Source organism: Curvibacter fontanus (assembly GCF_054780335.1).
Window position 1 is genome coordinate 1 of sequence record NZ_BAAGWN010000044.1, and the last position, 55950, is coordinate 55950.

General features: G+C 66.0%; 53 protein-coding genes, 1 other RNA gene and 1 pseudogene (1 of these 55 only partly in view). 28 read left to right on the forward strand and 27 right to left on the reverse strand.

Annotated features, from left to right (window positions below; genetic code table 11):
* The first annotated feature begins 541 nt into the window (after positions 1–541).
* Positions 542–1552 carry a phosphotransferase enzyme family protein gene (locus ACYVH8_RS15120; protein WP_460489639.1) on the forward strand — a complete coding sequence of 337 codons (1011 nt, stop codon included), beginning with the start codon at positions 542–544 and terminating at the stop codon, positions 1550–1552.
* Positions 1553–1910: 358 nt separating this feature from the next.
* Here the strand turns inward: ACYVH8_RS15120 and ACYVH8_RS15125 are convergent, their stop codons facing one another.
* From ACYVH8_RS15125 to ACYVH8_RS15140, 4 genes are all read right to left on the reverse strand, one after another.
* A complete protein-coding gene (locus ACYVH8_RS15125) occupies positions 1911–2885 on the reverse strand; it encodes a Bug family tripartite tricarboxylate transporter substrate binding protein (protein WP_460489640.1) in 975 nt (324 codons plus the stop codon).
* A gap of 53 nt (positions 2886–2938) precedes the next feature.
* Positions 2939–3916 (reverse strand): zinc-binding dehydrogenase, encoded by a 978-nt coding sequence (locus ACYVH8_RS15130; RefSeq protein ID WP_460489641.1) that lies wholly within the window; start codon positions 3914–3916, stop codon positions 2939–2941.
* A gap of 19 nt (positions 3917–3935) precedes the next feature.
* Positions 3936–4751: an enoyl-CoA hydratase gene (locus ACYVH8_RS15135; protein WP_460489642.1), complete on the reverse strand. Its 816-nt coding sequence runs from the start codon at positions 4749–4751 to the stop codon at positions 3936–3938.
* A 158-nt stretch (positions 4752–4909) separates the two neighbouring features.
* Complete coding sequence (locus tag ACYVH8_RS15140) at positions 4910–6100, reverse strand: CaiB/BaiF CoA transferase family protein (RefSeq protein WP_460489643.1); 1191 nt, start codon at positions 6098–6100, stop codon at positions 4910–4912.
* A 168-nt stretch (positions 6101–6268) separates the two neighbouring features.
* Between ACYVH8_RS15140 and ACYVH8_RS15145 the strand changes: the two genes are divergently transcribed.
* From ACYVH8_RS15145 to ACYVH8_RS15175, 7 genes are all read left to right on the forward strand, one after another.
* Positions 6269–6934 carry a GntR family transcriptional regulator gene (locus tag ACYVH8_RS15145; protein WP_460489644.1) on the forward strand — a complete coding sequence of 222 codons (666 nt, stop codon included), beginning with the start codon at positions 6269–6271 and terminating at the stop codon, positions 6932–6934.
* A 139-nt stretch (positions 6935–7073) separates the two neighbouring features.
* Entirely contained in the window at positions 7074–7904 is an 831-nt protein-coding gene (locus ACYVH8_RS15150; protein WP_460489645.1) for a thymidylate synthase, read from the forward strand.
* Positions 7901–8788 (forward strand): DMT family transporter, encoded by an 888-nt coding sequence (locus ACYVH8_RS15155; RefSeq protein ID WP_460489646.1) that lies wholly within the window; start codon positions 7901–7903, stop codon positions 8786–8788. Before ACYVH8_RS15150 ends, ACYVH8_RS15155 begins: the two co-directional genes overlap by 4 nt.
* A complete protein-coding gene (locus ACYVH8_RS15160; RefSeq protein WP_460489647.1) occupies positions 8785–9279 on the forward strand; it encodes a dihydrofolate reductase in 495 nt (164 codons plus the stop codon). Before ACYVH8_RS15155 ends, ACYVH8_RS15160 begins: the two co-directional genes overlap by 4 nt.
* 1 nt (position 9280) lies before the next feature.
* Positions 9281–9865, forward strand: a complete 585-nt coding sequence (locus tag ACYVH8_RS15165; RefSeq protein WP_460489648.1) for a DUF4337 domain-containing protein — start codon at positions 9281–9283, stop codon at positions 9863–9865.
* A 13-nt stretch (positions 9866–9878) separates the two neighbouring features.
* Positions 9879–10649 carry an exodeoxyribonuclease III gene (xth, locus tag ACYVH8_RS15170; protein WP_460489649.1) on the forward strand — a complete coding sequence of 257 codons (771 nt, stop codon included), beginning with the start codon at positions 9879–9881 and terminating at the stop codon, positions 10647–10649.
* A gap of 42 nt (positions 10650–10691) precedes the next feature.
* On the forward strand, positions 10692–11240 hold the full coding sequence (locus ACYVH8_RS15175; RefSeq protein ID WP_460489650.1) for a methylated-DNA--[protein]-cysteine S-methyltransferase: 549 nt from the start codon (positions 10692–10694) through the stop codon (positions 11238–11240).
* Between the two features lie 127 nt (positions 11241–11367).
* On the opposite strand, the gene ntrC is transcribed toward ACYVH8_RS15175, so the two are convergent.
* From ntrC to ACYVH8_RS15225, 10 genes are all read right to left on the reverse strand, one after another.
* On the reverse strand, positions 11368–12849 hold the full coding sequence (ntrC, locus tag ACYVH8_RS15180) for a nitrogen regulation protein NR(I) (RefSeq protein WP_460489651.1): 1482 nt from the start codon (positions 12847–12849) through the stop codon (positions 11368–11370).
* Positions 12850–12881: 32 nt separating this feature from the next.
* Positions 12882–13952: a nitrogen regulation protein NR(II) gene (glnL, locus tag ACYVH8_RS15185; RefSeq protein WP_460489652.1), complete on the reverse strand. Its 1071-nt coding sequence runs from the start codon at positions 13950–13952 to the stop codon at positions 12882–12884.
* A gap of 5 nt (positions 13953–13957) precedes the next feature.
* Entirely contained in the window at positions 13958–14452 is a 495-nt protein-coding gene (locus tag ACYVH8_RS15190) for a hypothetical protein (protein WP_460489653.1), read from the reverse strand.
* Positions 14453–14610: 158 nt separating this feature from the next.
* Entirely contained in the window at positions 14611–16026 is a 1416-nt protein-coding gene (gene glnA, locus ACYVH8_RS15195; RefSeq protein WP_460489654.1) for a type I glutamate--ammonia ligase, read from the reverse strand.
* 207 nt (positions 16027–16233) lie between these two features.
* On the reverse strand, positions 16234–17067 hold the full coding sequence (locus ACYVH8_RS15200) for a competence/damage-inducible protein A (RefSeq protein WP_460489655.1): 834 nt from the start codon (positions 17065–17067) through the stop codon (positions 16234–16236).
* Positions 17060–17923, reverse strand: a complete 864-nt coding sequence (locus ACYVH8_RS15205) for an EI24 domain-containing protein (RefSeq protein ID WP_460489656.1) — start codon at positions 17921–17923, stop codon at positions 17060–17062. Before ACYVH8_RS15205 ends, ACYVH8_RS15200 begins: the two co-directional genes overlap by 8 nt.
* Before the next feature lie 38 nt (positions 17924–17961).
* On the reverse strand, positions 17962–18915 hold the full coding sequence (locus ACYVH8_RS15210; protein ID WP_460489657.1) for a sterol desaturase family protein: 954 nt from the start codon (positions 18913–18915) through the stop codon (positions 17962–17964).
* A gap of 6 nt (positions 18916–18921) precedes the next feature.
* Positions 18922–19734, reverse strand: a complete 813-nt coding sequence (locus ACYVH8_RS15215) for a polysaccharide deacetylase family protein (protein ID WP_460489658.1) — start codon at positions 19732–19734, stop codon at positions 18922–18924.
* Entirely contained in the window at positions 19718–20701 is a 984-nt protein-coding gene (locus tag ACYVH8_RS15220; RefSeq protein WP_460489659.1) for a YncE family protein, read from the reverse strand. The genes ACYVH8_RS15215 and ACYVH8_RS15220 overlap by 17 nt, the downstream gene beginning before the upstream one ends.
* Positions 20702–20805: 104 nt before the next feature.
* Entirely contained in the window at positions 20806–21549 is a 744-nt protein-coding gene (locus ACYVH8_RS15225) for a 16S rRNA pseudouridine(516) synthase (protein ID WP_460489660.1), read from the reverse strand.
* Positions 21550–21770: 221 nt separating this feature from the next.
* Here ACYVH8_RS15225 and ACYVH8_RS15230 point away from each other — a divergent pair, with 221 nt between their 5' ends.
* Positions 21771–22493 (forward strand): hypothetical protein, encoded by a 723-nt coding sequence (locus ACYVH8_RS15230; protein ID WP_460489661.1) that lies wholly within the window; start codon positions 21771–21773, stop codon positions 22491–22493.
* A 57-nt stretch (positions 22494–22550) separates the two neighbouring features.
* Here the strand turns inward: ACYVH8_RS15230 and ssrA are convergent.
* From ssrA to ompA, 4 genes are all read right to left on the reverse strand, one after another.
* Positions 22551–22925: a transfer-messenger RNA gene (gene ssrA, locus ACYVH8_RS15235) on the reverse strand.
* 12 nt (positions 22926–22937) lie between these two features.
* Positions 22938–23609, reverse strand: a complete 672-nt coding sequence (locus tag ACYVH8_RS15240) for an HAD-IA family hydrolase (RefSeq protein WP_460489662.1) — start codon at positions 23607–23609, stop codon at positions 22938–22940.
* The gene (gene ubiG / locus ACYVH8_RS15245) at positions 23609–24322 is read right to left on the reverse strand and encodes a bifunctional 2-polyprenyl-6-hydroxyphenol methylase/3-demethylubiquinol 3-O-methyltransferase UbiG (RefSeq protein ID WP_460489663.1); all 714 of its coding nucleotides are present in this window, start codon (positions 24320–24322) and stop codon (positions 23609–23611) included. The genes ACYVH8_RS15240 and ubiG overlap by 1 nt, the downstream gene beginning before the upstream one ends.
* 87 nt (positions 24323–24409) lie before the next feature.
* Entirely contained in the window at positions 24410–24961 is a 552-nt protein-coding gene (ompA, locus tag ACYVH8_RS15250) for an outer membrane protein OmpA (protein WP_460489664.1), read from the reverse strand.
* A gap of 234 nt (positions 24962–25195) precedes the next feature.
* On the opposite strand from ompA, the gene gyrA reads away from it, so the two are divergent.
* The 11 genes from gyrA (at position 25196) to rfaD (ending at position 38827) form a co-directional block, all read left to right on the forward strand.
* Positions 25196–27835 (forward strand): DNA gyrase subunit A, encoded by a 2640-nt coding sequence (gene gyrA, locus ACYVH8_RS15255; RefSeq protein ID WP_460489665.1) that lies wholly within the window; start codon positions 25196–25198, stop codon positions 27833–27835.
* The gene (gene serC / locus ACYVH8_RS15260; RefSeq protein WP_460489666.1) at positions 27835–28935 is read left to right on the forward strand and encodes a 3-phosphoserine/phosphohydroxythreonine transaminase; all 1101 of its coding nucleotides are present in this window, start codon (positions 27835–27837) and stop codon (positions 28933–28935) included. Before gyrA ends, serC begins: the two co-directional genes overlap by 1 nt.
* A 7-nt stretch (positions 28936–28942) precedes the next feature.
* Positions 28943–30025 carry a prephenate dehydratase gene (gene pheA / locus ACYVH8_RS15265; protein WP_460489667.1) on the forward strand — a complete coding sequence of 361 codons (1083 nt, stop codon included), beginning with the start codon at positions 28943–28945 and terminating at the stop codon, positions 30023–30025.
* The gene (locus ACYVH8_RS15270; protein ID WP_460489668.1) at positions 30025–30897 is read left to right on the forward strand and encodes a prephenate dehydrogenase; all 873 of its coding nucleotides are present in this window, start codon (positions 30025–30027) and stop codon (positions 30895–30897) included. The genes pheA and ACYVH8_RS15270 overlap by 1 nt, the downstream gene beginning before the upstream one ends.
* A gap of 21 nt (positions 30898–30918) precedes the next feature.
* Positions 30919–32916 (forward strand): bifunctional 3-phosphoshikimate 1-carboxyvinyltransferase/cytidylate kinase, encoded by a 1998-nt coding sequence (locus tag ACYVH8_RS15275; protein WP_460489669.1) that lies wholly within the window; start codon positions 30919–30921, stop codon positions 32914–32916.
* Between the two features lie 180 nt (positions 32917–33096).
* Positions 33097–34779, forward strand: coding sequence for a 30S ribosomal protein S1 (gene rpsA, locus ACYVH8_RS15280; RefSeq protein WP_460489670.1), 1683 nt, complete (start codon positions 33097–33099; stop codon positions 34777–34779).
* 125 nt (positions 34780–34904) lie between these two features.
* Positions 34905–35219, forward strand: coding sequence for an integration host factor subunit beta (locus ACYVH8_RS15285; RefSeq protein ID WP_460489671.1), 315 nt, complete (start codon positions 34905–34907; stop codon positions 35217–35219).
* A 39-nt stretch (positions 35220–35258) separates the two neighbouring features.
* Positions 35259–35558 carry a LapA family protein gene (locus ACYVH8_RS15290; protein WP_460489672.1) on the forward strand — a complete coding sequence of 100 codons (300 nt, stop codon included), beginning with the start codon at positions 35259–35261 and terminating at the stop codon, positions 35556–35558.
* Positions 35548–36705 carry a lipopolysaccharide assembly protein LapB gene (gene lapB, locus ACYVH8_RS15295; protein WP_460489673.1) on the forward strand — a complete coding sequence of 386 codons (1158 nt, stop codon included), beginning with the start codon at positions 35548–35550 and terminating at the stop codon, positions 36703–36705. Before ACYVH8_RS15290 ends, lapB begins: the two co-directional genes overlap by 11 nt.
* A 159-nt stretch (positions 36706–36864) precedes the next feature.
* The gene (gene rfaE1, locus ACYVH8_RS15300) at positions 36865–37797 is read left to right on the forward strand and encodes a D-glycero-beta-D-manno-heptose-7-phosphate kinase (RefSeq protein WP_460489674.1); all 933 of its coding nucleotides are present in this window, start codon (positions 36865–36867) and stop codon (positions 37795–37797) included.
* Between the two features lie 22 nt (positions 37798–37819).
* Positions 37820–38827 carry an ADP-glyceromanno-heptose 6-epimerase gene (gene rfaD, locus ACYVH8_RS15305; protein ID WP_460489675.1) on the forward strand — a complete coding sequence of 336 codons (1008 nt, stop codon included), beginning with the start codon at positions 37820–37822 and terminating at the stop codon, positions 38825–38827.
* Positions 38828–38892: 65 nt separating this feature from the next.
* Here the strand turns inward: rfaD and ACYVH8_RS15310 are convergent, their stop codons facing one another.
* The 5 genes from ACYVH8_RS15310 to ACYVH8_RS15330 all read right to left on the reverse strand — a co-directional run bounded on the left by ACYVH8_RS15310 (position 38893) and on the right by ACYVH8_RS15330 (position 46036).
* On the reverse strand, positions 38893–39228 hold the full coding sequence (locus tag ACYVH8_RS15310) for a DUF4156 domain-containing protein (RefSeq protein ID WP_460489676.1): 336 nt from the start codon (positions 39226–39228) through the stop codon (positions 38893–38895).
* Positions 39229–39305: 77 nt separating this feature from the next.
* Positions 39306–39911 (reverse strand): hypothetical protein, encoded by a 606-nt coding sequence (locus ACYVH8_RS15315; protein ID WP_460489677.1) that lies wholly within the window; start codon positions 39909–39911, stop codon positions 39306–39308.
* A gap of 55 nt (positions 39912–39966) precedes the next feature.
* The gene (locus ACYVH8_RS15320) at positions 39967–41691 is read right to left on the reverse strand and encodes a DUF2339 domain-containing protein (RefSeq protein WP_460489678.1); all 1725 of its coding nucleotides are present in this window, start codon (positions 41689–41691) and stop codon (positions 39967–39969) included.
* Positions 41692–41744: 53 nt separating this feature from the next.
* On the reverse strand, positions 41745–45485 hold the full coding sequence (locus ACYVH8_RS15325) for a hydantoinase B/oxoprolinase family protein (RefSeq protein ID WP_460489679.1): 3741 nt from the start codon (positions 45483–45485) through the stop codon (positions 41745–41747).
* An 11-nt stretch (positions 45486–45496) separates the two neighbouring features.
* Positions 45497–46036, reverse strand: a complete 540-nt coding sequence (locus tag ACYVH8_RS15330) for a winged helix DNA-binding protein (protein WP_460489680.1) — start codon at positions 46034–46036, stop codon at positions 45497–45499.
* Positions 46037–46199: 163 nt separating this feature from the next.
* Between ACYVH8_RS15330 and ACYVH8_RS15335 the strand changes: the two genes are divergently transcribed.
* The 3 genes from ACYVH8_RS15335 to ACYVH8_RS15345 all read left to right on the forward strand — a co-directional run bounded on the left by ACYVH8_RS15335 (position 46200) and on the right by ACYVH8_RS15345 (position 49193).
* Positions 46200–47177, forward strand: coding sequence for a TRAP transporter substrate-binding protein (locus tag ACYVH8_RS15335; protein WP_460489681.1), 978 nt, complete (start codon positions 46200–46202; stop codon positions 47175–47177).
* 138 nt (positions 47178–47315) lie between these two features.
* Entirely contained in the window at positions 47316–47873 is a 558-nt protein-coding gene (locus ACYVH8_RS15340) for a TRAP transporter small permease (protein ID WP_460489682.1), read from the forward strand.
* Positions 47874–47882: 9 nt separating this feature from the next.
* Positions 47883–49193 (forward strand): TRAP transporter large permease, encoded by a 1311-nt coding sequence (locus tag ACYVH8_RS15345; RefSeq protein WP_460489683.1) that lies wholly within the window; start codon positions 47883–47885, stop codon positions 49191–49193.
* Here the strand turns inward: ACYVH8_RS15345 and ACYVH8_RS15350 are convergent.
* On the reverse strand, positions 49190–49528 hold the full coding sequence (locus ACYVH8_RS15350) for a cupin domain-containing protein (protein WP_460489684.1): 339 nt from the start codon (positions 49526–49528) through the stop codon (positions 49190–49192). The two genes, ACYVH8_RS15345 and ACYVH8_RS15350, sit on opposite strands and share 4 nt — an antisense overlap.
* A 66-nt stretch (positions 49529–49594) precedes the next feature.
* Between ACYVH8_RS15350 and crcB the strand changes: the two genes are divergently transcribed.
* From crcB to ACYVH8_RS15370, 4 genes are all read left to right on the forward strand, one after another.
* On the forward strand, positions 49595–49975 hold the full coding sequence (gene crcB / locus ACYVH8_RS15355; protein ID WP_460489685.1) for a fluoride efflux transporter CrcB: 381 nt from the start codon (positions 49595–49597) through the stop codon (positions 49973–49975).
* Entirely contained in the window at positions 49975–50829 is an 855-nt protein-coding gene (gene cobA / locus ACYVH8_RS15360; RefSeq protein WP_460489686.1) for a uroporphyrinogen-III C-methyltransferase, read from the forward strand. Before crcB ends, cobA begins: the two co-directional genes overlap by 1 nt.
* Positions 50826–51455, forward strand: coding sequence for a Rieske 2Fe-2S domain-containing protein (locus ACYVH8_RS15365; RefSeq protein ID WP_460489687.1), 630 nt, complete (start codon positions 50826–50828; stop codon positions 51453–51455). Before cobA ends, ACYVH8_RS15365 begins: the two co-directional genes overlap by 4 nt.
* Positions 51456–51543: 88 nt before the next feature.
* Positions 51544–52701 carry a helix-turn-helix domain-containing protein gene (locus ACYVH8_RS15370; RefSeq protein WP_460489688.1) on the forward strand — a complete coding sequence of 386 codons (1158 nt, stop codon included), beginning with the start codon at positions 51544–51546 and terminating at the stop codon, positions 52699–52701.
* A gap of 122 nt (positions 52702–52823) precedes the next feature.
* On the opposite strand, the pseudogene ACYVH8_RS15375 reads toward ACYVH8_RS15370, so the two are convergent.
* Both ACYVH8_RS15375 and asd read right to left on the reverse strand, forming a co-directional pair.
* Positions 52824–52922 (reverse strand): annotated as a pseudogene (locus ACYVH8_RS15375) (IS5/IS1182 family transposase); the annotation flags it as partial.
* 53 nt (positions 52923–52975) lie between these two features.
* A complete protein-coding gene (gene asd, locus ACYVH8_RS15380) occupies positions 52976–53854 on the reverse strand; it encodes an archaetidylserine decarboxylase (protein ID WP_460489689.1) in 879 nt (292 codons plus the stop codon).
* Positions 53855–53918: 64 nt separating this feature from the next.
* On the opposite strand from asd, the gene ACYVH8_RS15385 reads away from it, so the two are divergent.
* Positions 53919–55568, forward strand: a complete 1650-nt coding sequence (locus ACYVH8_RS15385; RefSeq protein WP_460489690.1) for an aminotransferase class III-fold pyridoxal phosphate-dependent enzyme — start codon at positions 53919–53921, stop codon at positions 55566–55568.
* A 129-nt stretch (positions 55569–55697) separates the two neighbouring features.
* Here ACYVH8_RS15385 and ACYVH8_RS15390 read toward each other — a convergent pair whose 3' ends face one another.
* On the reverse strand, positions 55698–55950 hold the 3' end of the coding sequence (locus tag ACYVH8_RS15390; protein WP_460489691.1) for a hypothetical protein. The gene runs 395 nt beyond the window's last position; 253 of the gene's 648 nt are visible here — the last part of the coding sequence; the start codon falls outside the window, past its right edge; the stop codon is at positions 55698–55700.

Consider the following 55950-nt stretch of genomic DNA (forward strand, 5'->3'; position numbering starts at 1 on the left):
CATGATGTGTACTTCTGCCATCAGCGCTTCATGCAGATCGACCTGCATGCGCTGCGCGCTGATACTTGAGTCGAAGGTGTTACCCATGTCCTGGCACACCCGTTACCCATGTCCCCGGTCTATACACTTCGCCAAAGCAAAGTACCCAAAAGAAAGGCGAGCCGGGTGCGTCGTCCCTCCGCTGCGCTACGGGCACGCTGCGTTGCTCGGCAGCAGCGGGAAGCGCAGAAACTCGCCCTACGGGCTCAAACATCTGCGCTTCTTCTTCCGCCGCTGCCTGCGCTACTCGCCTCCGCACACGGCGGTTGGAACCGGATACCTGAACCCCGCAGTCCCCGCTCACGCGGTGACTGCGGAGTCACGGTTTGTCATTCGCGCCACGCCACGCTATAGTCAACCAAATTCTTGAAACAAAACAAGCACTTAGCTTGCAGCAAGGGAGGCGCCAGGATGAATGTCCGTCCATGTTATTCCGCACTTTTGCGGTCTATATCAAGTTAGGCACACAGTCATATCCTCTCCGACTACAGGAATCCAATAGATGAGAAGCGATGACATTGAAATTGCGCAGTCCACCCCAACAGCAGCCGCCATCGCAAAACTCGTACAGGCGCACTATGACCTCGGGGAAGTGGTTGAGAGCGAATTTCTGCGACGCAGCTTCAACCAAGTTTATCGTCTGACTTTTGCAGGAGGACAGCGTGCCGTGGCGCGACTTTGCGCTGACCGGCCGCGTGGCAAGGCCAATCTGCTATTCGAAGCCGCAGCGCTTGAGCACTGGGCACAGCGCGGCTGTCCGGTGTCACGGTGTTTGCCCGCGGCGAGTGGCGCCATGTCCATCGATGCTCCACTGCCAGAAGGCTGTCGACCGTTGGTTCTGTTTGAGTATCTGGATGGCGAGGCAACCGGTAACTCGGCAGAGGATATCGAGGCTTTTGCTCACGGCTTGGCCGCGTTGCACACCGCGGGCGAAAGTTACCGGGGGACAGACAGCGCCTACACCCTCGACTTGGACTACTTGCTGCTGGGGCCGCTGCAACGCTTGCTGCGGGCCTCGACGATGACAACCGAATTGCGCACGCAATTCGAGATGCTCGGTCAGCGCTTGCATGATCGCATCATATCGCTGGGCGAACTTCAAGAGGTGCTTTGCCATGGGGACGCACATGGCCAAAATAACTTTATCGTGCGGCGACCAGACGGTCAGCACGAAGCACGGTTCTTTGACTTCGATGAAGCTGGACCCGGGATCCTAGCCTACGAACTTGCCGTATACCCGTGGAATCTACACCCACGAACACCAGACAGTGAATTAAGCGATGAGAAAAAAACTCAATGGCGGCAATTCCTCAATGCTTATCGCGAGGTCCGGTCCATTTCTGACGTTGATGCTGAAGCCATTGCTCCTTTCATGGCAGTACGGCAGTTCTGGCTGTTAGGTGAATACGCGGGCCGAATTCCGGTATGGGGCTCTCAAACAATGCCGACCGATGCGCTGCGACGACAGGTGGACATGTTGCGCAGGTGGGAGACGCTGGAGCTGTCACATTGAGGTGTTTAGTGATGCTCGTCGTTGGTCGCCTACCCAAAGTCAGGCGAATCAAGGGCACGCGATAGCGTGCCCTTGTCTTTTGTACCCTCGGTTTTCGCTGTCCCCACCCTTGTGCCTGTGCCGAGACGCGCAGCGGCAGGCGGATCAAGAGACGCGCATGTTTGAGCCCGTAGGGCGAGTTTGCGCGGCTCCCGCCTGACGCGAGCATCGCAGGTTGCCCCGGCGCAGCCGGGGTCACAGACACCAGGGTCGCCTTCTCTTTGCTTACTTTCTCTTGGCGAAGCAAGAGAAAGTGAGTCGGCCGCCGGGGCGAGACCCGGCTTGCCACGTCAACCAACTCCTAACCCGTCACCAGATATCACTCGAGCTTGACGTCGGCATCCTTCACCAGCTTGACCCAGAACTTCTCGTCCCTGGCCAGGAAGGCCGCGAAATCAGCGGGTGACTTGGACACCGACACGTCGGTGCCTTCGCGCGCCAGCGCGGCCTTCACGGTGGGGACTTGCATCGCAGTCTGCGTGGCCATGAACAGCTTCTGCACGACGGCCGGCGGCGTGCCGGCCGGCACGAAGAAGCCGTACCAGAAGTCGATGGCGTAGTCCGGCAGCCCGGCTTCCTTCATGCCCGGAAGATCCGGGAACAGGGGGGTGCGCTCCAGCGTGCTGACCGCCAGCCCACGCAGGCGGCCGGCCTGGATCATGGGCAGCACCGAGGGCGGCGTGCCGAAGGTCAGTTGCGTGTCACCCGCGACGACCGACTGGATGGCCGGGGCCCCGCCGCGAAACGGGATGTGCTGCATCTGCACGCCGGCCACCTGGCTGAAATGGGCCGCGCCCAGGTGCGGCGCCGAGCCGTTGCCCGAGGTGGCGTAGTTCAAAGCGCCCGGGGCCGCCTTGGCCTTGGCGATCAGCTCCTTGACCGAGGTGATGCCGCTCGTGGGGTTGGCCGCAATCACCAGGGGCGAGGCCGTCAGCTTGGTGACGGGCAGCAGGTCGCTGGGCTTGTAACCCAGCTTGGTGTTCAGCGCCGGGTTGACCGAAATGCTGCTCGGGCTGGCGATCAGCAGGGTGTAGCCATCGGGCGCGGACTTGGCCACGGCCTCGGCCGCGATGCTGGAGCCGGCGCCCGCCTTGTTCTCGATCACGATGGGCTGACCGAGCGCACGGCCCAAGGACTCGCCGATCGCACGGGCGACAAAATCGGCGGCGCCGCCCGGGGCGAAACCCACCACCAGTTTCACGGGCTTGTTCGGGTAGGCCGGCGCCTGGGCCAGCACGACCTGGGAACAGCTGCCCAGAACCAGGGCAGCCAGTAAGAGCCTGCGTTTGTGCATGTCGTATCTCCTTCGTTGTTGATGGTTGGCGAACGTGAGGCTTGGATGCAATGTCAGGACAGACCGGCCAGGACGATCTTGCCCATGTGCTGGCCCGCTTCCATGGCGGCCTTGGCCTCGGCCAGCTGCTCGAAGGGCAGCACACGGTCCACCAGCGGCACGATGCGGCCATCGGCCAGCATGGGCAGGATCTGGGCCTTGAAGGGCGGCAGGCCCTCGGCCTTCATGCCGGCATTGCGCAGCTTGTTGGACACGCCGAACAGCGTGAGGCGCTTGGCATGCAGGGCGTCGAGGTCGATCTCGGCATGCAGCACACCATCGACATAACCCACGACGGCCAGCCGCCCCTGGAAACCCAGGCAACGCATGCTCTCGGCGAACAGGGTGCCGCCCACGGCGTTCACCACCAGGCTCACACCCTTGCCACCGGTGGCCTGCATGACCGCGTCATGGAAATCAGGCGCGCGCGTGCACAGGCCGAGGTCCAGGCCCAGGGTCTTGAGGTGGTCGAGCTTGGCCTGCGAGCCCGAGGTGCCGATCACCTTGGCGCCCAGGGCCTTGGCCATGGTCAGCGCGGTCACGCCCAGGCCCGAGGACACGCCCGGAATGAACAGCCACTGGCCGGCCTGCAATTGCCCCTGCAGCACCAGCATGTCGTGCACCACCAGGCCGGTCAGGGGCACGGCCGCGGCCTGCTCCCAGCTCAGCCGGGCCGGCTTGGGCATGGCCTCGCGTGCGTCCATGAGCACGACCTCGGCAAAGCCGCCGCCACAGCGGCCCATGACAGCGTCGCCCGGCTTCAAGCCGCTGACGCCCGCACCGCAGGCCAGCACCTCGCCAGCGGCTTCCATGCCGGCCGCCTTGGCGCTGCCTTCGGCCTGCAGGCTGTGGCCGATGATGAACTCACCGCGGTTCAGGCCGGCGGCGCGCACGCGCACCAGCACCTGGCCCGGCCCGGCTTCGGGACGGGGAATGTCGCGGAGCTCCACCTCGATCTTGCCGCCGCTTATCTTGGCCCAGTAAGACTTCATCTTGTTTTCCTATGTCGTTTCACTTGCCGCGAAACACGGGCTTGCGTTTTTCCATGAAAGCCTTGCGACCCTCCGCATAGTCCTCGCTCTGGAAACAACCCTGGATCAGCGCGCGGCACTTGTCGAAGTCCACCTCGGGCGAAGGCTTGAGGATCTCGGCCACGATGGCCTTGCCGGCGCGCACCGTGAGCGGCGCGTTGGCGGCCAGGGCCTGGGTGTATTCGGCCAGCAGGGCCGGCAGCTGGTCCGGCGCGCAGACGCGCGAGATCAGGCCCACCTCCCTGGCCTCTGCCGCGCTGATGCGGCGGGCCGTGAAGAACAGGTCCTTGGCCACACCGGGGCCGACCAGATCCACCAGGTTCTTCAGGGCCGAGTAGCGGTAGCCCAGGCCCAGGCGCGCGGCGGGAATGGAGAACACCGCGTCGCTGCTGGCGATGCGGATGTCGCAGCTCATGGCCACGTTGACGCCGCCGCCGATGCAGTAGCCGCGGATGCAGGCCAGCGTGGGTTTGCTGAAGTTGTAGATGCCCATCAGGGCCTGCTCGGCCATGGCCTCGTAGCGGGCCACGGCCTCGCGCGCGGCGCGCATGTCCTCGAACTGAGAGATGTCGGCGCCCGAGACGAAGGCCTTCTCGCCCGCACCGCTGAACACCACCAGGCGCACCCGCTCGTCGGTCTCGGCCTGGGCCAGCAGGGGCGGCACCGCCTCCCACATGTCGACCGACAGGGCGTTGTGGCGCTCCGGGTTGTTGAAGCGGATGCGCAGCGTGCTGCCATCCTCGTCCATCCAGCTCTGCACCCGCTCGGTGGGCGACTGGTAAGTGATTTCTTCCATCTCAGTTGCTCCACCGCACCGGGCGCGACCCACGACGCATGAAATGGTCTAACCGGGGAATGCCGTGGAACCGGCTTTGCCGGGCCACTGGCATTGCCCCCTTGAGGGGGGTGGCGTAGCGACACGTAGTGCGCGTAGCCTGGGGGTGTTTCATCACTTCAATACACTCCTTGTGCCTTCAGGCGCTTCATTTCATCATCGGCCAGGCCGAGTTCCTGCAGGATCTCGGCGCTGTGCTCGCCGCGCTTGGGCGCCGCGCGTGCGATGGTGCTGGGCGTGCGCTCCAGCTGCACGGGCTGGCCCACCAGGCGCTGCGGGCCATGGTGGGCTGACACCACCTCCTTGACCATACCCAGATGCTGGATCTGCGGCTCCTCGAACACTTCCTTGACGTTGTTGATGAGGCCGCAGGCCACCCCGCCTTCGTTGAAACGCTGGACCCAGTAGGCGCGGTCCTGCGCGGCCAGGCGGCGGTTGATCTCTTCGTTGAGCGCATCGCGGTTGACGGAACGGCACATCTTGTCGTGGTAACGCGCGTCCGTCACCCACTCGGGCGCGCCCAGGATGTCGCAGAAGCGCTCCCAGATCTTGGAGCCGAAGACGGCGATGTTCATCCAGCCGTCGCGCGCCTTGTAGACGCCCGTGGGGATGCTGGTCGGGTGGTAGTTTCCGGCCTGGGTGGGCACCTCGCCGTCGATGAGCACACGCGAGGTCTGGAAATCCATCATGTAGACCATGGATTCCAGCAGCGAGGTATGCAGGAACTGCCCTTTGCCCGAAGCCTCGCGCTCCAGCAGCGCCACCAGGATGCCCTGGGCCGCGAAGATGCCCGCGCAGAGGTCGGCGATGGGGATGCCCACGCGCATGGGGCCGTCACCCGGCCGGCCCGTGACCGACATCAGGCCGCTCATGCCCTGGGCGATCTGATCGAAGCCCGGGCGTGCGCTGAGCGGTCCGGTCTGGCCGAAGCCCGAGATGCTGGCGTAGACCAGGCGCGGATGCGCCTTGGCCAGGGTCTCGTAGTCGATGCCCAGGCGGAATTTCACGTCGGGACGAAAGTTCTCCACCACCACGTCGGCCGTGGCGATCAGGCGCTTGAGCACGTCTATGCCCTCGGCCTCTTTCAGGTTGAGCGTGATCGAGCGCTTGTTGCGGTGCGTGTACTGGTAGTCCGAACCGTCCTGGCCGCCCAGGGTGTCGTCGCCGCGCATGTGCTCGGGCATCTGGACCTGGATGACATCGGCGCCCCAGTCGGCGAGTTGGCGGCAGCAGGTCGGGCCGGCGCGCACCTGGGTCAGGTCGATGACACGGAAGCGCGCCAGGGCGGAGGAAGCAGGGAGATGGGGCATGGGTCAGGACTTCAAATCAAAAGCTGGGGTGCAGTGTCTTGCTTGAAATCCAAAGTGTCAACACTTTTTCAGTAATAGATGACACTTTTAGTGGTTTTCCTCAGTGCCCACCTCACGGCAGGTGCTACCATGCAGCCACTCCCCCGACGCTGCATCCCCCCGATCCCCATGGAATCCGCCAAAGAAAAAACCGAGCAGGGACTCTCACCCGCCATCGCGGAAGAACTCAAGCGCCTCATCTACAGCGGCGAGATCCAGCCCGGCGAGCGCCTGAACGAGGCTGCCCTGGCCCTGCGCATGGGCACCAGCCGCGGCCCCATCCGCGAAGCCATCCGCATGCTGGCCGGCCTGGGTCTGGTCACGGCCGTGCCCAACCGGGGCGTCTTCGTGCGCCAGATCTCGGTGCGCGAGATGCTGGAAATCTATGAGCTGCGCGCCCTGGTCTTCGGCTTCGCCGCCGAGCGCGCCAGCGTGCACGTGGACGACAGCCACCGCGCGGAACTCGAACAGCTGCTCGACCGCATGGACACGGCCTGCGAGGCCGGCAACGGCACCGCCTATTACGAACTCAACCTGCGCTTCCATACCGTGATCCTGGAGCTTTCGGGCAACCAGCGCGCGCACCAGGCCTACGACGACTACATCAAGGAACTGCATCTGTTCCGGCGCAGCTACTTCAACGCTCCGGGCAATATGCGCCGCTCCAACACCGAGCACCGCGCCATCTTCGAGGCCATCGCCAAAGGCGACGCCAAGCGCGCCCGCACCCTGGCCGAACGCCACGTACTCTCGGGCCGCGACCGGCTGCTGGCGCGGCTGGAGCAGCCGGCGTGAAGTAAACGCCCCCTGAGCCGCTGCGCGCCTTCCCCCTCTCTCGCCTTCGGCGGGAGGGGGACCGCACCGACGGCCCAGCCGAGCCGGTTCCGTGGTGCGCCCCGCCACGGGGACACTGACTTGTAGGAAAATCGTGGCCATGACCTCCCGCCCTGTCCGCTCCCAGTACGAAGATTTCATGCGCCACGTGTACACCACGGGCGTGGCCAAGACAGACCGCACCGGCACCGGCACGCGCAGCGTGTTCGGCCACCAGATGCGTTTCGACCTCAAGGAAGGCTTCCCCCTGGTGACCACCAAGAAGGTCCATCTGCGTTCCATCATCCAGGAGCTGCTGTGGTTTCTCACGGGATCGAGCAACAACCACTGGCTCAAGGAACGCGGTGTCTCGATCTGGGACGAGTGGGCCCGGCCTGACGGCGACCTGGGCCCGGTCTACGGCGTGCAGTGGCGCAGCTGGCCCACGCCCGACGGCGGCCACATCGACCAGATCGCCGAGGTCGTCAAGACACTCAAGAGCAACCCCGACTCGCGCCGCATCATCGTGAGCGCCTGGAACGTGGCCGAACTCGGCAAGATGGCGCTCATGCCCTGCCACGCCTTCTTCCAGTTCTACGTGGCCCCTTCGACAGGCTCAGGACAGGCTCGACTCTCGTGCCAGCTCTACCAGCGCAGCGCCGACATCTTCCTCGGCGTGCCCTTCAACATCGCAAGCTACGCGCTGCTAACCCACATGCTGGCGCAGCAGTGCGATCTGGATGTGGGCGACTTCGTCTGGACCGGCGGCGACTGCCACATCTACAGCAACCACCACGAGCAGGTGGAGCTGCAACTGAGCCGCGCGCCCTATCCCTATCCCACGCTGCACATCAAGCGCCGGCCGGACTCGATCTTCGACTACCAGTTTGAGGACTTCGAGGTGCTGGACTACCAGTGCCACCCGGCCATCAAGGCTCCGGTGGCCGTGTGATCAGCCGGCAACAGCTCCTCACCCTGGTCGCCCTCACGCTGATGTGGGGCGTCAACTGGCCGATGATGAAGTTCTCGCTGCGCGAGCTCTCGCCCATGTACTTCCGCGCCCTGACCATGACGGCCGGCGCGCTCTTTCTCTACAGCTGGTACCGCGCCCGGGGCCTGCGCATGCTGCCGCGCGGCGCCGAGTGGCGCTCGGTGGTCGCCATCGGCGCGCCCAATATGCTGGGCTGGCACACGGTATCCATCCTGGGCGTGAAGGAGCTGGCCTCGGGGCGTGCGGCCATCCTGGGTTTCACCATGCCGATCTGGACCGTGCTGATCGGCGCGCTTTTCATGGGCGAGAAGCTCACGCGTCGCGTCGCTGTGGCGGCAGTGGCCGTGGCCATCGCCATCGCGCTGCTGACCTCCAGCGAATTCACCGCGCTGACCGGCCGCCCGCTGGGCATCGTCTGGATGGAGATCGCCGCGATCTGCTGGGCCATCGGCACGCTGCTGATGCGCCGCGCGACCCTCACGCTGCCGGTGGAGACGCTCACGATCTGGACCATGATCCTGGCCAGCGCCTGTCTCTGGCTCATCGCCCTGGTCAGCGAACCCTGGCCCCGCTGGCAGTTCAGCAGCGCCATGTGGCTCAGTCTGGCCTACGGCGCCTTCATCAACTACGGTTTTGCCCAGACCCTGTGGGCCAGCCTGGCGCGGCACCTGCCGCCGTCCACCAGCGCCATGAGCATCATGGCCATCCCGCTGATCGGCACCCTGAGCGCCACCGTCATCGTCGGCGAATGGCCGCACTGGCAGGATTACGTGGCCATCGTCTTCGTGATGATGGCCATCGCCGCCGTGCTGCTGCCGCCGCGTTCCCGGAAAATACCCGCATGAAACTGCACCTCATCTACGCCCGCGCGGCCAACGGCGCCATCGGCAAGGACGGCGTCATGCCCTGGCATCTGCCCGAGGACCTGGCCCACTTCAAGCGCACCACGCTGGGCAGTCCGGTCATCATGGGCCGCAAGACCTGGGAATCCCTGCCTCCGCGCTTTCGCCCCCTGCCCGGCCGCACCAATGTCGTGGTGACGCGCCAGCCAGGCTGGCTGGCCGAGGGCGCGCGCGTGGCGCACTCGCTGCCCGAGGCCCTGGCCCTGTGCGGCGCGGTGACGGATGCCTGGATCATCGGCGGGGCCGAGATCTACAGGCAGGCCCTGCCGCTGGCCAGCACGGCCGTGGTGACAGAAATAGAAGCGTCATATGACGGGGATGCTTTTGCGCCACAATTCGGACCCGAGTGGAAGGAAACGCAGCGTGAGCGCCATGTTTCCTCCACCGGCCTGAATTTCAGTTTTGTCACTTACACGAATACACGAGGAGTCTGATATGTCCGGAGGCGGTTTTCACGTGCACGGCCCGCACGACCACGAACTCGAACACGCGCAACAGGGTGGCGACCATGGCGGCGGCATGACCAACCAGATCGCCATGTTCACGGCCATCATCGCCACGGTGGGCGCCATCTTCGCCTACATGGGCGGCGCCACCCAGGCCAATGCCGGCCTCTACAAGAACAATGCGGCCATCAAGAAGACGGAAGCCTCCAACCAGTGGAACTACTTCCAGTCCAAGAGCACCAAGCAGTCCCTGGCCGAGGTCTCGCGCGACCTGACCCCCAAGGAGGGCGAAAAGGCCAAGTACCAGGCCAAGATCGACCGCTACGAGAAGGAAAAGGGCGAGATCAAGGTCGATGCCGAGAAGCTTGAAGCCGACGCCACGGCCTGGGACAGGAAGAGCGACGAGCAGATGCACCAGCACCACCGCTGGGCCCAGGCCACCACCGTGCTGCAGGTCTGTATCGCGCTGGCCGCCATCGCCCTGCTGACACGCAAGAAGTGGCTGGAGTACGCCATGTTTGCCGCCGGAGCGATGGGCGTGGTCGTGGGCGCGCTGGCAGCGCTTCATATTTGATAGCGATCCATCGATGAAGCTCGCCACCTGGAACGTCAACTCGCTCAACGTGCGGCTGCCGCAGGTGCTGGACTGGCTGGCCGCCCATCCCGTTGACGTGCTGGCGCTCCAGGAGCTCAAGCTCACCGACGACAAGTTTCCCTTCGAGGCTTTCACGGCGGCGGGCTACCAGGCCCAGAGCTTCGGCCAGAAGACCTACAACGGCGTGGCCCTGCTCACGCGCACGCCGATGGAAGGGGTGGTGCGCAACATCCCGGGTTTCGAGGACGAGATGGCGCGCGTGATCAGCGCCACCGTGAACGGCGTGCGTGTCATCGGCGCCTACTTCCCCAATGGGCAGGAACCGGGCTCGGACAAGTTCGCCTACAAGATGCGCTGGCTCACGGCCCTGCACGACTGGGTGCGCACCGAACTGCTCACACACCCGAAACTGGTGCTCATGGGCGACTACAACATCACCTTCGACGATGCCGACGTCTGGGACCCGGTGGGTCTGAAGGACACCATCCATTGCACCGAGGAAGAGCGCACCCACCTGCGCGCGCTGATCGATCTGGGCCTGACGGATTCGGTCCGTTTGTTCCCGCAGCCCGAGAAGAACTATTCCTGGTGGGATTACCGCAATATGGGCTTTCGCCGCAAGCAGGGCCTGCGCATCGACCACATCCTGATCAGCGAGGCGCTCAAGCCCCTGGCCGCGGCCTGCGCCGTGGACCCGACGCCGCGCAGGAACGAACGCCCCAGCGACCACGCGCCCGTGGTGCTGGAACTGCAGGGACTGTAGACAGCCAGCCCCTGGACCGGCCGGACGCTCTGCGCCTTTCCCATGCCCACCCTGGCCTATGCCCTCTTCCCCACGCCTCTGGGTTTTTGCGGCATCGCCTGGAACGAGCGCGCACTGACCTGCGTGAACCTGCCCGAGCAGGACGAGGCCGCGACGCGTGCGCGCATGGCACGGCGTTTCCCGGACGGCGATGAGGGCAGGCCACCGCCCTTTGTGCAGGACGCCATCGCCGCCATCACGGCCCTGCTGGAAGGCCATCCACCCGAACCACGCGATCTCACACACCTGCCGCTGGACATGGAGGGCGTGCCGCCCTTTCACCAGCGCGTCTATGAATTCGCGCGACGCATCCCGCCGGGGGAAACGCTGACCTATGGGGAGGTGGCGCAAGGCCTGGGCGAAGCAGGCGCGGCCCGTGCCGTGGGCCAGGCCCTGGGCGCCAACCCCTTCGCCCCCGTGGTGCCCTGCCACCGCGTGCTGGGCGCGCAGACCGGCACGGGAGGCTTCTCGGCCCACGGGGGGCTGCAGACCAAGCTGAAGATGCTGGAGATCGAGGGCGCCCGCTTCGGCGGCCCCGGTCTCTTCGACTGAAACCAAATGACCAGCCACCCGGTATTCATCGGGAGACGCCGTGGAGCGGGCTTTGCCCGGCCACTGGCGTCGTCCCCCTTCGCGCAGCAGAAGGGGGAAGCGGCGCAGCCGCTCAGGGGGTTGCTCCCTATTCTTCCAGCCCCAGCTCCTGGATCTTGCGCGTGATGGTGTTGCGGCCTATGCCCAGCTTGTGGGCCGCCTCGATGCGCCGGCCGCGCGTGCTGTCCAGCGCGGTCAGGATGAGCTTGCGCTCGAAGCGCTTGGTCAGTTCGTCCCAGACGTCCAGGCGTCCGCTGAGCAGCAGGGCCATGGCCTCGGCCTGGAGGCCACTCTCCCAGTCACCCGTCGCTGGCAGCCCCACGGCCGGCGAAACGGCCAGGGCCACCGGTTCCAGTGCGCCCATGCTGGTGACGGAGGCGGCCGGTGCGACTGCCGCAGCAAATTCACCGGCCACCAGACCGATCTCGGGCGGCAGGTCCTTGGGTTCGATCACCTGGGCCGGCGCCATGACTGTCAGCCAGTGGCAGATGTTTTCGAGCTGACGCACATTGCCGGGGAAACCGAAGCGCCCCAGCCGCTCCAGCGCCGCATCCGAGATGCGCTTGGGCTCGACGCCCAGCTGGCGCGCGCTCTGCTGCAGGAAGTGGCGCGTGAGCATGGGCACGTCCTCACGCCGCTCGCGCAGGGCCGGCAGGCGCAGGCGGATGACATTGAGGCGGTGGAACAGGTCTTCGCGGAACACACCTTCCTTGACGCGCTGCTCCAGGTCCTGGTGGGTGGCGGCGATCACGCGCACATTGGCCTTGACCGCGCTGTGCCCACCCACACGGTAGAAGTGGCCGTCCGAGAGCACACGCAGCAATCGCGTCTGCAGGTCGAAGGGCATATCGCCGATCTCGTCGAGGAAGAGCGTGCCGCCCTCGGCCTGCTCGAAGCGGCCGCGGCGCATGGTCTGGGCGCCGGTGAAGGCGCCACGTTCGTGGCCAAACAGCTCGGACTCCAGCAGATCCTTCGGAATGGCCGCGGTGTTGATGGCCACGAAGGGCCCGTTGGCGCGCGGCGAATGCTTGTGCAGGGCGCGGGCGACCAGTTCCTTGCCCGAGCCCGATTCACCGGTGATGAGCACCGTGACATTGCTCTGCGAGAGCCGGCCGATGGCGCGGAACACGTCCTGCATGGCCGGGGCCTGGCCCAGCATCTCCGGGGCGGCGTCGATGGTTTCCTGCGCCACTTCTTCGCGCTGGCTTTCCTCCACGGCGCGGCGGATCAGCTCCACTGCCTTGGGCAGGTCAAAGGGTTTGGGCAGGTATTCGAAGGCGCCGCCCTGGAAGGCCGACACGGCGCTGTCCAGATCGGAGAAGGCGGTCATGATGATGACCGGCAGGCCGGGATGGCGGGCCTTGACCTTCTCCAGCAGTTCCAGTCCGGACCCCCCCGGCATGCGGATGTCGCTCACCAGCACCTGCGGGCCCTCGCCCTCCTCGTCGAGTGCGGCCAGCACCTCGCGCGGATTGGTGAAGCTGCGGGTGGGCATCTGCTCGCGCTGCAGCGCCTTTTCCAGCACGAAGCGTATGGACTGGTCATCATCGGCGATCCAAATCGGCTTCATGTCGGCTCTACCCTTAGGTCATGCTGCCTTTCTCAGGGCAGCGGTATCAATATTTTGAAATCGGTCCGGCCCGGCTCGCTATCGCACTCGATCAGGCCATGGTGTTGCTGCACGAAGGTTTGCGCCAGCGTCAGCCCCAGGCCGGAGCCGCCTTCCCGTCCCGATACCAGCGGGAAAAAAATGCGGTCCTTGATCGAGTCCGGTACGCCGGGCCCGTTGTCGATGACATGCAATTCCAGTGCCAGCTTGTAGCGTTGTTTGCCGAAGGTGATCTGGCGCGCGATCCGGGTACGGAAGGTCAGACGCGCTTCGCCGGCGGCAATGCGCTCGGCCAGGGCCTGGCAGGCGTTGTGCGCGATGTTGAGCACGGCCTGGATCAGCTGCTCGCGGTCACCGCGAAATTCGGGGATGGAGGTGTCATAGTCCCGCACCACGCGCAGGCCCCTGGGAAATTCGGCGAGGATCAGCGAACGCACGCGCTCGCAGACCTCGTGCATATTGACGTCGCCCACCACATGGGGACGGCGGTGCGGGGCCAGCAGGCGGTCCACCAGGGTCTGCAGGCGGTCGGCCTCGTGGATGATGACACGCGTGTACTCGGTCAGCTGGCTGTCGATCTCCATTTCCAGCAGCTGGGCGGCACCTCGGATGCCGCCCAGCGGATTCTTGATCTCGTGGGCCAGGTTGCGGATCAATTCCTTGTTGGCCTGGGCCTGGTCCAGCAGGCGCTCCTCGCGCTCCTGGCGGGCCTGCTGTTCCAGCGGCAGCATCTCGATCAGGATGTCCCCGGGCCTGTCGGTCTGGGTCAGGATCACATGAACCGGCAGAGGGTCGCGCCCGGGGCGCTTGACCCAGGCGTCGTAGCGCAGGGCGGCAAACTCGTTGTCGCGCAGCCCCCCGAGGGCAGAGGCCAGGACCTGGGGCTCGGTGTAGTAATCGGCCAGGGCGGAACCCTCGATGCTGCGCCGGGACATGCCCAGGGCATCCTCCAGGGCCGCATTGGCATAGACCACCGCACCGTCGCCATGCACGACGGCGACGAGCGTGGCCAGGAGGTCGAAAGGCTGGAAGCGGCTGACGGAGGAAATGGCGGTCGGTTTCAAGCCGCCTATTTTGACTCAGGAAGGCGATCGAGTTCGCGGCGCAGACCGGCCTGGTCGCTCTCATTGCGTTCGATGCTGGCTTTGAGCTCGCTCACCCGGTCCAGGTACTTCTGGTGGTTGCGGAACTCCGGCCCCATTTTTTCCGGCTCACCGTTGTTGTATTCCTGGAGCAGTTCGGCCTGGCGAGCCTCGGCCCTGCGCAGTTCGGCTTCCAGGATCTGGCGGGCATCTGCGTCGCGCTGGCGCTGCAGCACACCATCGACGCGCGTGCCATCTTGACCGGCCGAGGCCAGGCGGACCGTCTCCGTCGCGCGCGGACGCTGCACCACGGTCACGTTGCCGCCTTCAAGCAGCTTGCAGCCCTTCTGACCGGGCTGGACGGTGTTGGTGTACTCATTGCCGCAACGGTAGATACGGCCCTGGGCCTGGGCCGGACCGGCCACAGCCAGCCCTGCTACGAAAAGCGTAGCTGTCAACGACATCAGTAAAGGCTTCTTCATAGGGTTCTCCGCACATCGGAAATGCAGGGACGGTCTGAGAGTATCGACTATTCGCGCCAAAAATCAAACCCCGAAAGTTCACGGAAAAGAAAAAGGACGGCCCAAGCCGTCCTTTTTTTGCGACAGGCTGTAACGAATCACAGCCTGCGGTCGCCCCTTTACAGGGAATAGTACATGTCGTACTCGACCGGGTGCGGCGCCATGCGGAAGCGCGTGACTTCGCCCATCTTGAGCTCGATGTAGGCGTCCAGCATGGAATCGGTGAACACACCACCCTTGGTCAGGAAGCCACGGTCCTTGTCCAGGTAGTCCAGGGCCTGGTCCAGGCTGTGGCAGACGGTCGGCACCAGCTTGTCCTCCTCCGGGGGCAGGTGGTACAGGTCCTTGGTGGCGGCTTCGCCCGGGTGGATCTTGTTTTCCACGCCGTCCAGACCCGCCATCATCAGGGCCGAGAAGGCCAGGTAGGGGTTGGCGGACGGATCGGGGAAACGCGCCTCGATACGGCGACCCTTGGGGTTGGCCACGAAGGGGATGCGGATGGAAGCGGAACGGTTGCGCGAGCTGTAGGCCAGTTTCACCGGGGCTTCGAAACCGGGCACGAGGCGCTTGTAGCTGTTGGTGCCGGGGTTGGTGATGGCGTTCAGGGCACGGGCGTGCTTGATGATGCCGCCGATGTAGTACAGGGCGAAATCGCTCAGGCCGGCGTAGCCGTCACCGGCGAACAGGTTCTTGCCGTCCTTCCAGATGGACTGGTGCACGTGCATGCCCGAGCCGTTGTCGCCCGCGTAGGGCTTGGGCATGAAGGTGGCGGTCTTGCCGTAGGCGTTGGCCACGTTCCAGACCACGTACTTCAGGTTCTGCGTCCAGTCGGCACGCTGCACCAGCGTGCTGAACTTGGTGCCCAGCTCGTTCTGGCCGGCGCCCGCCACTTCGTGGTGGAACACTTCGACCGGGATGCCCAGGGATTCGAGGATCAGGGACATCTCGGCGCGCATGTCCTGCGTGCTGTCGACCGGGGGCACCGGGAAGTAGCCGCCCTTGGTGGTGGGGCGGTGGCCGCGGTTGCCGCCTTCGAGCTGCTTGCCGCTGTTCCAGGGGGCTTCGTACTCGTCGATGGCGAACATCACGTTGCCGGGTTCGTTGGCCCAACGCACGCCGTCGAAGATGAAGAATTCGGGTTCGGGGCCGAAGTAGGCGGTGTCGCCGATGCCGGAAGCCTTCAGATAGGCCTCAGCGCGCTTGGCGATCGAACGCGGGTCGCGGTCATAGGCCTTGCCGTCGCTGGGTTCGACCACGTCGCACTGCAGGAACAGGGTGGTTTCTTCGAAGAAGGGATCGATGTTGGCGGTGTTCGGGTCGGGCATGAGCTGCATGTCCGAAGCCTCGATGCCCTTCCAGCCGGCGATGGACGAACCGTCAAAGGCGTGGCCCGAGGTGAACTTGTCTTCGTCGAAGTGGGAAATCGGCACGGTCACGTGCTGTTCCTTGCCACGGGTGTCGGTGAAGCGGAAATCAACAAACTTGACTTCGTTTTCCTTCACCATCTTCATCACGTCTGCGACGGTCTTGGCCATCTGGTACTCCTGCTAGGAAGGTTGATTAAAAGTTACGCAGGCACAAGAATGCAGTTTCTGTGCCAATCCAACTGAAGCCGGCTTGCGTCGGATTCGGTATTTTGCCCTGAGTTTCTGAACCTTCGAGAGGCCGTGAACGCACCGAAGCAGAAACTTTCACCATGATGGCACTATTTTGGTGCAATCAATTGGCACCAGAATGGCAATTTATTGATTTCGCACCAATTCAGGGCCGAGCTTGGCACCTTGCTCGCGCAAGCCTGTCAAGAGGGCGGCATAGGCCTCCGGGGTCAGTTCCGGGCTGCCCTTGACGCCGAGCTCGATGTGACGGCCATGCTGTGGGTGGTCGACGCTGGGCAGGCTGAAGACCTTGACACCGGCATGCCGCGCCTCGATCGCCTCCATGAGCGGCGTCAGCGCGGCTTCCATGGCGCCATAGACGATGACCGACTGCTCCCGCCAGGCATGGCGGTGGAACAGCGGGGCGTACAGCGTGTCCAGCGTCCACTCGATCATGGGCCAGGCCATCACCGGAAAACCCGGCACGAAATGGACCGCGCCACGGCCCGAAGGCGAGGCGCAGCTGAAACCCGGGATCTTGTTGTAGGGATTGGGAATGATGTGGGCGCCGGTCGGGAACACGCCCATGTTGAGACGGTGCACGTTGTCGGCGCGGTCCGGCACATAGGGCACGCCCTGTTCGCGCGCCACATCCTGCATGCGCTCGCGGATCAGCCCTTCGGCCTGCGGGTGCAGGGCGAGCTCCACGCCCAGGGCACGCGCCGCGCACTGGCGCGTGTGGTCGTCCGGCGTGGCACCGATGCCGCCGCACGAGAACACCACCGAACCCGAGTCGAAGGCGCGCGCCAGTGTGGCCGTGATGCGCGCCGGATCGTCACCCACGTAGTCGGCGTGTGCGAGTTGCAGGCCGCGCGCCTGCAGCAGCTCGATCACCTTGGGCAGGTGCTTGTCGGCGCGCTTGCCGGAGAGGATTTCGTCGCCGATGATGATCAGGCCGAAGGAAAAAGGTACGTCAGACATCGGTGTCGGTCGAAGAGATGGACTGCGGCAGTGCCGCCGACGCTGGAGTGGCGGCCGACAGGGGTTCAGCACGCAGGGCAGCGAGTGCTGCCAAACCGTAATGGGTGAACCAGAGCGCGGCGAAGATGAAAACAAAGGTGTAGATCCAGATCGCCAGCGGCACCAGCAAGGGCGCGAGCACCACCGCCATGGCGCCGACCGCCCAGATGAGGCCGGGCGCCGCGCCCATGTAGCCACTGACCACACCGATGCCCAGCAGCCAGTAGCGGTGCCGCCGCATCAGTTCTTCACGCTCGGCCTGGCTGGCATGTTGGGCCAGGGCGTCGTAGACCATGACACGCGAGGTCAGCCAGCCCCAGACCAGGGGCGGCAGCACGATCACCAGCGGGGGGATCAGCCACAGCGGCAGGGTCAGGATCAGGGCCAGCAAGGCGAGCAGCGCCGAGCCCAGGCCCTGCACCAGGCTGCCCACGAAGCTGCCACCACGCCGCTGTGCCAGCCCTGCGAAACGACGTTCGGCCACCAGTCTGACGAGGGCCGGCGTGGCCAGCCAGGCCACGGTGAGCAGGGACAGCACGATCACCAGCGGCAGCACCAGCATGATCAGCAGCAGCGGCGCCAGCACATTGCGCAGGTGGCCCATGTTCACGCTGTCGAGCCAGCGGAACAGGCTGTCCATCAGCGCCCAGTCCGACAGCCAGACCTGCAGCCCCAGCACCGCATCCTCCCAGAACAGCCAGGACAGGCCCACGCTCAAGGCGGCGAGCAGCGCCAGGGGCAGCAAGGACAGGGCGATCACACGCGGCTGCAGGCAGTAGGCCAGAGCACGCCAGAAAGAGTCCAGGAAGAGTGTCATACCGGCAAGCATACCGTGGCCTGCCCTTGGCCAATGTGTCAGGCGCGACCGACGAGGCGTTTGAGCCCCAACCACTGCTGGGCCCAGAAGCCATCCCCGTAGTCACGCCCCCGCTCCACCTGATCACGGACGCCGGTGGGGTCGTAGCGCAGCTCGAAGTTGGCGGTGCCGAAGAGCATGTCCCACCAGGGCAGCAGCACGCCGAAGTTATGCCCGCCGAGCACTCTTCCCGGCGACTCGTGGCCGATGCCGATGCTGTGGTGCACCCGGTGAAAGCGCGGGCTGATCCACAGGCGCTCGCCCCAGTGGCCGAAGGACAGGCGCAGATTGGCGTGCTGGAAACTCTCGCTGAGCTGGGTGAAGGCCACGATGGCCACGAACTGTCCCGGGGCCACGCCGATCAGCTGGGCCAGGGTGACCAGCAGCAGGTCGCGGATCAGGTCGTCCAGCAGGTGATTGCGGTTATCGCTCCAGACTGTCATCTGCCGCTGCGAGTGGTGCAAGGCGTGCAGCCGCCACCACCACCCGATGTGATGCTGGCCGCGATGCAGCCAGTAGTCGAAGAAATCCATCACCACCAGGTACATCAACAGGCTGACCAGGGGCAGGTCGGTCACGCCGGGCCACAGATCGTCCAGGTGCAGGGTCGGCAGCCCCGCCACACGCAGCAGGCCGATCAAGTCGTCGAGCAGCGGCGTCAGCGTGAAGAACAGCACCAGGCGGAACAGGCCCAGGCGATGGATCAGGGTGTAGAGCACGTCGACACGGACGGCCGCACGGTCGCTCACCGGCTCCACCGGCCGCCAGCGCTGCAGCGGCACCACCACCACCAGCATCACGGCCAATTGCAACAGGCCCACCAGCAGCCAGCCGGTTCCGTCGTAGGCATCTTCCAGCCGGTTGCCCAGACCGATGGCGAAGACCACAGGCTGTACCAGGGCCTCGAACAGCCACTGCTGCAGATCGTTGAAGGCGTTGACCAGCGTGTCCATGCCCGATTATTTCCCGGCCGGCGCGCGCCCTGCGATCCAGGCGCGGTAATCCGGATGCTCGCGCAGGGTGCGAAAACAGAAACCCCGGGCCTTGAGCCCCACGATCAGGGGTTCGAGCACGGCGGGCGCCCAGGGATCACGGCGCGACCAGATGCCCAGGTGTGCCATCAGCACGTCACCCGCACGGATGTTGCGCAGCGCCTTTTCCAGCAGCGCGTCATTGGGGTAGGTCTCGCTGGGCAATTCGTCACCCAGGAAGCCGGCCGTTGCCCAGCCCACGTGCTGGTAGCCACACTGGCGCGCGGCCGCCAGCAGGGCCGGCGAAGTCTTGCCCCCGGGGGCGCGAAACAAGGGCAAGGGGGCGCGGCCCGTGAGTTGCTGCAGGCGGGCCGAAGCCGCCTCGATGGCGGCGCAGTACTGTGCCGCCGTCCAGACCTGGTCCCGGTCGGCCTGCGCACCCGCCGATGCCCGCACGCGGAACTTCACGCTGCCGTCGGGCTGCGGCAGGTCGGCGCGCCAGTAGACGTGGTCCAGCGTATGGGAGGCGAACTCATGCCCCTCGCCCGCGCGCTCGCGCCACCAGGCGGCCCAGTGCATGCCCAGGCTGCCATCGCCCACCCGGGTGCGTTCGTCGGCCGCGAAGAAGGTGACGTGCACCCGCTGGCGACGCAAGACCTCGGCGACGTGCTCGGCCACGCCCATGTGGCCGGTGTCGAAGGTCAGGTACAACGGTCGGGGGCAGTCCTGCGCATGGGCCGGCGAAAGCACCAGCAGCAGGGCTGCCAGCCAGCCAGCGCAGAGGCTATTGGCGCGGCGCATGGTCCAGGGTCCAGACACCGTGCGGCGACTTGCCCACCCGCACCTGACGCACGACCTGGCGCGTCACCGTGTCGACCACACTGAGCTTCTGCGCCCAGCGCGACGACAGCAGGATGTAACGGCCATCGGCCGTCAGGTCCATGCAGTCCGGTCCGCCGGGGCCGGGGTACTGGTCCACGACGGCCATGGCCTTGTAGTCGATCTTGCTGATGGTGTTGGCCACGCGGTTGCTCACCAGCACATGTCGGCGGTCGCCCACGGCGCGAAAGGCGTGCGCGCCCGCGCCGGTCGGGATCATCTGCGTGAGGGCCGGCAGCGGCATGGCCAGGTCATAGACCTCCACCCCCTCGCCGCCGGTCAGGCCGACCAGCAGAAAGCGGTCGTCAGGCGTGCCAAACACGTCGGCCGGCAGGGGGCCGGTCTTGATGCGCCAGAGCAGTTGCTGGCGCTGCAGATCGATGGCCACCAGCTCGTCGCTGTCCTGCATGGACACGTAAGCCGTGGTGCTCTTGCTGTCGATCCAGATATGGCTGGGGGTCTTGCCGGTGGGAACGCGCTTGGCCAGCGTCAGGTCGCGGCCATCCCAGCGGTAGATGTCCACATGGTTGAGCCGGTTGGCGGCCGTGACAAACCACTGCATGTCAGGCGAAAACCTGAGTTGGTAGGGATCGAGGATGCCGCGCACGGTGCGCTGCACCTCGGCAGTGCGCGGGTCGACGAAGGTCAGGGTGTCGCTGAAGGCATTGGCGATGATGAGCGACTTCTCATCCGGCGTCAGATAGAGGTGGTGCGGCTCCTTGCCAGTGGCAAAGCGCTTGATCTCCTTCCAGCTCACCGGGTCGATCACGCTCACATCGGCGTCCTTGGAGTTGAGCACGAAGATCGGCGCCGGCTGCAACTGTGCCATGGAGGCCCCGGCCGTGAGGACCAGCAGGAAGACGAAGGCACGGGGGGAAAACTGCAGCATGGAACACTCGGGGCTGTGAAGCCACAAGTGTAGCGGCCGCCATGCACTCATTGACCTCCAGGGCTTGATGTACGTCAGGCGCAGGCGACATGAGCCAGTCCAGCTCAGACCGGGATCAACGCGAGGTCCGCGGCTTCCAACCAGCGCCACTGACCCGGGGCCAGGTCGGCCGGCAGTTGGAGGCCACCGATCCGGGAACGGTGCAAGGTCTCGACCCGGTTGCCCACGGCCGCCACCATGCGCTTGACCTGGTGGTACTTGCCCCCCGTCAGCGTCAGCCGCAGGTGCTGCGGGTCGATGAGTTCGCAGGCAGCAGCACGCACCGGCCGCGGATCGTCGTCCAGCACCACACCGGACAGCAGCAACTGCAGTTCGCGCTCGCCGGCCGGGTGCTTGAGCATGACCTCGTAGACCTTGGGCACCTCATGGCGTGGCGCGGCCAGACGGTGGATGAGCTGCCCATCGTCGGTCAGCAGCAGCAGGCCCGTGGTGTCCTGGTCGAGCCGGCCGATGGCCTGCACCCCCTGCACGGCGCCCTTGTTGGGGCGCTGGCGCAGCGGCGCCGGCAGGAGGGTGTAGACGCTGGGCCAGGCCGAGGGTTTTTGCGAGCACTCGATGCCTGCCGGTTTGTGCAGCATGATGCAGGCACGCCGGTGGCAGGCCCATTCCAGCCCCTGCACACGCAAGCGCAGCCCCTCGTCGTCGAACTCGGCCGCCGCCTCGGTACAGACTTCGGCGGCCCCTGCCCCGCTGACGGGGTAGACGGCCACATGGCCCTGCTGGATCAGGCCGGCGCAAACCCGGCGGGTCCCAAAGCCCTGGGCGTAAAGAATGTCCTGCAATTGCATGAAAAGGTCTCTGGGGCACGTCTGGCGTGCCTGGAAGGCACAAAAAGTGTAGCGAATCAGCACCCGGACTCTGTAATCAGCGCACGATTCCGTGCAAAAGTTCATTCCAAAGCCCCTCCAACGTGCTCCAACTTCGCTTAACTGGTTCAGGATAGGGGCTGTAGACCTTACACTTTTCACAAACAACGATACCGCTGCATATGAACGGGTACACAGGGTGGATGATAGTCGCAGGGCTGATGGCCGTGAGCGGCGCACTGGGTGCGTACGCCTATGCCGCGCACCTGAAAAAAAAGGATCTGGCCAAGCGACGCATCCCGCGCAAATGGCCGCTGACGGTACGCGCCCTGGTGAACAGCCGGGAGCGACTGGTCTGGCGCTGGATGCTGCGCGCCTTCCAGGACCATCACGTCATGGTCAAGCTGCCGGTGACGCGCTTCACCATGCCGCAGGTCCGCGAGGAAGGCCAGCACTGGTTCCAGATCCTCAGTGGTGTGTACTGCACCTTCACCATCTGCAATGCCGAGGGCCAGGTGGTCGGCTGCGTTGACGTGCCGGGCCCGCAGGGCCTGTCGCTGAGCAACCAGACCCTCAAGCACACCCTGCTCTCGCAGTGCAATATCCGTTACTGGGTGGTCGATCCCGAACACCTGCCCAGCCTCAGCACCATCCGCGCCGCCTTCCTGGGCGAACAGGCTGTGCTCAAGGAAGAACTGGAACGCGTGCGTACCGAAACCGAGTTCAACCAGACCCGCGCCAACCTCAAGGCCGCGCTCTCGCGCCAGCGTGGCAACCAGCCGACCGCCAGCGAATTCGCCCGCCTGGACGCCCTCTTCACGGCCGACCCGCACAGCCACGAAGCCTACGAGAGCCAGCTGTCCACGACGTGGAAACACGACTCTTTCGTTGCCCCGCTGGACAGCCGCTCGGGCGAGCTGCGCTGAGCAACGCCCTGTCAGGACAAGAAAAAGCCCCAACCGAGAACGGTTGGGGCTTGTGTATGGTGGAGCTGGGGGGATTTGAACCCCCGTCCGCAAGCCTTGTTCGAGCAGATCTACATGTTTAGCGGTCTGATTTGGATCTCGCCACTGGCATCGCGCAGTCGCACGCTATGCCAGCCGCCAGCACCCTATTTTCTCGTCCGCTGCTAAGGTACCCAGCCCCGGACCAGCCGATGAAATTATCTTTACAGCCGGGAGGCTTGCGCCCCCTTGCCCAGCCCATCGGCCTGCTGTTGTAAAGCTCACTGGCAATTAAGCAGCGAGTGCGAAACGTTCGTCGTTTGCAGTTAGGTTTTTTGAATCAGTTTTACGAGCACATTCAGCTCGACATGCACCACATCGCGTCCGAACCCACGTCGAAACCAATGCAGCCCCAAGGCTCCTATTTTAGTCCTGTTCGAGCAATTGCAAGAGTTCGGCCGGGGAATTGATCGTGGCATGGGCCCCCCAGCTGGCCACATCGCCCTTCTGGCCCAGGTAGCCATAGGTGGCGGCCACCGTGCCCATGCCGGCGGCCAGACCCGCCACGATGTCGCGCTCATCGTCGCCCACATAGAGGCAACGCCGGGGATCCAGGTCCAGACGGCGTGCCGCCTCGAACAAGGGCGCAGGATGCGGCTTGGGATGCCTTGTGGTGTCGCCGGCGACGATGGCGCGCGCACTGGCGAACAGGGGCATGGCGCTGGTGAGCGGCAGCGTGAAACGCTCGATCTTGTTGGTCACCACACCCCAGGCCAGGTCGCGCTGCAACAGCGCCTCTAACAGTTCGGGGATGCCGGCAAAGGCGCAGGTGCGTGCTGTCATGCAGCGTTCGTAGTTGGCCATGAACTCCTCGCGCAGATCGTTGTAGCCCGGGTCTTCGGGCGTGAGGCCAAAGGCCACACCGATCATGCCGCGCGCGCCGGCCCCGGCCATGGGACGGTAAAGCTCCAGCGGCAGCGGCGGCAGGCCCCGGGCTGTGCGCATCTGGTCGGCAGCCGCGCCCAGGTCGGGGGCGCTGTCGATCAGGGTGCCGTCCAGATCGAACAGGACGGCCTCGATGCCGGCAAAAGACTTCATCACAGTTCCGGCCTGCGTGTGGCCAGCAGGTAGTTGACGCTGGTATCGCCGCTGAGCCAGTAGCGTCGGGTCAGGGGGTTGTATTCCATGCCGCGCGTGAGCCCCGGTTCCAGGCCGGCCTGGCGGCAGTAACGCGCGAGCTCGCTGGGACGGATCATCTTGGCGTATTCATGCGTGCCACGCGGCAGCAGGTTCAGCAGGTACTCCGCGCCGACGATGGCGAAGAGGAAGGACTTGGGGTTGCGGTTGATGGTGGAGAAAAACACCCACCCCCCAGGCTTGACCAGGGTGGCGCAGGCCTGCACCACGGAAGACGGATCGGGCACGTGCTCCAGCATCTCCATGCAGGTCACCACGTCAAAGCTGGCCGGCTTTTCGGCCGCCAGCGCCTCGGCGCTGATCTCGCGGTAGTTCACGTTGGGCGTCGCGGCTTCCAGCGCGTGCAGCTGGGCCACCTTGAGCGCCTTGGACGAGAGATCAATGCCGGTCACCCGTGCGCCCTTGCGCGCCATCGAATCCGACAGAATGCCGCCGCCGCAGCCGATGTCCAGCACATGCTGTCCGGCCAGGGGCGCCAGGCCGTTGATCCAGTCCAGCCGCAAGGGGTTGATCTGGTGCAGGGGGCGGAATTCGCTCTCGGGGTCCCACCAGCGGTGGGCCAGCTCGGAAAACTTGGCCAGTTCGGCCGGATCGGCGTTCACGGTAGACGTCATGCTTCAAATTATCGGACAGAACACAAATGCAGCGCCCAGAAGCAACAAACCCCGCCGAGGCGGGGTTTGTTTCAAGTCATCCGAAGATCACTTGTTGGGACGGGTGCCGACCACTTCGATTTCCACGCGGCGGTTCTTGGCGCGGCCTTCGGCAGTACGGTTGTCGGCCACGGGCTGCTTTTCGCCCTTGCCTTCGGTGTAGACACGGTTCTTGTCGATGCCCTTGGAGGTCAGGTAGGCCTTCACGGCTTCGGCACGCTTGACCGACAGCTTCTGGTTGTACTCATCGGTACCGATGGAGTCGGTGTGACCCACGGCGATGATCACTTCCAGGTTGATGCCCTTGACCTTCTCGGCCAGGTCATCCAGCTTGGCCTTGGCGTCGGCCTTGATGACGGCCTTGTCGAAGTCGAAGAAGGTGTCGGCGGCGTAGGTCACCTTGACGGCGGCCGGCGGCGGCGGAGCCTTGGGAGCGGCCGGAGCGGGGGCCGGCGCAGGTGCGGGAGCCGGGGCCGGCGCAGGAGCCGGAGCAGCGGGGGCAGCCTTCGGTGCCGGCTCGGGTTCGGGGGTGGACGCGCAACCGGCCATCACAAGTGCGACTGCAGCAAACAGGGCTGCCACGGAATTCAGTTTCTTCATGGTTCTCCTCTAGCGGATTGGGGCCTGAGCGGCACGGCGGATAAATGGAAGGCATTCATGGTGATGAGCGCCACTTGACTGTCTTGCGCATTGTGCCATATCAAAATGAGGGGTCAACCGGCCCAAGCCGGCGCGGGCGCATGTCTGCTGGGTCTGCCGACCGTCTGTTGCAGCCATGCCACATGGCCGGCACTTTAGAATCGCGGATTGCCTACGCCCGAGCCCACCTCTTCCATGACCCAATTCGCCAAGGAAACCCTGCCCATCAGCCTCGAAGAGGAGATGCGTCGCAGTTACCTCGACTACGCCATGAGCGTGATCGTCGGCCGGGCCCTGCCCGATGCGCGTGATGGTCTCAAGCCGGTGCACCGGCGTGTGCTCTACGCGATGCACGAGCTCAACAACGACTGGAACCGCGCCTACAAGAAGTCGGCGCGTATCGTCGGCGACGTCATCGGCAAATACCACCCGCACGGCGACCAGTCGGTCTACGACACCATCGTGCGCATGGCCCAGGACTTCTCCATGCGCCACATGCTGGTGGACGGCCAGGGCAACTTCGGCTCGGTCGACGGCGACAGCGCCGCCGCCATGCGATATACCGAGATCCGCCTGGCCAAGATCGCGCATGAGATGCTGGGCGACATCGACAAGGAAACCGTCGACTTCGGCCCCAACTACGACGGCTCGGAAAAAGAGCCCCTGGTCCTGCCCAGCCGCCTGCCCAATCTGCTGGTCAACGGATCGGGTGGCATCGCGGTGGGCATGGCCACCAACATCCCGCCGCACAACCTCAACGAGGTGGTGGACGGCTGCCTGCACCTGCTGCGCAACCCCGAGGCCTCCATCGACGAGTTGATGGAGATCGTCCCGGCGCCCGACTTCCCCACCGCCGGCATCATCTATGGCATGACCGGCGTCAAGGAGGGGTACCGCACCGGCCGCGGCCGCGTGGTGATGCGCGCACGCTGCCACTTCGAGGACATCGACAAGGGCCAGCGCCAGTCCATCATCGTCGACGAGCTGCCTTATCAGGTCAACAAGAAAACCCTGCTGGAGCGCATTGCCGAGCTGGTGCACGAGAAGAAGATCGAAGGCATCAGCCATATCCAGGACGAATCCGACAAATCGGGCATGCGCGTGGTGATCGAGCTCAAGCGCGGCGAAGTCCCCGAGGTGGTGCTCAACAACCTGTACAAGCAGACCCAGCTGCAGGACACCTTCGGCATGAACATGGTGGCCCTGATCAACGGCCAGCCCAAGCTGTGCAATCTGAAGGACCTGATCGAGGTCTTCCTGGACCATCGCCGCGAAGTGGTGAGCCGCCGCACGGTGTTCAATCTGCGCAAGGCGCGCGACCGTGGCCACGTGCTCGAAGGCCTGGCCGTCGCTCTGGCCAACATCGACGATTTCATCGCCATCATCCGCAACGCCCCCACCCCGCCGGTGGCCAAGGCCGAGCTGATGTCCAGGCCCTGGGACAGCAAGCTGGTGCGCGAGATGCTCACCCGCAGCCGCGCCGACGGCGGCGTGGTCAACGCCGACGACTACCGCCCCGAAGGGCTGGAGAAGAACTACGGCATGGGCAACGACGGCCTGTACCGCCTGTCCGACACGCAGGCCCAGGAAATCCTGCAGATGCGCCTGCAGCGCCTGACCGGTCTGGAGCAGGACAAGATCGTGACCGAGTACAAGGAGGTCATGGCCGAGATCGAGGACCTGCTCGACATCCTGGCCAGGCCCGAGCGCGTGGCCATCATCATTGGTGAAGAGCTGGGCGCCATCAAGCAGGAGTTCGGCCAGGGCAAGGTCGGCGCGCGCCGCAGCCAGGTCGAGCACAACGCCCAGGACCTGGCCACCGAGGACCTGATCACGCCCACCGACATGGTGGTGACGCTCAGCCACGCCGGCTACATCAAGAGCCAGCCCCTGTCCGAATACCGGGCCCAGAAGCGCGGCGGCCGCGGCAAGCAGGCCACGGCGACCAAGGAAGACGACTGGATCGACCAGCTCTTCATCGCCAACACGCACGACTACATCCTGTGCTTCTCCAACCGCGGCCGCCTGTACTGGCTCAAGGTCTGGGAAGTGCCCGCCGGCTCGCGCGGCTCGCGCGGCCGCCCCATCGTCAACATGTTCCCGCTGCAAGAGGGGGAGAAGATCAACGTGGTGCTGCCGCTGACCGGTGACAACCGAAGCTTCCCGGCCGACCACTACGTGTTCATGGCGACCTCCATGGGCACGGTCAAGAAGACCGCGCTGGACGAGTTCAGCAACCCGCGCAAGGCCGGCATCATCGCCGTGGACCTGGACCCGGGTGACTTCCTGATCGGCGCCTCGCTGACCGACGGCAAACACGACGTCATGCTGTTCAGCGATGGCGGCAAGGCCGTGCGCTTCGACGAGGACGACGTGCGCCCCATGGGCCGCAATGCACGCGGCGTGCGCGGCATGATGCTGGAAGACAACCAGCGCGTGATCGCCATGCTGGTGGCCGAGGACGAACAGCAGAGTGTGCTGACCGCCACCGAGAACGGCTATGGCAAGCGCACCTCCATCACCGAGTACACGCGCCATGGCCGCGGCACCAAGGGCATGATCGCCATCCAGCAGAGCGAGCGCAACGGCAAGGTCGTGGCGGCCACGCTGGTGCACACCGACGACGAGATCATGCTCATCACCGACAAGGGCGTGCTGGTGCGCACCCGTGTCAGCGAAATCCGCGAACTCGGCCGTGCCACTCAGGGGGTGACCCTGATCGGCCTGGACGAGGGCGCCAAACTCAGCGGCCTGCAGCGCATCGTGGAGAACGACGCCAACGGCAGCGATGGCGAAGGTGAGACCGGCGACGCAGCAGAGGGCGCTTCCTCCTGATGCAGCGTCCCTACAACTTCTCCGCCGGCCCCGCCGCCATCGCGCCCGAAGTGCTGCAGCAGGCCGCCGGCGAAATGCTGGACTGGCACGGCAGCGGCATGGGCGTGATGGAGATGAGCCACCGCGGCAAGGAGTTCATCAGCATCTACGAGCAGGCCCAGGCCGACCTGCGCGAGCTGCTCGGAGTGCCGAAGAACTTCCACATCCTCTTCATGCAGGGCGGCGGCCTGGCGGAAAACGCCATCGTGCCGCTGAACCTCTGTGGCCTGAAACCAGGCGGCACGGTCGATTTCGTGCTGACCGGTAGCTGGAGCCAGAAGTCCATCGAGGAAGCGCGCAGGTATTGCAAGGTGAACGTGGCCGCCACCGATGAGGCCCATCACTTCACGCAGCTGCCCGACCCCAGGAGCTGGAAGCTCAGCCTCGACGCGAGCTACGTGCACCTCTGCTCCAACGAGACCATCCACGGCGTCGAGTTCCACGAACTGCCGGACCTCAGAGCCCTGGGCTCGGACGCTCCGCTGGTGGTCGATTTTTCCTCCCAGGTCGCCTCGCGCCCCACGGACTGGTCGCGCGTGGGTTTGGCCTTCGGCGGCGCGCAGAAAAACCTCGGCCCGGCCGGCCTGACCCTGGTCGTGGTGCGCGAAGACCTGCTGGGCCATGCCCTGCCCGCCTGCCCCAGCGCCTTCGACTACAAGACCGTGGCCGATAACCAGTCCATGTTCAACACCCCGCCGACCTACGCCATCTACATGGCCGGCCTGGTCTTCCAGTGGCTCAAGAAGCTGGGCGGCGTGCCGGCCATCGAAGCGCGCAACATCGCCAAGGCCAAACTGCTCTACGAAGCCATCGACGGCTCGCAGTTCTACGTAAACAAGGTGAGCAAGGACTGCCGCTCGCGCATGAACGTGCCTTTTTTCCTGCGCGACGAGTCGCGCAACGAAGCCTTCCTCGCCGGCGCCAAGGCAGCCGGCCTGCTGCAGCTCAAGGGTCACAAATCGGTGGGCGGCATGCGCGCCAGCATCTACAACGCCATGCCGCTCGAAGGCGTGCGGGTGCTGATCGAGTACATGCGAGAATTCGAACGTACACATAGCTGATCCGTTCATGGCCAAGACCCTCCCCCAACTGCGCACCCAGATCGACGCGCTGGACCAGGAACTGCTGGCCCTGCTGAACCGCCGTGCCGCGCTGGCGCACGAGGTCGGCGAGATCAAGAAGGTCGAAGGCTCACCCGTCTTCCGCCCCGAGCGCGAAGCCCAGGTCATCGCCGGTCTGCAGACCGGCAACGCCGGGCCGCTCAAGCGCGAGAGCGTGGCCAGCATCTGGCGCGAGATCATGTCGGCCTGCCGCGCCCTCGAAGCGCCGCAGCGCGTAGCCTATCTGGGCCCGGCCGGTACCTTCAGCGAGCAGGCCTCCCTGCAATTCTTCGGCTCCAGCATCGAGCGCATGCCCTGCGGCAGCATCGACGAGGTCTTCCGCGCCACCGCCGCGGGCAGCGCCCAGTACGGCGTGGTGCCCATGGAGAACTCCACCGAAGGCATGGTCTCGCGCTCGCTCGACCTCTTCCTGGCCTCGCCCCTGCACGTGATCGGCGAGACCAGCCTGCTGGTGCGCCACAACCTGCTGCGCCAGAGCGACTCGCTCGAAGGCATCACGGCCGTCTACGCCCATCCCCAGGCCCTGGCCCAGTGCCAGAACTGGCTCAACACCCACCTGCCGCACGCCGAGCGCCACGCCGCGGCCAGCAACGCCGAGGGCGCGCGCCTGGCCACGACCAACCCGGCCTGGGCCGGCATCGCCAGCGAACGCGCGGGCAGCGAGTTCGGCCTGCATGTGGTGGCCCATGCGATCCAGGACGACGCCTACAACCGCACCCGTTTTGCCGTGGTCTGCCTGCCCCAGACCCTGGCGACGCCGGAAGCCTCGGGCAAGGACTGCGTGAGCCTGATCGTCTCGGTGCCCAACCGCCCGGGCGCGGTGCACGACCTGCTGGTTCCCCTGAAGAAACACGGCGTGTCCATGACCCGCTTCGAATCGCGCCCGGCACGTTCGGGCCAATGGGAATACTATTTCTACATCGACATCCAGGGCCACACGTCCCAGCCCCATGTCGCAGCCGCGCTTCAAGAGCTACAAAGCCTGTGCGCGTTCTACAAGGTGTTGGGCACCTATCCGGTGAGTGAATGATGTTTGAACAGTTGGGTCTGATCGGTTGCGGCCTCATGGGCGGTTCATTTGCCCTGGCGCTCAAACGCGCCGGACTGGTCAAGCGCGTGGTGGGCTACAGCAAGTCACCCTCCACCACCGAGCGTGCCCGCGCCATGGGCGTGATCGACGTCGAAGCCCCCTCGGCCCTGCTGGCCGTCTCGGGCGCGGACATCGTGCTGATCGCGGTGCCGGTCTCGGCCACCGAGGCCACCTTCAAGGCCATCAAGCACCTGGTCACGCCGCAGATGCTGATCATGGACGTGGGCTCGACCAAACGCGACGTGGTCGACGCCGCGCGCCGCGCCCTGCGCGAGCAGGTCGGCTCCTTCGTGCCGGCCCATCCCATTTCGGGCAAGGAGGTGGCCGGCGTGGAGCATGCCGACCCCGACCTGTATTCGGGCAAGCAGATCATCCTCACCCCGCTGGACCGCACCCATGCGCCCCAGGTGCAGCAGGCCATCGACGTCTGGTCCGCCCTGGGCTGCCATGTGCTCAAGATGACACCCGAGGCGCACGACGCGGCCTTCGCCGCCGTGAGCCACCTGCCCCATCTGATCGCCTTCGCGCTGATGAACTCCATCACCGGCCAGAACAAGGGCAGGGATTTTCTCTCCCTGGCCGGCCCCGGCTTCCGTGATTTCACGCGCATCGCCGCCAGCGACCCGCACATCTGGCGCGACATCATGATCTCCAACCGTGAAGAACTGCTGACCCAGTCCAAACTCTTCCAGCGCAATCTGCAGGCGCTCGAACTCATGATCTCCAACGGCAACGCCGACGCGCTCGAAGAGCTGATCGGCCAGGCCAGCCAGGCCCGCGCCCACTGGAGCATGAACAAGAACCGTCGCTGATTGCGCAGAACCAGCGCACCGATGTTCTCCACTGCCTTTCTCGACCTGCCGCCGCTGGCCGGTGCGCACGGCCGGGTGCTACTGCCCGGCTCCAAGAGCATCTCCAACCGCGTGCTGCTGCTCTCGGCCCTGTGCCGCGGCCGCACCACACTGCACGACCTGCTCGACTCCGACGACACCCGTGTCATGCTGGCCGCCCTGCGCCAGCTGGGTTGCGGCGTGGCGCAGGAGGGCAGCACCATCGTCATCGACGGCCTGGACGGCAAGCTGCCCGCCACCGCCCTGAAGTTCTTCATGGGCAATGCCGGCACCGCCATGCGCCCGCTGACCGCCGCACTGGCCGTGCTGGGCGGCGACTTCGAGCTCTCGGGCGTGCCGCGCATGCACGAACGCCCCATCGGCGACCTGGTCGACGCGCTGCGCCCGCTGGGCTGCACCATCGACTACCTCGGCAACGAAGGTTACCCCCCGCTGCGCATCGGCCGCCCCAGCCTCCAGCTGTACGCCCCGATCAAGGTCCGTGGCGACGTCTCCAGCCAGTTCCTGACCGCCCTGCTGATGGCGCTGCCTCTCGTCGCGAGCAAGGACATCGTGATCGAAGTCGTCGGCGAACTCATCTCCAAGCCCTATATCGAGATCACGCTCAACCTCCTCTCGCGCTATGGCATCAACGTCAAACGCGAGGGCTGGCAGCGCTTCACCATCCCCGCCGGCAGCCGCTACCAGTCGCCGGGCGTGTTGCATGTGGAGGCCGACGCCTCCTCGGCCAGCTACTTCATCGCCCTGGGCGCCATCGCCGCCGACGCGGCCAGGCCGGTGCGCATCGAGGGCGTGGGGGAGAGCTCCATCCAGGGCGACATCAAGTTCGTCGAGGCCGCCCGCCAGATGGGCGCGCGCGTGACGGGTGGCCCCAACTGGCTGGAAATCAGCCGGGGCAACTGGCCCCTGAAGGCCATAGCCCTGGACTGCAACCACATCCCCGACGCCGCCATGACCCTGGCCGTCATGGCGCTGTACGCCGACGGCCCCAGCACCCTGCGCAATATCGCGAGCTGGCGCGTCAAGGAGACCGACCGCATCGCCGCCATGGCCACCGAGCTGCGCAAGCTCGGCGCCACGGTGGAGGAAGGCGCGGACTACATCCGCATCACGCCCCTGGTCACCTCGGGTTGGCAAGCCGCCAGCATCCACACCTACGACGACCACCGCGTCGCCATGTGTTTCTCGCTGGCCGCCTTCAACCCGGCCGGGCTGCCGGTGCGCATCCTGGACCCCAAGTGCGTGGCCAAGACCTTCCCCGATTACTTCGAGGCCCTGTTTTCGGTCACCGTGCCACAAAGCGGCGCCGTGCCCGTCCTTTGCGTGGACGGCCCCACCGCCTCGGGCAAGGGCACCCTGGCCGCGCTGCTGGCCGAGCGCCTGGGTTACCACTTCCTCGATTCCGGCGCCCTCTACCGCGTGACCGCGCAGGCCGCCCTGCGCGCCGGCCTGGCCCTGGAGCCGGAAAACGAAGCCGCCATTGCCGCCCTGGCCCAGCGCCTGCCGGTGCGTTTCGCAGGTGAGCGCGTGCTCCTGGACGGCGAGGACGTCAGCCACGCCATCCGCAGCGAAAACGGCGGCATGAACGCCTCCAAGGTCTCGGCCCTGCCGGCCGTGCGCAAGGCCCTGGTGGCCCTGCAGCACAGCTTTGCCCGCCTGCCCGGCCTGGTGGCCGACGGCCGCGACATGGGCACCGTGATCTTCCCGGACGCCCCCTTGAAGGTGTTTTTGACCGCCAGCGCCGCCAAACGGGCCGAACGGCGCCATAAGCAGTTGATTTCAAAGGGGTTTTCGACTACAATCGAAACCCTTCGTGCCGATCTGGAAGCGCGTGATGCCCGGGACATGTCCCGCAGCGTCGCTCCTCTCAAGCCGGCACAGGACGCCCGGTTGCTGGACAACTCGGATCTCTCGATTGAAGCGTCGGTGGATCTCGTGCTGGACTGGTGGCAGGGCAAACAGCCCTTCGGACCTGTCTGAGCGGCTGGAGAGGCCCACCCGGCTCCCCTCGCGCTCGCTAAGCGCACGGCCGTGTGGATCGACAACTTAACCCGCGGATCATCCGCACACAACGCCATCGAAAGCTAAACCCCAGTCGCAATGGTGCGGCTGTCACGCCACGATCCCCATCGTGGACGCCCAGATGGTCTAGGAAATTACATGTCTGAATCTTTTGCCGCCCTGTTTGAAGAATCCCTGCAACGCACCGAAATGCGTCCGGGTGAAGTGATCACCGCCGAAGTCGTTCGTCTCGAACACGGCTTCGTCGTCGTGAATGCCGGCCTCAAGTCCGAGGCCTATGTCCCCGTCGAGGAATTCAAGAACGACCAGGGCGTGCTCGAAGTGCAGGTGGGCGACTTCGTGTCGGTGGCCATCGGCTCCATCGAAAACGGTTACGGCGACACCATCCTGTCGCGTGACACCGCCAAGCGTCTGGCTTCCTGGATGAGCCTGGAAAAGGCCCTGGAAACCGGCGAATTCGTCACCGGCACCACCAGCGGCAAGGTCAAGGGCGGCCTGACCGTGCTGGTCAACGGCATCCGCGCCTTCCTGCCCGGTTCGCTGGTCGACACCCGTCCGACCAAGGACCTGTCTCCGTACGAGAACAAGACCCTGGAATTCAAGGTCATCAAGCTCGACCGCAAGCGCAACAACGTGGTGCTGAGCCGCCGCGCCGTGGTGGAAGCCTCCATGGGCGAAGAGCGCGCCAAGCTCATGCAGAACCTCAAGGAAGGTTCCGTGGTCCAGGGCGTGGTCAAGAACATCACCGAATACGGCGCCTTCGTGGACCTGGGCGGCATCGACGGCCTGCTGCACATCACCGACATGGCCTGGCGCCGTGTGCGTCACCCCTCCGAAGTGGTGACCGCTGGCCAGGAAATCACCGCCAAGATCCTCAAGTTCGACACCGAGAAGAACCGCGTGTCCCTGGGTCTGAAGCAGATGGGCGACGACCCGTGGATGGGCGTCAGCCGCCGTTACCCCACCAGCACCCGCCTGTTCGGCAAGATCACCAACATCGCCGACTACGGTGCGTTCGTGGAACTCGAGCCGGGCATCGAAGGCCTGGTGCACGTCTCAGAAATGGACTGGACCAACAAGAACGTGGCTCCCTCGAAGATCGTCGCCCTGGGTGACGAAGTCGAAGTCATGGTCCTGGAAATCGACGAAGACAAGCGCCGCATCAGCCTGGGCATGAAGCAGTGCAAGGCCAACCCCTGGCAGGAATTCGCGCAGAACACCAAGCGCGGCGACCGCGTCAAGGGCCCGATCAAGTCGATCACCGACTTCGGCGTGTTCGTCGGCCTGGCTGCCGGCATCGACGGCCTGGTGCACCTGTCCGACCTGTCCTGGAACGAGCCGGGCGAAGCCGCCGTGCGCAACTACAAAAAGGGCCAGGAAGTGGAGGCACTCGTGCTGGCCGTGGACGTGGACCGCGAGCGCATCTCCCTGGGCATCAAGCAGCTCGACCAGGACCCCTTCACCACCTTCACGTCCGTGAACGACAAGGGTTCCTCGGTGACCGGCAAGGTCAAGACCGTCGACGCCCGTGGCGCCGAGATCGATCTGGGCCAGGACATCCTGGGCTACCTGCGCGCCAGCGAAATCTCGCGTGACCGCGTGGAAGACGCTCGCAACGTCCTGAAGGAAGGCGACGAAGTCACCGCCGTGGTGGTCAACGTGGATCGCAAGACCCGCAACATCCAGCTGTCGATCAAGGCCAAGGACCTGGCCGACGAGCAGGGCGCCATGGCCAACCTGAACCAGCAATCGGCCCGCGAAAGCGCCGGAACGACCAGCCTGGGCGCCCTGCTGCGCGCCAAGCTGGACAACAACAGCTGATGACGAAATGACCTCGCCGCCGCGCGGCTTCGATGACAGAATGACTGAAGTCGTGCGGGCGCAGCCCGCGTCATCGATGCGCCGCAGGCGCGAGGTCATGTGAGCAACGCGAACGTCATCCTCTTATGACCCGCTCCGACCTGGTTGAAGAACTGGCCGCCCGTTTCGGGCAGCTGACCCACCGCGACGCCGAGTTCGCGGTCAAGGCCATCCTGGACGCGATGAACGATGCACTGGTGCGCGGGCACCGTATCGAGATCCGCGGCTTCGGCAGTTTTTCCATCAACCGCAGGCCGCCGCGCATGGGACGCAACCCGCGCAGCGGCGAGAGCGTGGCCATCCCCGAAAAGCGCGTCCCCCACTTCAAGCCGGGCAAGGCCCTGCGCGAAGCGGTGGACCAGCGCACCAGCGAAATGCAGGCGGACGAACCGAAAAGCTAGTTCCCTACTCGCTAGAATGCCCTCACCCGGGGGACCTCGATGAAACAACTGACATGGCTGCTGAAGTGGATACTGCGGGCAGCCATTTTTTTTGCCCTGCTCGCCTTCGCCCTGAACAACCAGCAGGACGTCAGCGTGCACCTCTTCTTCGGCCACGAATGGACGGCGCCGCTGGTGCTGGTCCTGCTGGCCGCCTTTGCCCTGGGCCTCACCGCCGGTGTTCTGGCCATGCTGCCGCGCTGGCTCAAGCAGCGCCGCGCCGCGCGCCGGGCGCGCCGTCTGAGCGTGGCCGAAAGCCAGCTCTCCCTCTCCACCTTGCAGCCACCCCATGAATCTTGATCTGAGCTGGATCCTGCTCGGCCTGCCTGCCGCCTTCATCCTGGGCTGGCTGGCCTCCCGCCTGGACCTGCGCCAGCTGCGCATCGAGAACCGGCGCAACCCCAAGGCCTACTTCCGCGGCCTGAACTTCCTGCTCAACGAACAGCAGGACCAGGCCATCGACGCCTTCATCGAGGCCGTACAGCAGGACCCCGACACCTCCGAGCTGCACTTCGCCCTGGGCAACCTCTTCCGCCGTCGCGGCGAGTACGAGCGCGCCGTGCGCGTGCATGAGCACCTGCTCTCGCGCGGTGACCTGTCCGAAACCGACCGCCAGCGCGCCCAGCACGCCCTGGCGCTGGACTACCTCAAGGCCGGGCTGCTGGACCGCGCCGAGGATGCGCTCGTCAAACTCGAAGGCACGCCCTTCCAGGCCCAGGCCCGCCTGGCGCGCCTGGCCAACTACGAACGCTCACGCGAATGGCCGCAGGCCGCCGAGATCGCCCGCCAGCTTGAAGACGCGGAGCACGGCAGCTTCAGCAGCCGCCTGGCCCATTACCTCTGCGAACAGGCCGCCGCCCATCTGGCACATGGCGAAGTCACACAGGCGCAGGCCGTGGTGACCCAGGCCATCAGCACCGCCCCCACGGCCCCGCGCGCGCGCATCGAACTGGCCCGCCTGCAGATGCAGCAGGGCCAGGCCGCCCAGGCCTGCGTCACGCTGGAAGAGGCGCTGAGCGCCTGCCCCGCTGCCGTCCCGCTGATCGCCGCGCCCCTGACCCAGGCCGCCATGGCCAGCGGCCGCACCGTGTCCGTGCTGGCCAGGCTGCAGGAGATCTACGAACAGACGCCGTCGCTGGACGTGCTCGAAGCCCTGGTGACGCTGCAGGCCGCGGCCGGCAGCAGCAGCACCAGCACGCGTGACTGGTACGTGCACCACCTGGAACGCGAACCCTCGCTGGTCGCGGCCGCCAAATGGATCGCCGGCGAGAAGCTCGAGCACGAACAGTTTCATCCCCAGGTGCAGCGCGCGCTGGACCACGCCGTCAAGCCGCTCACGCGCTACCGCTGCGCCGCCTGCGGCTTCGAAGCCAAACAGCATTTCTGGCAATGCCCGGGCTGCCAGACCTGGGACAGCTACCCCGCCCGTCGCGTCGAAGAACTATGAACACCCCCAGGCTACGCGCACTTCGTGTCGCTTCGCCACCCCCCTTGCAGGGGGCGACGCCAGTGGCCCGGCAAAGCCGGCTCCACGGCGTCCCGCGTATAAGTCACTTCGTGCCCGCGTCGTCGCATCCCCGAGCCAGCTACTAAGATCGACAAGCAGATGAAGATCACACAAGAACAACTCACGAAATCCCGTGTCCTCGTCGTCGGCGATGCCATGATCGATCGCTACTGGTACGGTGCGGTCGACCGCATCAGCCCCGAGGCCCCGGTGCCCGTGGTGCGCGTCACGCGCGAGGAACTCCGCATCGGCGGCGCCGCCAACGTGGCCAGCAACGTGGTCTCGCTGGGCGCCAAGGCCACCCTGCTGACCGTGGTGGGCGACGACGAGGCCAGCCATACGCTGGAGAAACTGGTGGCCCAGACCGGCATCACCCCGCACTTCGGGCGCGACGCGGCCTTGCAGACCACCGTCAAGCTGCGCGTGATCGGTCGCCAGCAGCAGTTGATCCGCCTCGATTTCGAGAACAGCCCCAAGGGCGAGGTGCTGGCCTCGCAGACGGCCGACTTCATCAAGCTGCTGCCGCAGCACGATGCCGTGCTCTTTTCCGACTACGGCAAGGGCGGCCTGGACCACGTGCACCACATGATCGAGCACACGCAGGCCGCCGGCAAGCCGGTGCTGATCGACCCCAAGGGCTCGGACTATTCGCGCTACAGCGGCGCCACCGTCATCACGCCCAACCGCGCCGAACTGCAGCAGGTGGTGGGCGCGTGGAGCAGCGAGGAAGACCTGCGCGCCAAGTCGCGCGCCTTGCTCGACAAGCTCGGCCTGCAGGCCCTGCTGCTCACGCGCAGCGAGGAAGGCATGACGCTGTACGACGCCGCGGGCGAGATCAGCGTGGCCGCCCAGGCCCGTGAGGTGTTCGACGTGACGGGCGCCGGCGACACCGTCATCGCCACCCTGGCGGCCCTGGTGGGTGCCGGCCTGCCGCTGCGCGAGGCCATGCCCCTGGCCAACAAGGCCGGCGGCATCGTCGTGGGCAAGTTCGGTACCGCCACCGTCAGCTACGCCGAACTGTTCGGCGCGTAACCCATTTACGAGGACACAGAACATGACACGAGTCGTAGTGACAGGCGCCGCGGGCTTCATAGGCGCCAACATCGTCAAGGGCCTGAACGCGCGCGGCATCGACGACATCATCGTTGTCGACGACCTGAGCCAGGGCGACAAGTTCCGCAACTTCGCCGACCTCAAGATCGCCGATTACGTGGACCTGGACGACTTCTATCCCAACTTCGAGGAAGGCCACTACGGCAAGGTCGAGGCCGTCTTCCACGAAGGCGCCTGCAGCGACACCATGGAGCAGGACGGCAAGTACATGATGGACAACAACTACACACTCTCGTGCGAGTTGTTCCAGGCCTGCCAGCGCTACGGTACGCGCCTGCTCTACGCCTCCTCCGCGGCCACCTACGGCAACTCCGAGACCTTCCGCGAGGTGCCCGAGTTCGAGGCGCCGCTCAACGTCTACGGCTATTCCAAACTGCTGTTCGACCAGCGCATGCGCCGCGAGCTGGGCAACGACTTTGAAAAGGCCAAGATCCAGGTGGCGGGCTTCCGTTACTTCAACGTCTACGGTCCGCGCGAGCAGCACAAGGGTCGCATGGCCAGCGTGGCCTTCCACCAGTTCAACCAGTTCCGCGCCGAGGGCAAGGTCAAGCTCTTTGGCGAATACGGCGGTTACGCCCCCGGCGAACAGAAGCGCGATTTCGTCTTCGTCGACGATGTGGTGGCCGTCAACCTCTGGTTCTTCGACCACCCGGGCAAGAGCGGCGTGTTCAACCTCGGCTCGGGCCGCGCCCAGCCCTTCAACGATGTGGCTCTGGGCGTGGTCAACACCCTGCGCAGCCTCAAGGGTGAAGCCGCACTCTCGCTGGAGAAGATCGCGGCCCAGGGTTTGATCGAGTACATCCCCTTCCCCGAAGCGCTGCGCGGCAAGTACCAGTGCTTCACGCAGGCGGATCTGGGCAGGCTGCGCGCCGCCGGCTGCGATCACGAATTCGCCGACGTGCAGACCGGCGTGACCCAGTACGTCAAGTGGCTGGCCAGCCAGGCCTGATCAACCTTCGCTCATGAAAAAAGCCGGCGGATCCCGCCGGCTTTTTCTTGGGCGCGCTCAGCGCCTCACTTGCATTTGAAGACTTCATAGGAGCGCTTGCCGTACTCCAGGGAATTGCCCTTGACCACGGTGTCGCCGCCCCTGTCGATGGCCTCGTTGCGCGCCATCTGCAGCAGGTTCTCTTCCACCGCCTCGGCGCTGCGCGTGATGGGCCCCAGGGACGACAGCACGCTGAGTGTGGAGCGTCCCAGCGACTTGCACTTGGCCACGTCCGTGTCCTTGGCCAGCACAACCTGCTCCGCGCCGACACGCTCGCCGATCATCGAGCTGGCACAGCCCGACAGGCCGGTTGCCAGCAGGGACAGGGCCGCGAGGTTCATCAGGTTCTTCGATAAGGGCATAAGTCTCTCCAATCAACAACAGAAACACAGTCTTCGAAGTTTAGCGGGTGTTCGTGTATCCAGATGCAAAAAATGGGTCAAACGCCCGTGAGCTTGCGGTAGGCCTCGCGCGTCTCGGGTGACACGGCGGCGAGCACCTGCGCGTGGCTGGTCTGGTGGCGGGCCTGCAGGCGCGCCGATGCGACGGCCCTGGAGCGGCAGAACCAGTGGCAGCTGTGCTGCATGAGGAAAAGCTCGGCCGACATCGTGAACGCCTTGTCGCGCGGCGAGAGCTGGCGGCGATTCTCGGCCGCCGCCGCGACGCCCTCGGCATGGATGGCCAGGGCGTGGCGCATGTCGAAAGCCTGGCGCGGAAGGATCTTGTCCGCGTAGGGGAAAGCAAAAGCCAGGGTGCTGACCTGCGTCTGCCCGTTCCAGACCTTGGAGAAGTCGGTGGCGAAACGCTGGAACTGGCTGTTCAGCTCGGCCTCGGCCGTGCCCAGCATGCCCCAGATCTGCGCACGGCGCTCCTCATCGTCCTCACCGAGCGCGCGCAGATAACCCTCGGTGACGTTCTCCATGAGCTTCTCGATCTGGTACTGGCTGAGGTAGCCTCCCAGCAGGTAGATACGACGCCGTTGCTCGCGCGCCTTGAGGAACTGGAAACCCGCGATGGGCGCCAGCAGCAGTATCAGAAACTCCATGGATGCCCCGGATGAAACAAAGAGGCAAGTGTAGTGGCTGGGCCTGGTGCTCTGTTCAGCGCTCCAGCGCCACCACCCGCTTGTACAACAAACCGCCCGCGTAGAGCGAGAGGCCCACCACCACCAGGCTGCCGATGCGCACCAGGGGCGCGGCGCCGGCCAGGTCGTAGAGCATGACCTTGACCAGGGAGGCGGCGAAGATGAAAAGCGAAGACTTGCCCAGGTCCTGGTCGCTGTTGCGGAAGGCCAGCAGCAGGCAGGCCAGGGCCAGCGCGCCCCAGGCCAGCGAGACCAGCAGCGCGTTGTCGAAGCTGCGCAGCACCACGCCCATGAGACCGATGTGGGCCGCATACAGCGCGAACACCATCCACTGCCGCAGCGCGACGTGGCCGCGGCCGATGAACCAGGCCGCGTAAAGCTCGGCGGTGTAGAGCAGGGCCAGCAGGATGGCCTGGCCCGTGCCGTCGCTGTCGCCCAGCAGCACCACACGCGTGAAGTTCAGGGCCAGCAGCGCGCCCAGCAGCAGCTTGAACGGCAGCATGAGCTGCGCGTCCGCCGCAGGGCGTGTGACGAAGAGCGCGGCCGGCGGCAGCACCAGCAGCACGGCCCAGGGCGCCCAGCGCTCGGGCAGCAGTTCCAGGTAGACCGCATGGAACAGCACCAGCGCACAGTAGGCGCCGACGATGAAGCCCCCCGTCTGCAGCGTCACACCCAGCGCGCGCCGCGCCGCGCCATAGGCCAGCAGCAGCAGGGCCGCGCTGCCCAGGGCCACCCAGGGCGCCAGGGCCGGCACATGCCGGATCAGGATGGCGTACTGCAGCGCATAGAACAGCAGGAGCAGCGGCAGGTGCGTCACCCCCTCGGCCTGTGTCATCGGGCGCACATGGCGCACCGAGAAGGTGATGGCCGTGCTCAGGAAAACTGCGAATTGCAGGCACTGGAACGCCAGGGCCACGCCCCACTGGCTGCGTGCCAGCGGCTCCCAGAGGACCTGGAAGGCGATCAGCGCCATATAAGCCGCCAGCAGATAGGGCCGGCGCTTGCCTATGGCCAGCGCGTAAAGACAGAACACCACGCTCCAGGCCGTGAAATAGATCGCCAGGTCCACCACCGAACCCGTCAGGGCCTGCAGCAGCAGGGGTGCGGAGTAGGAACCCACCACGGCGAACAGGCCGTAGATCTCGCTGCCGAAGACACGGCCCAGCCAGAGCGCCAGCAGGCAGTTGCAGATCACCGCCGTGGTGGCGAGGCCAGCGCCGATCAGGTGGTAATAAAGATGCGCGCCGTAGATGGCCAGGAAAAAAACCACCAGGCCGCCGGCCGGCAACAGGCTGGCGTAGTTGCTGTCCAGACGCCGCAGCCGGAGGCCGGCCACGATGAGTCCGACGCCGCCCAGCACGGCCAGGCCGAGCTGGCGCGGCGGCGTGAGCCAGCCCGCGTCATAGACCAGGCGGATCAGGTAGGCCGCGGCCAGCACCAGCAGCGTGGCCCCGGTCCAGCCCATGATCTGCGTGACCGTGAGCTCGCTGTCGTCGGTGGACTTCTCGAAAAATGGCGAGGCCGGCCGTGTGGCCTGGCCCCCTGCCGCCCGCACATCGACCTGGGGCACGGTGTTGCGGAAAAAACGGTCCTCCTCGTCGGCCGCGCGCGCAACCGCCGCTGCGGGACGCGCAGGCGGTGCCACGGCCTCCGGGCGCTGTTTCGCCAGACCCAGCACGGCTTCTTCCAGCCGGGCCAGGCGCAGGTTCAAGGCACGCAACTGCGCTTCGACATCAGCCATGGTCCATCCTTGCTTCGCGACAACAGCCGCATGCTAACCGGTCGTGGCCGGGTTCAGGCCGGGCGGCCGTAGCCCCCGCCCCCGGGGGTATGGATCTCGAACACGTCGCCGGGCTGCATATCGGTCTGGCCGATGTGGTCCAGCACTTCGCTGCGGCCATCGGCACGCAGCACGCGGTTGAGTCCCGTCTGCCCGCTGCCACCACCCGCCATGCCAAAGGCCCCGCTCTTGCGGCCATTGGAGAGGATGCTGGCCGTCATGGTTTCCAGGAACTGCACACGCCGCACACCCCCATCACCGCCGCGCCAGCGGCCCGCGCCGCCCGAGCCCTGCCGGATCTCGTAGCCCAGCAGGCGCACGGGGAAACGGAACTCCAGCACCTCGGGGTCGGTCAGGCGCGAGTTGGTCATGTGGGTCTGGACCACACTCGTTCCGTTGTAACCCTCACCGGCGCCCGAGCCACCGGAGATCGTCTCGTAATACTGATAGGTCGCGTTGCCGAAGGTGAAATTGTTCATGGTGCACTGGCTGGCCGCCATCACGCCGAGCGCACCGTAGAGCGCGTTGGTGATGCAGCTCGAGGTCTCCACATTGCCCGCCACCACCGAGGCCGGCGGGTTCGGGTTGAGCATGGAGCCCGCCGGGATGATGACCTTGAGCGGTTTCAGACAGCCTGCGTTGAGCGGGATGTCGTCGTCCACCAGGGTGCGGAAGACGTAGAGCACGGCCGCCATGCAGACCGCGGTAGGTGCGTTGAAGTTGTTGAGCTGCTGCGCGCTGGTGCCCGTGAAGTCGATCTCGGCGCTGCGGGCCTTCGCGTCCACGCGGACAGCCACGCTGATCTGCGCGCCATTGTCCAGCGGCAGCGTGAACGTCCCGTCCTGCAGGCGCGTGATCACACGGCGCACCGACTCCTCGGCGTTGTCCTGCACATGGCGCATATAGGCCTGTACGACGTCCAGGCCGAACTGCGTCACCATCTTGCGCAGCTCCTGCACACCCTTCTCGTTGGCGGCGATCTGGGCCTTGAGGTCGGCCAGGTTCTGCTGCGGGTTCCTCGAAGGATATTCACCGCTTTGCAGCAGGGCCAGCATCTCGGCCTCGCGCAGCACACCACGCTCGACGAGCTTGACGTTGTTGATCTGCACGCCCTCCTCCTCGATGCGCGTCGAGAAGGGTGGCATCGATCCGGGTGTCGTTCCGCCGATGTCCGCATGGTGACCGCGGGAGCCCACGTAGAACATCGGGCGCCGGCCCTCACCCCCGCCCTCTCCCAGAGGGAGAGGGGGCAAATCCATCGGACTCCCTCTCATCCCGGGAGAGGGTGGGGGTGAGGGCTCGGGCTCCAGATAAACCGGCGTGATCACCGTGACGTCCGGCAGGTGCGTGCCGCCGTGGTAAGGGTCGTTGAGCGCATACACATCACCGGGCTGCATGCGGCCCGTGTTCTCGCGGATCACGGTCTTGATGCTCTCGCCCATGGAACCCAGGTGCACGGGCATGTGCGGCGCGTTGGCAATCAGGTTGCCCGCCGCATCGAACAGCGCACAACTGAAATCGAGCCGCTCCTTGATGTTCACCGAGTAGGCCGTGTTCTGCAGCTGCAGGCCCATCTGCTCGGCGATGTTCATGAAGAGGTTGTTGAAGACCTCCAGCAGCACCGGGTCGGCCGTGGTGCCCGCGGCGTAGCGCTGCTCGCGCGGCACCCGGCGGGTCAGCACGATGTGGTCCAGCGCCGTGAGCTCGGCCTCCCAGCCGGGTTCCACCACGGTGGTGGCGTTTTTCTCGGCGATGATGGCCGGGCCGGGCATGCGGTCGCCCGCGCGCAGGTCCTCGCGCACCACCAGGGCCGCTTCATGCCACTGCCCCCCAGAATACAAACGCACGCTCTCACGGCTGGGCACGGCGCGTGCCGGGAGCAGGGTGTGGCGTGGTTCGGCCGGCGCGTCCCCCGCCACCACCGCCTCGACCGACACGGCCTCCACGATCAGGCGCTTGCCCTGCATCAGGAAGGCGAAGCGCTGGCGATACGCGGCTTCAAAAGCCGTGGTGATCTCGGTCAGCGTGCCGTGCAGCACGATCAGCGCCGCATCACTGCCTTCGTAGCGCACGTGCACACGGCGCTGCACATGCACGGCGGCCGCGCTGAGCTGCTGGCGCTCCAGCTCGCTGCGCGCGGCCTGGGCCAGCGTATCCAGCTTGCCCGCGATGGCCGGCAGCGCCTGGGCGTCGAGTGGCAGCTCCACCGCCTGCTCGCGGATCACGTTCTGGTCGGCCAGACCCATGCCATAGGCCGAGAGCACACCCGCCAGCGGGTGCACCAACACGCGTGTCATGCCCAGGGCATCGGCCACCAGGCAGGCGTGCTGCCCGCCCGCGCCGCCGAAGCACTGCAGGGTGTAGCGCGTCACGTCGTAACCACGCGCCACCGAGATCTTCTTGATGGCATTGGCCATCTGCTGCACGGCAATGCTGACAAAACCCTCGGCCACGTCTTCGGCGCTGCGCCCCGTCTGTGTCGCCAGCGCGGTGAACTTCTCGCGCACCACGGCATCGTCCAGTGCCTCCTGGCCGCCCGGGCCGAAGACATGCGGGAAATGCGCCGCCTGGATCTTGCCCAGCATCACATTGGCGTCGGTCACGGCCAGCGGGCCGCCGCGCCGGTAGCTCGCCGGGCCGGGGTTGGCCCCCGCGCTCTGCGGTCCCACACGGAAACGCGCCCCGTCGTACTGCAGGATGGAGCCGCCGCCGGCCGCCACCGTGTGGATGCTCATCATGGGCGCGCGCATGCGCACGCCAGCCACCTGGGTCTCGAACTCGCGCTCGAACTCGCCCGCGTAGTGGCTCACATCGGTGGAGGTGCCGCCCATGTCGAAGCCGATCACGCGCACCTCCGTTCGGGCTGAGCGGGTCGAAGCCCCCTCACCCCTGCCCTCTCCCCCGAGGGGCGAGGGAGCAAAAGCCAGTTCGGCCGTGCGTGCCATGCCCACGATGCCGCCGGCCGGCCCGCTCAGGATCGCGTCCTTGCCCTGGAAGGCGTGCGCATCGGTCAAGCCGCCGGAAGACTGCATGAAGAAGAGGCGCACCCCCGGCATCTCGGCCGCCACCTGGTCCACGTAGCGGCGCAGGATGGGCGAGAGATAGGCGTCCACCACCGTGGTGTCGCCGCGGCTCACGAACTTCATCATCGGGCTGGTGCCGTGCGAGGTGCTCACCTGGGCGTACCCGATCTCGCGGGCGATGCGTGCGGCCGCCTCCTCGTGCGCGGTGTAGCGGTAACCGTGCAGGAGGACGATGGCCACGCTGCGCAGGCCGGCTGCATATTGCGCCTGCAAGTCGCGGCGCAGCGCCGCCTCGTCCAGCGGCGTCACGAGTTCGCCAAGCGCGCCCACCCGCTCGTTCGCCTCCACCACCGCGCTGTAGAGCAGCTCGGGCAACACGATGTGGCGGTCGAACAGGCGCGGGCGGTTCTGGTAGGCGATGCGCAGCGCGTCGCGAAAACCCCGCGTGGTGACCAGCAGCGTGGGCTCGCCCTTGCGCTCCAGCAGGGCGTTGGTGGCCACCGTGGTGCCCATCTTCACGCAGTCCACCTGCTGCGGCGTGATGGGCTCATTGGCCTTCAGCCCCAGCAGATGCCGGATGCCGGCCACGGCCGCGTCGCGGTACTGGCCCGGGTTCTCCGAGAGCAGCTTGTGCGTGGCCAGGCTGCCGTCGGGCCGCCGGCCCACAACGTCGGTGAAGGTGCCGCCGCGGTCGATCCAGAACTGCCAGCGGTTCTTGCCTGTCTCTGCCATGCCCGCCCCCATCACAGACTCGCGGCGGAGCGGGCCGCCTGGTCGTAGACGCCGGACAAAACCCGCAGCAGACGGGCCAGCTCGCCGATGTCGCGGTTCAGCCCCTCGTCGGCCTTGAGCGCGTTGATCAGGCAGCCTTCGCGGATCTCGCGGTAGCGCTGCACAAAACGGCGTCCTTCCTCGGTGGCGGCATAGGTCACCTCCTTGCCGTTCTTGCTGGAGACCACCACGCCCAGACCCTGCAGCTTCTTGAGCGCATAGTTGATCAGGTGGGTGTCTTCCACGTTCATGATGAAGCTGATGTCGGCCAGACGCTTGTCGCGCGCGCGGTGTGTCACGTGGTGCAGCACCAGCACGTCCAGCGGCGTCAGGTCCTTCAGGCCCGCGGCCGACATGCAGTGCACGATCCAGCGGTGGAAGGCGTTGCCCGCCACGATCAGGCCGAATTCGAACTCGCTCATCTCGGCGCTGCGCGGTGACACCAGGTGCGCCGAAGAGACGATGGGGGCCTTGCCCGCACCGACCTCGACCCGGGTGGATTTCTTGGCCATGAATGGCACTCCTTCTGGGCGTCACTGCCCTGTTCTGGTGAAATCAGAAAAATACAACAACAATTTGTTGACAATTTATCAGCATTTAGGGAATATGCCTATGCCCCGTTTCCCGGACTACCCTTAGAGTTCCGGAACTTTCCTCAACCATCGTGGAGTGAACATGCAGCGTCGTCATTTCTCTCTGGCCAGCCTCACGCTGGCCCTCGCCCTGGCCGCCGGCAGCGCCCTGGCCCAGACCAGGTGGGACCTGGCCGCCGCCTACCCGGCCGGCAACTTCCACAGCGAGAACATGGCGCAGTTCGCCGCCGACGTGGACCAGGCCACGGGCGGCAAGCTCAAGATCACGCTGCACGCCAACGCCTCCCTGTTCAAGGCCCCCGAGATCAAGCGCGCCGTGCAGGGCGGCCAGGCCCAGGCCGGCGAAATCCTGCTGGCCAACTTCCAGAATGAATGGCAGATCTACGGCGCCGACGGCCTGCCCTTCCTGGCTGACAGCTACGACGCCTCGGTCAAGCTCTACAAGGCCCAGCGCCCGATGATCGAGAAGAAGCTGGCCGAACAGGGCCTGGTGCTGCTGTACTCGGTGCCGTGGCCGCCGCAGGGCATCTACAGCAAGAAGCCCATCCACAGCGCGGCCGATCTCAAGGGCATCAAGTGGCGCGCCTACAGCCCGGCCACCGCGCGCATCGCCGACCTGGTGGGCGCCCAGCCCGTCACCGTGCAGGCCGCCGAGCTGCAGCAGGCCCTGGCCACGGGTGTGGTGGAGTCCACCATGACCTCGGGCGCCACCGGCGTGGACAGCAAGCTCTACGAGAACCTCAAGTATTACTACGACACCCAGGCCTGGCTGCCCAAGAACATGGTCATCGTGAACAAGCAGGCCTTCGACGCGCTCGACAAGCCCACGCAGACCGCCCTGCTCCAGGCCGCCGCCACGGCCGAGGCCCGCGGCCTGGCCGCCAGCCGGCGCGTGAACACCGAAACCCTGGCCAAGCTCAAGGCCAACGGCATGGAAGTCCTGGCTCCCTCGGCCGCGCTCAAGGCCGACCTGAAGAAGGTCGGCGACACCATGCTCAAGGAATGGCTGGAAAAAGCCGGCCCCGAAGGCAAGACCCTGGTCGACGCCTACCAGCGCTAAGACCCATTCACCGTTCGCGTTGAGCCTGTCGAAACGCAGCGCTGGCCAGGGCTTCGACCCTTCGTCATGCTCAGAGGCCAAGCTCAGCCCGAACGGAGCATGTCTGTACCGCATCTCTGAAAGACTGCATTGAATTCGATGTCTCCCGCACTGGTCAGCCGGCTGCGCCGCCTGCTCGACGGCCTGTACGCCACGGGCGGCGCACTGGCCGCACTGTGCGTGCTGGCCATCCTGGTCCTGATGATCGGCGCCTCGGTCGGGCGCATGGCGAACTGGCGCGTGTCCTGGATCAACGACGTGGTGGCCTGGCTCTGCGCCGCCGCCGCCTTCCTGGGCATGGCCTACAGCTTTCGCAACGGCGACTTCGTGCGCGTCACCCTGCTGCTGGAATCGGTCTCGCCCGCCGTGCGGCGCTGGCTGGAAATCGTCTCGCTGCTCGTCGCCACCGTGGCCATCGCCTACCTGGGCTGGTGGGCCGCGCGTTTCACTTACGACAGCTGGCGCTTCAACGACATCGCCGGCAATATGGTGGCCATCCCGATCTGGATCCCGCAGCTGAGTTTTGTCGTCGGCTCCGCCATCCTGGTGATCGCCGTGGTCGATGAATGCGTGACGGTGCTGCGTGGCGCCAAACCGAGTTATGTGGCGCGCGTCGAAGAGCGCCACGCGCGCGGCGATTTTTCCGAAGAACTCTAAGGATCTCAGATGGGTCTGCTTGAAATCGGGGCCCTGCTGCTCTTCCTCATGCTGCTGATGCTGGCCGGCGGCGTCTGGATCGCCATGACCCTGGCCATCGTGGGCTGGGTCGGCCAGGCCTTCTTCACGAACACGCAGCCCGGTATGAACCTGTTCTCCTCCTTCTGGGAGACGGCCGCCAGCTGGGAGCTGGCCGCGCTGCCGCTGTTCATCTGGATGGGTGAGATCCTCTACCGCACCAAACTCTCGGAGCAGATGTTCGACGGCCTCTCGCCCTGGCTCTCGCGCATCCCCGGCCGGCTCATGCACACCACGGTGCTGGGCTGCGGCATCTTCGGCTCGGTCTCCGGCTCTTCCGCCGCCACCTGCGCCACCATCGCCAAGGTGGCCCTGCCCGAGCTGGAACGCCGCGGTTACGACCGCAACATTGCCCTGGGCTCGCTGGCTGCGGCCGGCGGCCTGGGCATCCTGATCCCGCCCTCCATCACCATGGTGGTCTACGCCGTGGCGGCCGACGCCAGCGTGATCCGCCTCTTCCTCGCGGGCTTCCTGCCGGGTTTCCTGCTCATGGGCCTGTTCTCGGCCTACATCGCCTGGTGGAGCCTGCGTAATCCTTCGAAGGTGCCGCCGGCCGAGGCGCCGACCCGCTTCATGGAGAAGCTGCGTCGCTCGGGCAGCCTCATCCCCTGCGGCCTGCTCATCGTTTTCATTGTCTGGGTGCTGGTGGCCGGCATCGCCACCGCCACCGAATGCGCAGCCTGGGGCGTGCTGGGCTCGCTGGCCATCGCCGCCGCCAGCCGCACGCTCACGCTGCGCAATTTCTGGGACGGCCTGGCCGGCGCCACCCGCGTGAGCTGCATGATCATGTTCATCCTGGCCGGCGCGGCCTTCCTGACCAAGACCATGGCCTTCACCGGCATCCCGCGCGAGCTGGCCGAGTTCGTGCACGGCATGAACCTCTCGGCCTACGGCCTGATCGCCGTGCTCGTGGTGGTCTATCTGGTGCTGGGCACCGCGCTGGACGGCATCTCCATGATCGTGCTGACCAGCGCCGTGGTGCTGCCCATGGTGCAGAAGGCGGGTTTCGACCTGGTGTGGTTCGGCATCTTCATCATCCTGCTGATCGAGATCGCCGAGATCTCGCCGCCCGTGGGCTTCAACCTCTTCGTGCTGCAGAACATGACCGGGGTGGACAGCAACCGCATCGCACGCGTCACCCTGCCCTTCTTCGCCTGCATGATCCTGGCCATCGTATTGATCACGCTCTTCCCCTCCATCGTGACGAGCGTGCCGAACTGGCTGATGGGCGTGGAGCGCTAGGCCGCCGGTTTGCGCAGAGCGATCGTCACCAGGGCCGAGGCATCCTCCAGCGCCTTCACGCCGTGCAAGGCCCCACCCACCAGGAAGAGCAGCTGCCCGGCACGCAGCACATGGCTGCGGCCGTCGATGGTGACGTCGAGCACGCCTTCGATGCAGTGGATCGTGATCTCGCCCGCCACCTGATGCGGCGGCAGCGACTTGCCGGCCTGCAGCACCAGGCGCATGACTTCGAGGTCCTGCGCCTTGAACAGCGCCACGGTCTTTTCAGTCGCGAGACGTAGACCCAGGGGCCGGGCGTCGATGATCTGACCGGCGGTGGCGTGCGACATGGCCATGCAAACGATGATACGCCGGGGCTGGCGGCAGCGATACCCCGGCGCCCGGCGCGCTAAACTCTGCCCATGCTTCCTGTCCTCGCCATCTGCCTCGGCGCCTGCGCCGGCGCCCTGCTGCGCTGGCGCCTGGGCCTGTGGCTCAGCACACCCGGCGCCCTGCTGCCCTGGGGCACACTCACCGCCAACCTGGTCGGCGGCTATCTGGTCGGCGTCTGCGTGGCCGTGTTCCAGGCCCTGCCCCAGCTGGACCCGACCTGGCGCCTGCTGCTCGTCACCGGCTTCCTGGGCGCGCTGACCACCTTCTCCAGCTTCTCGGCCGAGGTCATCGCCATGCTGCAGCAGCAGCGCTACGCCCTGGCCCTGGGAACGACGGCGCTGCATCTCTTCGGCTCCTTGCTGCTCACCGTGGCGGGCATCAAGAGCGTCTCCCTCTTCCTGGCCCGCTGATGTCCCCGGCGCACACCTCCCCCGCCGGCCGCGTCTACCTCGTGGGCGCCGGCCCGGGCGACCCCGAGCTGCTGACCCTGCGCGCGGCACGCCTGCTGGCCCTGGCCGATGTACTGGTCTACGACAACCTGGTCTCCGACGGTGTGCTGGCCCTGGCCAACCCCGCCGCGCAGCGCATCTACGCCGGCAAGCGCCGCAACGAGCACACCCTGCGCCAGGAGCAGATCAACGCCCTGCTGGTGCAGCTCGCGCAGCAGGGCAAGCAGGTCCTGCGCCTGAAGGGCGGCGACCCCTTCATCTTCGGGCGCGGCGGCGAGGAGATGCAGAAGCTGGTCGAGCACGGCGTCCCCTTCGAGGTGGTGCCCGGCATCACGGCCGCCAGCGGCGTGGCCTGCTACGCCGGCATCCCGCTCACGCACCGCGACCACGCGCAGAGCTGCCTCTTCGTCACCGGCCACCTCAAGGACGGCAACCCCGAGCTGGACTGGGCCGCCCTGGTGCGCCCGCAGCAGACCGTGGTGATCTACATGGGCCTGAGCGCCCTGTCCGAGATCTGCGCCCGGCTCATGGCCCATGGCGCGCCGGCCACACGCCCCATAGCCATCGTGCAGCACGGCACGCTCGCCACGCAGCGTGTGCTCACCGGCACCCTGGCCGACCTGCCGGCCAAGGTGGCGCCCAGCGGCTTTTCATCGCCCAGCCTTCTCATCGTCGGCGACGTGGTGCAGCTGCACGGCACGCTGGACTGGTTCGATCCCCACAGCGGCGCGCGCGCGCGCCTGACCCACGACGAGGCTGCTCAACTTCCGTCCTTGCCACCCCTGTTCTCCCCCGCCTCCAGGAGCACCCCATGAGCGACGCGCTCGATTACCTCGTCCAGGCCCGCCCCGAGGCCATGACGCACTACTTCAGCTTCCTCAAGGACGCCGGCAAGCACCTCGACCCGAAGACCCGCAACCTGATCTCCGTCATCACCAAGGTCGACGCGCAGACCGAACGCGGTTTTCGCCAGTACCTCAAGCGCGCGCTCAAGGAAGGCTGCACGCCCATGGAGGTCATCGACGCCCTGCTCATGGCCTTTCCCACCCTGGGCCTCACCAAGATTGTCTGGGCCACCGACATCATCCTCGCCATGAAGCTGCCGGGTTTCGCGCCCGAGGCCCTGCGCGGCGCCGCACCCCAGTGGCACGACATCATGGCGAGCACCGACCTGAACGAGGGTGAGGTGAAACGCATGGACTGCGAAGGCCGCGGCCTTTTCGTCTACCGCGAGGGCACGGCGTACAAGGTCTACGACAGCATCTGCCCGCACCAGAGCACCGACATCCCGCAGCTCGCGCTGCAGGGCCTCACGCTGACCTGTCCCAAGCACGAATGGGCCTTCGACGTGAAGAGCGGCGCCTGCATCAGGAAGGGCAAGACGCCGCTGACGGCCATCGAATCGAAGGTGGAAAACGGCCGCCTGATGGCGCGCTGGTAGCGCGAACGCGGCGCCGGACTAGGGAGAACCCTAGGCGCCCGGCCAGAGGGTCCGCACAGCGATGCGCTTTCGGCCAAAGGCTGGCATGATGGACGCCCACACCGACAGGCAGCCATCCACCGCCATGCATGCCACACCGTCCACCCCGCCCGTCTCGCGCCTGGCGCGCATCGCGCAAGCCCGCCACCTGGTCATGCAGGAGTCATCGTCCCTGGCCGCCGGCCTGGTGGAACCCTGGATCGCGCAGAGCTGGCAGCGCTGCCTGAGCCGCGGCCTGCGCCCGCAGGACCCGGTGAGCTTTGAGGCCGTGAGCACCTCGGTCATGCGCCAGGCCTCGGAAGCCAACCACACGCTCATGCAGGCCGCGCGCCCCGTCCTCAAGCAGCTCGGCGGCGCCCTGGCCGACACACGCTACTTCGCCATCCTCACCAACCACAACGGCGTGGTGATCGACACCGACGGCCCCATCGACCGCAGCGACCGGCGCGCCTCGCTCATCACCCGTGTGGGCGTGGACCTGTCAGAAAACAGCGTGGGCACCACGGCCATCGGCGCCGCGCTGCGCGAGCTGCAGCCCGTGTGGCTGCACCGGGGTGAACATTTCTACCAGGACACCTCGGTCTACAGCTGCGCCGGTGCGCCCCTGTTCGGGCACGACGGCCGCTGCGTCGGCATGCTCGACCTCACCGGTGTGGAAGCCGCCGAACGCCCCGAACTGCGCCACCTGGCCACACACGCCGCGCGCCGCATCGAAAACGCCCTGCTGCTGCTGCGCCCGCACCGTCTGCTGCTGCGCCTGAACTGGCCCGGCATGCCCCTGGGCGACGACGCCGACGGCCTGCTCACCCTGGACGCCGACGGCCGCGTCTGCGCCGCCAACCGCGCCGCACGCCAGCTGCTGCCCACGCTCAACACCCAGGGCATGGAATTGCACGGTCGCGACCTCTTCGCCCTGCCCTGGGAAATGCTGTTCGACGCTGCGCGCAAGGGCGGCGCCATCGAAATCCCGCTGTGGTCCGGCCTGCGCCTGCAGGCGCAGGCCAGTCTGGCCAACCGGGGCCAGCACGCCACACCCGGACCAGCCCCGCAAGGCGTATCGACCGCCGCCATGCGCCCGCTCAGGGAAGTGGAAACGGATCTGATCCGCAAGGCCGTGGAAGAAGCCCGCGGCAACGTGGCCCTGGCTGCGCGCAACCTGGGCATCAGCCGCGCCACGGTCTACCGCAAGCTTGGCCAGCGCGGCTGAGCCTTGGAAGCCAGCGTCCGCCCTGGCGGACAATCGCAGACCAGGGAAGGTCTGAACACGTCATAAAACACGCCGTGTGCGGTCCGAAGCGCAAGTCCGACGCGACGCGCGGCACCGGATCGCACCAGCCCGGCGTCTGCATCCACGGCCATGGACGCCTTCATGCCCAAGTGCCATTGCCTGCCCTTCCTGGTCTGGTGCGTCTCGGGGTCGCGCTCGCCCCGGGTTCCGAGGAGGCTATTCACACACCTTGAACCGAGCACTCTTGCTGTCTTCAGATCAGACCGGAACCGTCCCCCTCCAGCAAGGCCTGCCCCGCCCTCACTTCCGTCCCGGTCTCGATCCCCGCCGCCAGCCTCAGCCCCTTCGGGGCCAGCACCACGATGGTCGAGCCATGCTCGAACCAGCCCATCTCCTGGCCCTTGCTCAGAACCGCCTCGCAAGACATTACCTGCAGCCCCTGGTAGTCATGGTGCAACTGCAGGTCCAGAAAATGCAGGCGCACGCTGGCCACCAGGATGGCGCCCACGGGGACAATGGTGAGCGGATGGCCTGAAGGCCGATCGGTCTCGATCACGGCGCGCTCGTTGCGGCAGTAAAGCCCAGGCACGCGCTTGAGCGCGATGGGGTTGACGTTCCACATGTCGCCCTGGATGTGCGTGACGCGCCGCACCGTGCAGTCGCCCGGGGCGTGGAAGCGGTGGTACATGCTGGCGCGCAGGCGCAGGGTGACATAGCTGCCGCCCTGGTGCTTCGCCGCCAGCTCGGCGCTGCCCAGCAGCTCGGTGAGGCTGTAGGGCATGCCCTTGATCTGCAGCAGCTCGTCGCCCTCGATGACACCGCAGGCGCCGACGATGCCATCGCTGGGGCTGCAGACCACCTGCGGGTCGGCATCAAAAGGCCGCGCGCCGTCCTTGAGTTCGCGCACAAAACAATCGTGCAGGCTGTCGAAGGTCTGTTTCTTGGCGTCGCGCAGGTCCAGATCCGCAAAGAACCTGAAGGCCGCGATGGACAGGCTGCGCACCAGCGGGCTGCGCACCTTGCTGAAACGGCCCATGAAGCGCGTGAGCGCCACACGGGGCAGGCGGTTGGTAAGCAGGAAGTTCAGGCCTTCCTGTTGCAGAAGACGGTCACGGAATATTTTGAATGTCATGGTGTTTTCACAAGGCTGTCAAATCAGTTGAATACAAAGAGCCATCGTTTATCACGGAACTGTCATGGCTTACGAACTTGTCTGGATCGCCGGCGCCATCGGCGCCACCCTGCCCGCCCTCAAGCGCCGCCTGGAACTCTCGCGCGCCAAGCACCCATCCCTGGCCGGGCATTCGCGCATGGCCAAGCGTCTGGCGCGCTGGATCCCGGGTTACGCCTACGACGAGGCCGCCTTCTTTGCCTGCGATGGCGCACCCAACGACGTGGTGCAACAGCGCCGCGCAGGCTTTTTTGCGCTGGCCGGCCGGCTGCAGGGCAAGGCGCCCTTGTCGATCGCGCTGACCCAGGAAGCCCGCGAAGGCTTGCCGGACCTGCGTTTCACCGGCGCCTACCGTGTGCCCTACCAGTTCAGCCCTTACCTGCGCCAGCACCTGCAGGTGGGCGGCTTTGTGCAGTCCAGCGAAGGCGTGAGCGTGACGGACCTGGACGGCAAGCGCTACATCGACCTCACCGGCTCCTACGGCGTGAACGTGATGGGCATGGACTTCTACAAGTCCTGCATCGCGGCGGGCTGCGCAATAGCGCAGGACCTGGGCCCCGTGCTCGGCGCCTACCACCCCTGCGTGGCCGACAACGTGGCGCGGCTGCAGCAGATCAGCGGCCTGGACGCCGTGTCCTTCCACATGAGCGGCACCGAGGCCGTGATGCAGGCCGTGCGCCTGGCGCGTTACCACACGGGCAAGCGCCACCTGGTGCGCTTCTGCGGCGCCTACCACGGCTGGTGGGAAGACGTGCAGCCCGGCCCGGGCAACCCCCTGCCCCCGCGCGAGACCTACACCCTGCGCGACATGCACGAAGCCAGCCTCAAGGTGCTGCGCACGCGCCGCGACATCGCCTGCGTGCTGATCAACCCGCTGCAGGCCCTGCACCCCAACAAGAACGCACCGGGCGACTCCACGCTGCTCGACAGCAGCCGCAGCGCGGGCTACGACCGCGCGGCCTACACACGCTGGCTGCAGCAGGTGCGCGAGGTCTGCACCGAGCGCGGCATCGTGCTGATCTTCGACGAGGTGTTTCTGGGTTTCCGCCTGGCAGCAGCCGGCGCGCAGGAATACTTCGGCGTCAAGGCCGATCTGGTCACCTACGGCAAGACGCTGGGCGGCGGCCTGCCCGTGGGCGTGGTCTGCGGCAAAAAGGAGCTGATGCAGCGCTTCCGCGAGGACAGGCCGGCCGACATCTGCTTCGCGCGCGGCACCTTCAACGCCCACCCCTATGTGATGGGTGCGATGAACGAGTTCCTGCGCAGGTTGGAAACGCCCGAGATCAGCGGACTCTACCGCGACCTGGACGCCACCTGGGACACGCGGCGCGAGCGCTTCAACGCCCGCATGCGCGCCGAGGACCTGCCGCTGGCAGCGGCGAACATGAGCAGCGTGTGGACGCTGAGCTATACGCGCCCCTCGCGCTACAACTGGATGCTGCAGTACTACCTGCGTGATCATGGTCTGGCCCTGAGCTGGGTGGGCACGGGCCGTTTCATCTTCAGCCTGAACTTCACGGACGCCGACTTCGAAGACATGCTGGAGCGTTGTGTGCAGGCCGGCCTGCAGATGCGGCGCGACGGCTGGTGGTGGCAGGCGCCGGGTCTGACGAACAAGTCCATCAAGCGCGGGCTGCTGCGGGAGATGCTGGGGCAGCTCGTCAAACACCGGTGAAGCCCCTGGTACACCGTTCGCCCTGAGCCCGCCTGTCCTGAGCTTGTCGAAGGGTCGAAGGGCTCGCGCGCCAGGGCTTCGACAAGCTCAGCCCGAACGGCACTTTCCTCAGGACGAACGGATGGGAACTCAGGCCTGCTGGCGGGCCAGTTCGGCCTCATGCGCGACGCGTTCTTCGTTCAGATGCTCGGGGGCCGCGATCAGCTCGCCCCGCAGCAGGTACAGCGGCGCCTTCCAGTAAAGCAGGATGTCGTGGAAGGGGTCGGTGACGATCTTGGTGGCCCAGACGATGCCGGTCTGCAGGTTCTGCTGCCAGAACAGCTGCAGCACGCGGAAGACCAGGCCACCCACGCCCAGCCAGAGCCAGAGCCAGCCCACGTTG

Coding starts and splice junctions, on each gene's coding strand:
- ACYVH8_RS15165 (WP_460489648.1), top strand. CDS start 9,281: ATGTCCGGAGGCGGTTTTCACGTGCACGGCCCGCACGACCACGAACTC.
- ACYVH8_RS15220 (WP_460489659.1), bottom strand. CDS start 20,701: ATGCTGCAGTTTTCCCCCCGTGCCTTCGTCTTCCTGCTGGTCCTCACG.
- pheA (WP_460489667.1), top strand. CDS start 28,943: ATGGCCAAGACCCTCCCCCAACTGCGCACCCAGATCGACGCGCTGGAC.
- ntrC (WP_460489651.1), bottom strand. CDS start 12,849: ATGAAGCCGATTTGGATCGCCGATGATGACCAGTCCATACGCTTCGTG.
- ACYVH8_RS15325 (WP_460489679.1), bottom strand. CDS start 45,485: ATGGCAGAGACAGGCAAGAACCGCTGGCAGTTCTGGATCGACCGCGGC.
- crcB (WP_460489685.1), top strand. CDS start 49,595: ATGCTTCCTGTCCTCGCCATCTGCCTCGGCGCCTGCGCCGGCGCCCTG.
- ACYVH8_RS15350 (WP_460489684.1), bottom strand. CDS start 49,528: ATGGCCATGTCGCACGCCACCGCCGGTCAGATCATCGACGCCCGGCCC.
- ACYVH8_RS15160 (WP_460489647.1), top strand. CDS start 8,785: ATGAAACTGCACCTCATCTACGCCCGCGCGGCCAACGGCGCCATCGGC.
- lapB (WP_460489673.1), top strand. CDS start 35,548: ATGAATCTTGATCTGAGCTGGATCCTGCTCGGCCTGCCTGCCGCCTTC.
- ACYVH8_RS15145 (WP_460489644.1), top strand. CDS start 6,269: ATGGAATCCGCCAAAGAAAAAACCGAGCAGGGACTCTCACCCGCCATC.
- ompA (WP_460489664.1), bottom strand. CDS start 24,961: ATGAAGAAACTGAATTCCGTGGCAGCCCTGTTTGCTGCAGTCGCACTT.
- glnA (WP_460489654.1), bottom strand. CDS start 16,026: ATGGCCAAGACCGTCGCAGACGTGATGAAGATGGTGAAGGAAAACGAA.
- ACYVH8_RS15150 (WP_460489645.1), top strand. CDS start 7,074: ATGACCTCCCGCCCTGTCCGCTCCCAGTACGAAGATTTCATGCGCCAC.
- ACYVH8_RS15210 (WP_460489657.1), bottom strand. CDS start 18,915: ATGGACACGCTGGTCAACGCCTTCAACGATCTGCAGCAGTGGCTGTTC.
- rpsA (WP_460489670.1), top strand. CDS start 33,097: ATGTCTGAATCTTTTGCCGCCCTGTTTGAAGAATCCCTGCAACGCACC.
- gyrA (WP_460489665.1), top strand. CDS start 25,196: ATGACCCAATTCGCCAAGGAAACCCTGCCCATCAGCCTCGAAGAGGAG.
- asd (WP_460489689.1), bottom strand. CDS start 53,854: ATGACATTCAAAATATTCCGTGACCGTCTTCTGCAACAGGAAGGCCTG.
- ACYVH8_RS15335 (WP_460489681.1), top strand. CDS start 46,200: ATGCAGCGTCGTCATTTCTCTCTGGCCAGCCTCACGCTGGCCCTCGCC.
- ACYVH8_RS15330 (WP_460489680.1), bottom strand. CDS start 46,036: ATGGCCAAGAAATCCACCCGGGTCGAGGTCGGTGCGGGCAAGGCCCCC.
- ACYVH8_RS15215 (WP_460489658.1), bottom strand. CDS start 19,734: ATGCGCCGCGCCAATAGCCTCTGCGCTGGCTGGCTGGCAGCCCTGCTG.
- ACYVH8_RS15370 (WP_460489688.1), top strand. CDS start 51,544: ATGGACGCCCACACCGACAGGCAGCCATCCACCGCCATGCATGCCACA.
- ACYVH8_RS15140 (WP_460489643.1), bottom strand. CDS start 6,100: ATGCCCCATCTCCCTGCTTCCTCCGCCCTGGCGCGCTTCCGTGTCATC.
- ACYVH8_RS15290 (WP_460489672.1), top strand. CDS start 35,259: ATGAAACAACTGACATGGCTGCTGAAGTGGATACTGCGGGCAGCCATT.
- xth (WP_460489649.1), top strand. CDS start 9,879: ATGAAGCTCGCCACCTGGAACGTCAACTCGCTCAACGTGCGGCTGCCG.
- ACYVH8_RS15240 (WP_460489662.1), bottom strand. CDS start 23,609: ATGAAGTCTTTTGCCGGCATCGAGGCCGTCCTGTTCGATCTGGACGGC.
- ACYVH8_RS15190 (WP_460489653.1), bottom strand. CDS start 14,452: ATGAAGAAGCCTTTACTGATGTCGTTGACAGCTACGCTTTTCGTAGCA.
- ubiG (WP_460489663.1), bottom strand. CDS start 24,322: ATGACGTCTACCGTGAACGCCGATCCGGCCGAACTGGCCAAGTTTTCC.
- ACYVH8_RS15175 (WP_460489650.1), top strand. CDS start 10,692: ATGCCCACCCTGGCCTATGCCCTCTTCCCCACGCCTCTGGGTTTTTGC.
- ACYVH8_RS15130 (WP_460489641.1), bottom strand. CDS start 3,916: ATGAAGTCTTACTGGGCCAAGATAAGCGGCGGCAAGATCGAGGTGGAG.
- ACYVH8_RS15385 (WP_460489690.1), top strand. CDS start 53,919: ATGGCTTACGAACTTGTCTGGATCGCCGGCGCCATCGGCGCCACCCTG.
- ACYVH8_RS15285 (WP_460489671.1), top strand. CDS start 34,905: ATGACCCGCTCCGACCTGGTTGAAGAACTGGCCGCCCGTTTCGGGCAG.
- cobA (WP_460489686.1), top strand. CDS start 49,975: ATGTCCCCGGCGCACACCTCCCCCGCCGGCCGCGTCTACCTCGTGGGC.
- ACYVH8_RS15275 (WP_460489669.1), top strand. CDS start 30,919: ATGTTCTCCACTGCCTTTCTCGACCTGCCGCCGCTGGCCGGTGCGCAC.
- ACYVH8_RS15205 (WP_460489656.1), bottom strand. CDS start 17,923: ATGACACTCTTCCTGGACTCTTTCTGGCGTGCTCTGGCCTACTGCCTG.
- serC (WP_460489666.1), top strand. CDS start 27,835: ATGCAGCGTCCCTACAACTTCTCCGCCGGCCCCGCCGCCATCGCGCCC.
- ACYVH8_RS15320 (WP_460489678.1), bottom strand. CDS start 41,691: ATGGCTGATGTCGAAGCGCAGTTGCGTGCCTTGAACCTGCGCCTGGCC.
- ACYVH8_RS15345 (WP_460489683.1), top strand. CDS start 47,883: ATGGGTCTGCTTGAAATCGGGGCCCTGCTGCTCTTCCTCATGCTGCTG.
- ACYVH8_RS15310 (WP_460489676.1), bottom strand. CDS start 39,228: ATGCCCTTATCGAAGAACCTGATGAACCTCGCGGCCCTGTCCCTGCTG.
- ACYVH8_RS15200 (WP_460489655.1), bottom strand. CDS start 17,067: ATGTCTGACGTACCTTTTTCCTTCGGCCTGATCATCATCGGCGACGAA.
- rfaD (WP_460489675.1), top strand. CDS start 37,820: ATGACACGAGTCGTAGTGACAGGCGCCGCGGGCTTCATAGGCGCCAAC.
- ACYVH8_RS15230 (WP_460489661.1), top strand. CDS start 21,771: ATGATAGTCGCAGGGCTGATGGCCGTGAGCGGCGCACTGGGTGCGTAC.
- ACYVH8_RS15340 (WP_460489682.1), top strand. CDS start 47,316: ATGTCTCCCGCACTGGTCAGCCGGCTGCGCCGCCTGCTCGACGGCCTG.
- ACYVH8_RS15270 (WP_460489668.1), top strand. CDS start 30,025: ATGTTTGAACAGTTGGGTCTGATCGGTTGCGGCCTCATGGGCGGTTCA.
- ACYVH8_RS15225 (WP_460489660.1), bottom strand. CDS start 21,549: ATGCAATTGCAGGACATTCTTTACGCCCAGGGCTTTGGGACCCGCCGG.
- ACYVH8_RS15315 (WP_460489677.1), bottom strand. CDS start 39,911: ATGGAGTTTCTGATACTGCTGCTGGCGCCCATCGCGGGTTTCCAGTTC.
- ACYVH8_RS15365 (WP_460489687.1), top strand. CDS start 50,826: ATGAGCGACGCGCTCGATTACCTCGTCCAGGCCCGCCCCGAGGCCATG.
- ACYVH8_RS15125 (WP_460489640.1), bottom strand. CDS start 2,885: ATGCACAAACGCAGGCTCTTACTGGCTGCCCTGGTTCTGGGCAGCTGT.
- ACYVH8_RS15135 (WP_460489642.1), bottom strand. CDS start 4,751: ATGGAAGAAATCACTTACCAGTCGCCCACCGAGCGGGTGCAGAGCTGG.
- rfaE1 (WP_460489674.1), top strand. CDS start 36,865: ATGAAGATCACACAAGAACAACTCACGAAATCCCGTGTCCTCGTCGTC.
- ACYVH8_RS15120 (WP_460489639.1), top strand. CDS start 542: ATGAGAAGCGATGACATTGAAATTGCGCAGTCCACCCCAACAGCAGCC.